Raw genomic sequence first — 56,731 nt, forward strand, 5'->3', positions numbered from 1 at the left:
TAAAATCTCCCTTTGAGGCTAAGCCTCAGTCTGCTCTTCAAGCGAATAGCCATCATAGCAAACTACTTTTTCTTTTTCTCCGTGTACTATTATATCAAATGTTTTTCCAGTGGAAAAGAGTTAAATTCCGGAATTAAGCATAGATAGTCAAAATTTTAGCTTAATTAGGCTAAATCGACTGGTAAAATAATAAAGCCGAGGCTTAAAGTAAAGTCTCGGCTGTCGTTCAGAACATTATTTGAAGTAGAGGTAGTCAGGGTCAGGAGTGACGTAAAGTAGCTCGCCTTCCTGTGAGAAGATAATAGAAATCTGTTCATTTTTATAAGAGTAAATTGTATAGGTGTTTTGCAACCTTGATGCTTGAGCAATATCAACTACACCTGCTAAGAAGACACGCGCTTGTTCGGTGCTTATTTTTCTAACATAAAACTGATTTTCTGTGTCCCTATCTATGGGAAAATACCTTTTGTTTACAGATTATTCAGGGATTAAAGACAGTAGGACTAACTTATTCCGCTTCCCTATAATCTTTTTAAACAAAATTAGACACCATGTCCGATTTTTAAAGAATAAACTTGTAATAATTTTCGATTGGTGTATAATCAATTTTATCAAAATTTGGACACTGTGTATAATTTTAGGAGGTAGACATGTTAAGAGAATGGAAAGCTATTTTAAAAAAGCCGGCTTTTATCATTGTGATGTTAGGAGTCTCTTTGATTCCTGCCTTGTATAATGTTATTTTCTTGAGCTCCATGTGGGATCCGTATGGAAAGGTATCGGACTTGCCAGTGGCGGTCGTCAATCAGGATAAAGCTGTGACTGCTAGTGGCAAGACCTTGTCTATAGGCGAGGATGTTGTTTCCAGCCTCAAGGAAAATAAAAATCTGGATTTTCACTTCGTCAGTAAAGAAGATGCTCAAAATGGTTTGGAAAAGGGTGATTACTACATGGTTGTGACGCTTCCAAGTGATTTATCTGAACGTGCAGCCAGTATTTTGACCGATAATCCTAAGCAAATGAAGATTGACTATCAAACGTCTAGCGGCCACAGTTTTATTGCTGGTAAGATGAGTGATTCAGCCATGGCTTCTTTGAAGCAGACGGTGGCGCAAAATGTGACGGACACTTATACAAGCGCCATATTTAAGAATATGGGAGATCTAAAAACAGGATTGGTTAAGGCATCTGATGGTGCTCAGCAATTAGCATCTGGCAGCCAACAACTAGGTTCAGGCAGTCGGACAATTGCAGATAACTTAAGAACTCTGAATCAAGCTACGAGCAAATTATCGTCCGGTGCAGCTCAATTTAATACAGGACTGCAGACTTATACTGGGAGTGTTGCACAAGTATCGTCTGGACTGGGTAGTTTGTCAAATGGAATAAACACTTATGCTAATGGTGTAAGTACTGTGGCCACAGGTGCAAATCAGCTGTCAGGTCGATCAGCAGACTTATTGGGTGGAGTCCAACAGCTCAACCAGTCAGGAGGTGGAGTTCAGGCCTTATCAACAGGTGTGACGAATCTGAACACTGGCTTGGCTACATTAAAGTCATCGGTAGATACAACCTTAGCTAACAACCAGCAAAACGTGAATGATTTGGCAACTGGCTTGACTCAGTTGAATGCTAGTATTCAAGCTGCAGCAAGTGACTCAGCTGTTTCGACAGACAGCATTGAAGCTTCACTGACTAGCATAGCAGCATCCGCTCAGGCCATTATCAATAACAATCAGGATGCCAAGGCTGCAGCTTTAGCAAGTGTCCAAGGGACCAGTGCTTATCAAGGCCTTTCTAGTGAGGCTAAGGCTGAGATTGATGCAGCAGTCGGTGCTAGTCAAGCGGGAAGCGACCAATCTGCTCAGGCAATTTTATCAGAAGTTGATACAATGAGGACTTCTCTTGAAACGATAAAAGGCGCTAGTCAAACAAAAATTAGTCAGTTAGAAGGCGCATCAAATCAAGTTCTTCCACAGGCAGCTAACATGATCAATGGCCTTTATAATGGCTTATCAACAGTGAGTACTAGCCTCGATTCAGCAAGCGGAGGAGCCAATCAACTAGTCGCAGGTGTAGACACCTTAAATGATAAACTAACGACTGGCGCGACACAATTGGAACAAGGGGTGACAAGCTATACCAATGCAGTCGGTCAGCTATCTGAGGGGACATCAGCTTTGGCAAGTAAGAACCCTGATTTTCTAGCAAATACAACAAAATTAGCAAACGGGGCAGCCCAATTAACAGATAAATCGCCAGAATTGATCTCTAGTTTCGGGAAATTAGCAGATGGAACCAATCAATTAGCGAGTGGCACAGAAAAGCTGGCTGATGGCAGCAGTGCTTTAACAGATAATCTCTCTAAACTTACTGTAGGAACAAGTGATTTGTCCAATGGCCTCACGGATGCAGGTGATAAATTGTCAACTGTTTCTACTAAGGAAGACAATGCAAAAACTCTGGCAGATCCTCTGACACTGAGCAAGACAGATGAGAACAAGGTAGAGAAAAACGGCATTGGGATGGCGCCTTATATGATTTCAGTAGCTTTATTTGTGGCAGCTATTTCAACCAACATCATCTTTAGTACACTTCCATCGGGTCAAGAACCTAGGACGAAACGAGATTGGCTGAAGGCCCGTATAGAGGTAAATGGAGTAATTTCCGTCGTGGCAGGTGTTTTGGTCTATGGTGCTGTGCACTTGATAGGCCTATCTGCTAACCATGAGTGGGCAACCCTTGGTTTGATTGTCCTAGCCAGCATGACCTTTATGGCTCTTGTGACCGCTTTGGTTACTTGGGATAGCAAGCTCGGCGCCTTTGCCTCTCTGATTCTCTTGCTTTTACAGCTGGCTTCTAGTGCAGGAACCTATCCGCTGGAGCTGACTAGTAAGATTTTCCAAGTTATCAACCCTTGGCTGCCAATGAGCTATTCTGTATCGGGCTTACGCCAAACGATTTCTATGAACGGCCAAATTGGTAGTCAGGTGCTCTTCCTTGCTTTTGTTTTAGTTCTTTTCATGGCACTTGGTACTCTGGTCTATCGAACAGATAAAAAACAGCTAGCTTAGGGCACGTGCTTTTATGAATCTGTAAAAATGTAGATGAAAAGTCTATCTGTAATTCGTTTACTTTTTCTCTAATCAACATCTCCTGAAAAGGGAGATGTTTTGTTTTCTTTAAGTTTTCTTTATCTTTCTTTTAAGTTTTCATCTTTAAAATTGCATTACATTCAAGAAAGATAGAGAGGGGAGAAGCCCATGGCAGAAAAATTTTTTCAAAATCATTTTCAGCGCTTTGAAACCAAATACATCATTTCCAAGGAAACCTTATTGGATCTATTGCTAGAGTTTGAAGGCTATCTGGTGGAGGATGAGCGAGCTTATTCGACCATTAACAATCTCTACTACGATACGCCGTCTTATCAGCTCATTCGTGAGTCTTTGGAAAATCCTCACTTTGATGAGAAAGTTCGCTTGCGAACCTATCAAGAGCATCCGACCGAGGATAGTCAAGTCTTTTTGGAAATCAAGAAAAAGACTGAGAATCTGGTAACCAAACGCCGTCTTGCAGCAGATTTGCTGACGGCAGAAGCCTATCTGGACGGTGATTACAGTCAGCTGACTGACCTTCAGATAGATAAGGAAATGGTCTGGCTGACCCAGCATTTTGGCAATATTCAGCCTATGATGTATATCGGCTACAATCGTTATTCAATGAAGGGGATTGAGGATGAGCGGATTCGGATTACCTTTGATCACGACCTGACCTACCGTCCGTATGATCTGAGTCTCTTGACTGGTCGCCATGGAGATCATCTCCTGCCAGCTAACCATGTCATTATGGAAGTTAAGATTCCAGAAACCTGCCCGCTATGGCTGAGTGAAATCATGAATCGCTACCAGCTGTCTCCTAGCTCATTCTCCAAATATGGCTTTGCTTATAAAAAAGCAAATTATATCCGTAGCAAATAAAATAGATAGGAAAAGAAAAATGAAACAATCAAAATCAACCCTTAAAAAAATTAAATTAATGATTCCACTGGTCTTGATGACAGCAGTGCTGGGAGCATGCAGTTCAAACGCCAGCAGCTCTACAGCTTCAAGCACTACCCAGACTGCTAATGCTACCAGTACCAGTCAGACCAAGACCAATACTTCTGATTACTTTGCCTCAGAGGACTCAGACGCTTCTTATGATGAGTCCAAGGTGACGACCATCAGCCTGAGTGGATCCAGTGCTAAGACCTCTGGTGACGGCGCTAGTGTCTCCGGCTCTACCGTGACAATCTCTGAGGCTGGGACCTATGTCGTTTCCGGCACCAGTGAAAATGTGCAGATTGTCGTCAAAGCAGGTGATAGCGACAAGGTTCAAATCGTCCTGAATGGCGTAAATATGAGCGGGACAGACGCAGCTATTCTAGTAGAAAATGCGGGTAAAACAAGCCTGACTCTGGCTGACGGCAGTCAAAACACCATCTCAGACTCATCAAATCACAGTAATACGGATGCAGATGCAGCTATCTATAGTAACTCTGACCTGACTCTCAATGGCTCTGGAAGTCTGACAGTTGACGGCAAGTATGAAACAGCGATTAAGTCTGAGCAGACCTTGCGGGTAACAGGTGGCACTTATACGCTCAAAGCAGCTAAGCATGGTCTGTCAGCAGCTTCAGCCATTAATATCAAGGACGCTACTATCGATATCACAGCGACAGAAGATGCCATCCACGCGGACAATGATGAAGATACTTCTCTGGGGAATCTCTATATCCAGTCCGGCACCATCACGATTAATGCTGGTGATGATGGTCTGCACGCGAGCAATATCGCTTTGATTGATGGTGGGACGATTACAGTTTCCAAGAGTGTAGAAGCTCTGGAAGGAACCAATGTTACCATTAACGGAGGCAAGCTGGACCTTTATGCGACAGATGATGGTATCAATGCAGCTAGTGATGTAACTGGAGCTGATATCTTTATTAAGATTACCGGTGGCGATATCAAGGTCGAGGTCGGTGAAGGCGATACAGATGCTATCGACTCCAACGGCGATGTCATCATGTCAGGAGGAAACTTAGACATTACTTCTACGGTATCTGCCTTTGACTTTGATGGAACGGCTACCTACACTGGCGGTACCATCACGGTCAATGGTGAAAGCCGAACAGAAATCACAGCAGACGGACCTGGCTCTGGTGGACCTGGTGGCAGCGGTGCCCCAGGCGGTAAAGGCGGTTTTGGTGGACGATAAGAAAGCCGATGAGATAACAATTAAATAGTGTCTAATGAAAGAGAAGAATCCTCATTCCAATTGGAATGAGGATTTCTTGCTATTCATCAATTCTAATCAACATCTTCCCCGTATCCACCGTCACTTGAGCACCGATGGTAATGGTAAAGAGCGGCTGAGTATGGGCAAAGTCCAAGTCATAGAGGACGGGAATCGTCTTTAGAATTGGATGTTTATCCAAGATATAAAGGAGCAGCTCTTCTGTCATCTGGCATTCTTTTGGGAAGCGGCCGATGAGAAGGGCCTGCGGGTTAGGATAGGCCTGAAGGAGGGCAGCTAGATTGCGGTCAAACTCCACATAATCATCTTCCTCGGCCTCTTCAACAAAGAGGACATAGTTTTCATCTGTTGGCGCATAGGGGGTGCCACGTAGGAGCGAGAAAGTGGAGAGATTGCCCCCGATAACAGTGGCTTGGGCTTGCCCGTGGTGATAAACTTTCCACTCCGTTTCATGGAAGGTCAGTGGGGCATCGGGCAGATACCAGGCATTGTCGCCCCATTTTTCACTAGGAGTCAATTCATAAGAAGTCTGGCTGACGGCCTTGAGCCAGCTCTCGGTCTGATAGTCCTGCAGGGCATCCATTTTAAAGCTGGAGTAGGACGGTCCCATGTAGGTTTTCATGCCGGTCTTGCTATAAATAGCGTTGAGCAAGGCTGTTGTGTCTGAGTAGCCGCAGAAAATCTTAGGATTTCTAGCAATCAACTCAAAGTCCAGATAGGGCAGGAGCTCATTGCAGTTGAAACCGCCGATAGTTGCCAGAATGGCATCAACGGACTCATCCGAAAAGGCAGCATGGATGTCTGCCACTCGGCTTTCGATGGAGGCAGAGCCTAGTATATCATTTTCCAGATAATGCTCCGAAAAAGATACGGTAAATCCTAGCTTTTCCAAGCGCTCCTTGGCGGTTAGATTGGCCTCAAAGCCACCGATGTGTTCGATTGACGCTGAGGGGCTGACGACCCGAATGTGCATACCAGGTGTGAGTTTTTTCATAGGGACCTCCTTGTGATAAATTTTTATAGAATATCATAGCACAAAGCCCAAGGCCTGTAAAGCAATCTTAGGGGATTGCGGGATTTTTCATCAAAAAAGGAGTCGCTGAGGACTCCCTGATTGTATATATTCTTTTCTATGATTTATTCGCTGAGCTTAATGCTGCCGCTTTGGGCGCTGGCAGAAAGTGTAGTTGTCGGATTTTCGACTTTACGGATGGCAGAGCCGCCAAGTTCATCGCCTTTGGAGTGCTCTACATTTATACCACTAGGGATATCAATTTCACCTAGATCCGTTTTCAGATCAAAGGATAACTGCGACAAACTGCCAGAAACCAGATGAAGATTAATATCGCCCAGTTGGTCAGTGATAGAGATTGTACCAGCTAATTCCAACTGTTCAGAGTTCAGTGAGCCGCTTGAGATTTTCAGAGTGCTGTCGGAGATTTTGCTCGAGTTTAGATTGACCTCTCCCAGAGAGTTTGCTATTTCGCCCGATGCGAACTGGCTGTTGCTCAGAGTGATGGTACCCGAAGAAGCATTGATTTTTCCAGAGCTAATCTGACTGTTATTAAAGGAAATCTCTCCCAGAGAGTTCTTAAATTTACCAGATGCGAATTGGCTATCATTCACAGTCAACGAGCCATTAGATAGAGAGAAGTCAGCATTTTTGGCTGATAGATTGGACAGCGTAACATCTCCTAATGACGAACTGCCGCTGAATGTCTCAAGCTTGGTCCCCTTAGGCAGGGAAAGCTGCACAGTACGCTTTCCCTGAGATTCTTGGTCAAATAAGCTGAGTAAGGAGCGGATGCCAGCGCTTATGTGGAAGGAGCCTGCACCATCTTCCTTGATGTTTAAGTTTCCGTTTTCAGAACTTGTCGTGATGTTTCCAAGCGAGCTTCCGTCAATCTGATAGTTACCATCGCTTTGGTAATAGGTCAAGTGAGCCTTGTCATCAGGAGATTCGCTGATGACGAGGTTTCTAGCTGCTAAGTTAATATTTAGGGAAGAAAGATCAGAGAAGCTTTCTTCTTTTTTCGTGAGTTTTACCTTGCTTTTGGCAGAATTGACCAAGTCGTTGACACCGCCTGTGGTGGAGCCGATAGTTGTCAAGGCTCCACCAAAGAGGCAGGCTAAAATAGCTGCGGATAAAAGAGGTTTTTTCAATTTGATGTTAGCCATGACGTGCTCCTTTCTTTGCGAAAAGTTGAGCTAGTTTGACAAAGCCAGCCTTGCCAAACTGAGTAACAGGAGAAATGCCTGCGTAGAAGATGCCAGACAGTCCCAGAGCTAGAACACTGAGCCCCAGAGTGAACAGGAAGGCCGGGATAGATGTCGTCAGTCCCACTGTCAAAGTGTCCCAGATTAGGCTGATGCCAAAGATAAAGAAGGCAAAGGCACCTATAGCCATGACTAGAGCAAAGATAAAGACTAAGAGGAAGAAAACAAAAGTCAAAAGGGCTGCTACTATAAAGAGCGGAATAGCCAAGGGTGCTGCCAAAATGGATAGGATAGCAATCTGGACGATGTTCTTAGTGTTTTTTGATGAACTGCTGTCTTGATTATCTTCCTCGACTTTTTTGTCCAAAAGATTCAACATAATCTCGTGGGCCGCTTCCTTAGGGCTGCCTAAATCAGCAATAGCGGCTGCCTCGCCCTCTGGGCCTACTTCGTCGAAGTACTCAGTGAAGTAATCCATAGTTTCCTCATAGTCCTTGCGTGGCAGTTTTTTCAGATATTTTTCTAGCTCAGCTAGATACTCGGTTCTTGTCATGACGGATGCTCCCTTCTATGATACCGCTGATGGTCATGGTATAAGTTTGCCACTCTTCTTTTAGAGTGAGTAGCTGTTCGTGCCCGTAGGTAGTGAGTGAATAGTATTTTCGTTTTCGTCCTTGGTACTCCTGCGAATAAGTCGTGAGGCAGTCATTTTGCTCCAGCTTCTTCAGAATGGGGTAAAGTGTTGATTCTTTGATATTGGCAATCAGCTTGATTGTCTGGCTGATTTCATAACCGTAGGAATCGTCTTTTTCAAGGATGGCTAAGATGAGAAACTCAATCAAAGCCGATGATGTGGGGAAAGACATAGGACCACCTCCTTGTGTAAAATATTTATATATAATCTTTCTATATATAGTCTACAACCTCTTGGGAAAAAAGTCAAGCAAAATATATAAAATTTTTATATATTTTTTGAAAAAGTCTTTTAATGGCTGTTTATAAGGCACATCAAAGTACCTTTCTTCCTTACAAGAACTTTACATCTTCCTTAGCTTTTGTGTTGAAAACATCTTCCATAAAATGGTAAAATGGTGTAAGTCTAACTAAAAATATAAGAGAGATCAATGAAAAAACATCAAACCCTATATAAATTTTTAGGCCAAACCCTATTATATTTTGTTATCTTTCTGGCCTTGCTTTATTTCTTTAGCTATCTGGGTCAGGGTCAGGGTGGCTTTATCTATAATGAATTTTAATGTGAGAGAGTAGGAAACAATGTCAAATAAAGTGATACATGATATGATTGAAGCGATTGAGCATTTTGCTCAGGTGCAGCCGGATTTTCCGGTTTATGATATTTTAGGTCAAGTTCATACTTATGGTGATTTAAAGAAGGATTCCGATTCGTTGGCGGCTCAGATTGACCGTTTGGGACTTCCTGACAAGTCTCCGGTTGTAGTCTTTGGCGGTCAGGAATACGAAATGCTGGCTACTTTTGTGGCCTTGACCAAGTCTGGTCATGCCTACATTCCTATCGACAGTCATTCAGCCTTAGAGCGCGTAGCAGCGATTGTGGAAGTTGCTGAGCCAAGCTTGATTATTGCCATCAATGATTTTCCACTGGCAGATGTGACAGCTCCTATTTTCAGTGCGGAGCAAGTTCAGACAGCTTTCAGAGAGGGAGCATCCTATGAGCTTAGCCATCCAGTTCAGGGAGATGATAACTACTATATCATTTTCACATCAGGAACGACTGGCAAACCTAAGGGAGTGCAGATTTCCCACAATAATTTGCTCAGCTTTACGAATTGGATGATTACGGATAAGGAGTTTGCGACTCCGGAGCGTCCTCAAATGTTGGCTCAGCCTCCTTATTCTTTTGACTTGTCAGTCATGTATTGGGCGCCGACTTTGGCCTTGGGAGGGACTCTTTTTGCCCTGCCTTCGGCAGTGACTCAGGATTTCAAGCAGCTGTTTGAGACGATTCTCAGTCTGCCTATTGCTATCTGGACTTCGACACCTTCCTTTGCGGACATGGCCTTGCTGTCGGATGACTTTAACAGCCAAAAGCTGCCTCAGCTGACGCATTTCTACTTTGACGGTGAGGAGTTGACAGTCAAGACAGCTCAGAAGCTGCGCGATCGCTTCCCTCAAGCTCGCATTATCAATGCTTACGGTCCGACTGAGGCAACAGTAGCCCTGTCTGCAGTAGCAGTGACAGATGAGATGCTGCAGAATTGCAAGCGCCTGCCGATTGGCTATACCAAGGCGGACTCTCCGACCTTTGTCATTGACGAAGAAGGGCAGAAGGTACCGAATGGCCAGCAGGGAGAAATCATCGTCTGCGGTCCAGCCGTATCCAAAGGCTATCTGAATAATCCTGAGAAGACAGCGGAGGCTTTCTTTGAATTTGAAGGTCTGCCAGCCTATCATACAGGAGATGTCGGCTCGATGACAGATGAAGGCTTGCTGCTCTACGGCGGCCGGATGGACTTCCAGATCAAGTTTAATGGTTTCCGTATTGAGCTGGAGGATGTGTCTCAGAACCTGAACAAATCGAAATACGTTGAATCTGCAGTGGCTGTGCCCCGCTACAACAAGGACCACAAGGTCCAAAATCTGCTGGCCTATGTCATTCTCAAAGACGGTGTGGCTAAGCAGTTTGAGCGGGAAATCGATATTACCAAGGCAATCAAGGAAGATCTGCAGGATATCATGATGTCCTACATGATGCCATCCAAGTTTCTCTATCGAGAGACCCTGCCTCTGACTCCGAATGGCAAGATTGACATTAAGGGGCTGATTAGCGAGGTCAATAAACGATGATGGATTTCTTGAAACAGCTGCCTCACTTGGAACCCTACGGCAACCCAGTTTACTTTGTCTATATCGTTCTAGCAGTTCTGCCAATCTTTGTTGGTCTTTTCTTTAAGAAACGCTTCCCCCTTTATGAAGCCTTGGTCAGCTTGGTCTTTATCGTCCTGATGCTGACAGGTCCCAGTCTGGCGCAGCTTTGTGCTTTGTTAGGCTATGTCATCTGGCAGATAGTCTGGGTTTATTCATACAAGCTCTATCGCCGGTCGCGGGACAGCAAGTGGATCTTTTATCTGCATACCTTGCTGGCGGTTCTGCCGCTTGTGCTTGTCAAGGTAGAGCCCGCGATCAGCGGTCATCAGTCTCTCTTTGGCTTTTTGGGGATTTCTTATCTGACCTTTCGCTCGGTAGGGATGATGATTGAGATGCGCGATGGGGTTCTGACAGAGTTCACGCTCTGGGAGTTCTTGCGTTTCCTGCTCTTCATGCCGACCTTTTCAAGCGGTCCTATTGATCGTTTCAAGCGTTTCAATGAAGACTATTTGAACATTCCTGAGCGCGATGAGCTGCTGGATATGCTGGAGCAGTCTGTCAAGTATATCATGCTAGGCTTCCTTTATAAGTTTATCCTAGCACATATCTTTGGACATCTCTTGCTGGGTCATGTCAAGACCTATGCTCTCTATACCGGCGGTTTCTTTAATCTGGGAACTCTGGGCGTTATGTATGTCTTTGGTCTGGATCTCTTCTTTGACTTTGCCGGTTATTCGATGTTTGCGCTAGCTATTTCCAACCTCATGGGAATCAAGAGCCCTATCAACTTTGATAAGCCTTTTCTCTCTCGTGATTTGAAAGAATTCTGGAATCGCTGGCACATGAGTCTGTCTTTTTGGTTCCGTGACTTTGTCTTTATGCGGCTGGTCATGGTCCTGATGCGCAATAAGGTCTTTAAAAACCGCAACACGACCTCTAGTGTGGCCTATCTGATCAACATGCTGATTATGGGCTTCTGGCATGGTGTGACCTGGTACTATATCGCCTACGGTCTCTTTCATGGAGCTGGTCTGGTCGTCAATGATGCCTGGCTGCGCAAGAAGAAAACGCTAAACAAAGAGCGCAAGGCTAAGGGACTTCCGCCTCTGCCAGACAATAAATGGACTCAAGCTTTGGGAGTTGTGGTGACCTTTCACGCAGTTATGTTCTCATTTTTGATCTTTTCTGGATTTTTAAATGAGCTTTGGTTTAAAAAATAAAAATGAATGAGGAAGAAAAATGGATATAAAAACAGAAGTAATTGAAATTATTGAAGAACTATTTATGGAAGATGTGTCAGACATGATGGACGAGGATTTGTTTGACGCTGGTGTCCTAGACAGTATGGGAACGGTCGAGCTGATTGTTGAGCTGGAAAACCGTTTTGATATTCGCGTGCCAGTGTCAGAGTTTGGCCGCGATGACTGGAACACAGCCAATAAAATCGTTGAAGGCGTGACGGAGCTTCGCAATGCTTAAACGACTCTGGCTGATTCTGGGGCCGGTTTTCTGCGCCATGGCCATGGTTGCCCTGCTCTTTTTCTTCTATCCGCTTGATAAAAAGCATGATATAGAAGCAGAGAAGCGCTCGGCAGTGACCCTGACAGCAGAAAACTTCAAGAGCCGCAGCAAGAAGGTGACAGCCTTGACCGATAAGAAGATGCGCTTTGTTCCCTTCTTTGGCTCTAGTGAATGGCTGCGCTTTGATAGCATGCATCCGGCAGTCCTTGCTGAGAAGTACGACCGCTCCTATCGGCCTTATTTTCTAGGCCAGCGCGGAGCAGCATCATTTAATCAGTACTTTGGTATGCAGCAGATGTCCTCTGAGCTGGAGGGGCAAACGGCGGTCTATGTAGTGTCGCCCCAGTGGTTTACCAAGACTGGCTATGATGCTTCGGCCTTTCAGCAGTACTTCAACAGTGATCAGCTGACGGCCTATCTGTCCCAGCAGCAAGGAGATGCGGCGGCGCAATATGCAGCCCAGCGCCTCCTGCAGCTCTATCCAGATGTCGCTATGGCAGAGAGCGTGCAGAAGCTGTCTGAAGGTAAAAAGCTGAGCAGCTTTGAAGAGCGTCATATTGAGATGATGGCTCATCTTAATGAGCGCCAAGATGCTTTTTTTAGCAACTTTGCTGCCCTTAATAATGAAAATTATGATCAGCGAATTTTGCCTTATATGGCTGATTTGCCAGACATCTTCTCCTATCAGGCTTTGGAAGAGATTGCTACAGCAGAGGCCAGGAAGAAGACCAGTAACAATCAATTCGGCATAGACAATCAATTTTACAAGACCCGTCTGGCCGGCAAGGTTGCCAAGCTCAGAGGTTTTCAAACCAAGCAATCTTATGAAAAGTCCCCTGAGTACAACGACTTGCAGCTGGTTCTGGATCAGTTCGCCAAGTCAAAGACTAATGTCATCTTCATCATTCCACCGGTTAATTCTAAGTGGATGGAGTATACAGGACTCAGTCCAGAAATGTACCAGCGGACGGTTGCCAAGATTCGCTACCAGCTGGAAAGTCAGGGTTTTACTAACATTGCTGATTTTTCTAAGGACGGCGACAAGCCTTACTTCATGCAGGACACTATTCACATGGGCTGGAATGGCTGGCTGGCCTTTGACAAGGCGGTTGATCCTTTTGTAGCCAATCCACAGCCGGCGCCAAACTACCAGATCAATGACCGCTTCTTTAGCAAGGAATGGTCTCAGTATACTGGCAAACCAGAAGAATTCAAATAAGGTTGGGACTTTCCAGCCTTATTTTTATAAAGGAGGAAAGATGAATATTCGTTTGTCCCAATTAGAAGATATCCCAGCCATTATGGGGATTTATGATGTGGCTCGTCAGTTCATGAAAGACCAAGGCAATCCGACTCAGTGGGATGGAGGCTATCCCAGCGCGAGCTTGATTGAGGATGACATTGCGACTGGCCACTCCTTTGTTGTCGAGGAAGAAGGGCGGCCGGTTGGTACCTTTGCCTTTATCATTGGAGAAGACCCGACCTATCAGGTCATCGAAAAGGGTAGCTGGCATTTTGCAGAGCCTTACGGCACCATTCACCGCATCGCTTCAAATGGCCAAGTTAGAGGTCTATCCCGTCAGGTCTTCGATTTTTGCTGCCAGCAGATTCCCTACTTGCGAATCGATACCCATGCGGACAATCAGCCTATGCAGGCAGCAGTGCTGAACTACGGCTTTAGGGAGTGCGGCATTATTTATGTGGCTGACGGCAGTCCTCGCCTGGCTTATGATTATCATCAATAAAAAAATCTGCCCTTGAGCAGATTTTTTGCGTTATATCAAAACATACTTTTCTACAGCTTCTGCAACTCCGTGCTCATTGTTGCTTTTGGTGACGGCTTTTGCCTCGGTTTTGACTGCTTCGGGGGCATTGCCCATAGCGACTCCAAGTCCAGCCAGGCGCAGCATAGGAAGGTCATTGAAGTTGTCTCCGATTGTCATAACCTGCTCTAGAGGCACTTGGTAGTGCTGGGCAATTTCGTATAAGGCTTGCTCCTTGGAGACATGCTTGGCTGTGACTTCCATGTAGTTGTCCTTAGAGAGGTAGAAGGCTGTCTTGGGAAAGTCTAAAGTCTGCAGGTAGTCATGGAGTTTCAGGATGATAGGCGCTTCATCAATGAGGAGTAACTTGTGAGCAGGCATTAGAACATCCAGCACTGGCATTAACACATTCTGAATCATCGGCTGCTCACCTGTAATCTCAGCCTCTATCTGCACCCATTTATCTAGACGATTAGCGATCCAATCCTTACCAGAATAGAGATTGATGGACACGCTAGGAAATTCAGTCTTGACCAGCTCTAGAAAAGTGCGGATTTCTTTCTTGTCCAGAGGATGCTCAATAATGGTCTCGTAAGCTTGCGGATCACCCTTGATGACCAGAGCGCCATTGTAGCAGGCCAGCGGATTATCTCCCAGCCCCAGCTCACGGGCAATCGGCTCCATGCCTAGAGGAGAGCGAGCAGAAGCGAGAACGAAAGGGATTTTTTCTCGGCTTAGCAGGGGAATCATGTCCTTGAGCTCAGAATCTACTTGGTGCTGGTCGTCCAAAATGGTACCGTCAATATCGCTGATAATCAGACGAATCGCTTGTTTTATCATAGCTCATCCTCCTATGTGTCTAATGGATCGATTTAATAAATTATTTTAGTCTTGTCTCCGATTAATTCTTGGACTTCAGGGCTGGGCTCTTGGTCCGTAATCCAGTAGTCAAAGCCGCTGACAGGACCCAGGATGTACTTGGACTCTTTCTGCCATTTGTCTTGCTCAGCCAGCAGGATTTTAGTCTTGGCGTGTTTTAAAGCCAGTCTTTTCAGGTGAGCATCAGACTCGTCTTCAAAACTGACCAGACCGTCAGAGACACTGGCTGCCCCTATAAAGGCAATGTCAAAGGAAATTTGCTCCAGCAGCTCTGCTTCATTGAGCGCGTAGTAGAATCGGTTTTTGGGATAAAATTTTCCGCCTAAGAGGTGAAAGTCCACTTTGTCCTGACTGCTCAGCATGATTGCATTATCCAGAGAATGAGAGTAGATTGTCATAGGCTCCTTGATGCGCTGAGCCAGATGGAGAACGATGGTTGAGACATCAAAGAAAGCTATTTGCCCTGCCTTGAGAAAGTCATGGGCCTTTTGAGCAATAGCCTTTTTTTCTTGACTTAGTTGGTTGATGCGATCGTTAAAGGACGGGATTTGCCGGCTAGTATCCAGTGGGATAATACCTCCGTGGGTGCGTTGCACAAGCCTACGCTCGCTTAAAATCGAAAAATCTCGCCGAATAGTATCTTTAGAGACCTGAAAATGTTCAATCATATCCTTGGCTGACAGCTGTTTTTTCTCAGCTAAGAGCTCTAAGATTTCAGCTAAGCGTTGTTCTTGGTACATGCTTGTCCCTCCTTGCTTTTCTAAATAGAGTATAACATAAGAAATAAGTTTTTACAAGTCTATTTAATGATTTATAAGTTTTTTGAAAAATACATTGGAGAAAATCAAAAAACCGAGCGAAACTCGGTTTTTATGAATTATAATAATCGAAAGGCTTTTTTCAATTAAGGTGTTTGGATATTGACAGATCCATCGCTGCCGACCTTAACATCAACACCGCCGCCTTGAACATGAACGCCATCTTCATTTACGCTAACACCAGCGTTGTCAGTTTGTACATTAGCACTACCGTCTCCGTTAGTTTCGACAGAAGCATCGCCGCTTTCGTCATCGCCATTTACATTAACGCTAGTATCACCGCCGTTTACGTTGACTTTGGCACTGCCGCTTTCTTCAGATGTGCTACTAGAGCTTGTCTTAGCTTTAGATGAAGAAGATACGCTTGAGCTGGAACTTGAGCTTTCTTCAGTCTTCTTATCCGCAGAATTTCCGCAAGCTGCTAAAAAGAAAAGTGCAATTAGTGGTAATAAAAATAAAGAAATTTTAGATAATTTTTTCATCTTACCCCTCCTTCTAGTATAATATTAAACAAATATTTCATTTGAAGCAATGAAAAACTGGATTGATACATAAATAACATACTCTGTTAATAAAAATGTTACAAAATATATGCAATGCAATTAGACAAAAAATAGATTTTATAAGCTTTTCCACGATTTTTTGGCTGTTTACATCGTAATCTTTTTGTAACAAATAACGAGTTTATGAGAAGGAGAAAAATAACATTTTTGCAACATTTCTTTTCCTCTGTAAATGGAGAAATCATGCTATAATCAACCTATGTTATCAAGAGATTTTCAGAAACTAATCGAGACAGACACAGTTGCAGCAGCGCGAGCTTTGCTAGGTATGCAATTGATTCTAAATGGCCAGAAGCTAGGCCGAATTGTCGAAACAGAAGCCTACCTGGGAAGTCAAGACAGTGCCTGCCATTCGGCTGGAGGGCGCCGCTCCCCTAAGAATGAATCCATGTATCTGCCAGCAGGTCACTGGTATGTTTATCAGATTTATGGTTATCAGATGCTGAATCTGGTGACCAAGGCTGAAAATGTGGCCGAAGCCGTACTGATTCGAGCCTTGGAGCTGCCGGATGGCCGTCTTATAGCTAACGGCCCTGGCAAGCTGACCATGTATGCTGGGATTGATAAGCGCTTTGATGGACAGAGTTTAGCGACCTCCAGTCTGCAATTAGCCCATGACCTGACTCCGAATCAGATTGCCAGTCGTTCGCGGATTGGCGTGACCTGCACAGATGCCTGGCGGGAGGAGCCTTTAGGCTTTTATGTGGCCGGCAATCGGCATGTCTCAAAAATGCCCAAGCGAGGCCTGCTGGATGACGAGGATACTTGGAAGAAGGAGTAAAAGATGAAGAAAACAGAGATTTTTGAGCAAGTCGTAGAAATTATGCGAGAGGATTCCTCTACAAAGAAAGATATCATGGGTGCAAATCCCGAAGAATATCGAGCGCGTATCACAGACCAGATGAGCCAAGAGGACTTTCTCTACCAGATGCATTGTTATATAGCCAGTTTTGGAATTTTGTCTCATGTTTGGTTTGGACTTAAGGAAACGCAACCGCCCGGCTTTAAACTGAGATACTACCAAGACTGCCTCTACGTCCTGCAGGCAAATAGCGATACGGGGCTGAAACGTGGAGACCAGATTCTAGCCTTAGATGGGAAAGCCTTGCCTCAGGTTTATCAAGAACACAAGGATTATTTTGTCAGTTCCACACCAGAGCGACAGCACAAGGAGTGGGCTTACTTTGTGGAGCATGCCGGAGAAGTTACAGTAGTACGTAATGGCAAGAAAGAGCAACTGCATGTTCAGCCGACCGCTCACCTAAAGAAGTCACCACAGTTTGAATGGCGCAATCTTTCTGAGGACATCGTTTATCTCAAGTTAGAAGATTTTACAGATGAGGCAGTTATCAGTCAGCTATATGCAGACAGTCAAGCAGCTATTGAGCAGGCTAAGTATTTAATCATTGATGTTCGAGTCAATTATGGCGGGACGGACTCACTTTATTATCCACTTTTCAAATATACTCTCCCTCAGGGAAAGTCCTTCAGTGACTTAGATTTACCAAGCGATGATGGGATGGAGATTCTCTATACTGATAGAAATGTTGATTTGCGTCAGCAACTGATGCAAAATATCCTAGAAGATCCAAACTTGTCAGCAGAAACTCACCAGATTCTCAAAGAATTTCTAAAAGAGTTGGAAGAGAATCGGGGAAAAGGTTATGTCCTTTATGGCGATGAGGATAGCAATCAAAACTTTCTGCCAGGCGTCCTAGGCCTAGCTCGACCTGAAAAAGTCTTTGTACTAGCAGATGTTACCTGTGGGTCTTCAGGTGATAATTTTGTTGATACTATGAAAAAGATGCCCAAGGTTACGGTCCTAGGGCGTCCGACTATGGGAATTTTAGATTATTCCAATTGCTGCGTGAAGGATTTTGGTGACTATGAGCTCCTGTTTCCCACTTCACGTGACACTAGAATTGATCAAGGAAAGGGCATGAATGACAGGGGAGTTGAACCGGATATCTTGATTCCTTGGACACCAGAGCACTTAGAGCGGGATGTGGACCTGGAAGAGTGTCTCAACTATTGCAAAAACGCTTAGGATTTCTAAGCGTTTTTTCGTCTATATTAGATCTTGTCAAACTTCTCAATGTAAAAGAGTGTTAGCGTCACAATGGCAGCCAGACCAATGAGAATGAGGATGGCTGGAGTCCAGGAATGGAATAAATCAAAGCTGTATCCAAAGAGGCTAGGACCAAAGGCGGCCAGAATATAACCACCAGTCTGGGCTAAGCCAGATAGCTGAGCGGTTTGTTCAGGAGTACTGGTTTTCAGCGAGAAAGTGACCATGAGGTAGGGGAAGAGGGCGCTGACGGACATACCGATTAGCAGATTGAGGATGAGCCAGTAGACAAAGGAATCTGTCTTTACCAGCAGCATACCCAGACCAACCATACCGGTTGCAGAAAAGAGAGCAATCATCCCTAAGCGTTTTTTAGCGGATAGACGCGTTGTCAGACTAGGTATCGTCATAGCCAGAGGAAGACTGATAAAGGAAAAGACAGAGGCCAAGAAACCAGTAGCATCATCGGAGAGTCCTGCCAACTGACCAAGAGTCGGCAGCCAAGTGATAGCCGTATAAAAGAGTAAAGACTGCAGGCCACCGAAAACAATCAGAGCCCATACTCTAGGATTTTTTAGCAGACTCCCCATTTGCTGCTCGCGATTTTTACTAGTCAGTTTGTGATTGTGGCGGCTGTTGGGAATCCACACCAAGCAAGCCAGTAAGCAGATGAGGGTCAGGACGAGAATCAGTCCTTTCCAGCCGGCTAAGCGGACAATAGGTGCAGCCAAGGGAGACATGATTGAGATGGCCAGTCCCATAGAAGTGATATAGAGTGTGGTTAGAAATCCAATTTTCTCTGGCTGATTAGCCTGAATGACATTGGGCAAGAGCACATTTAAGACAGCGATGGCAGCCCCTAGCATGATTGTACCTGCATAGAGTAGAGTCAGGTTAAAGATACGAATAAAAGAGCCCAGGGTCAGCACAATCATGGCTATGGTAAAGAGCTTTTCCAGACCGACCTTTTGAGCTAGGCGTGGGGAAAAGGCTGAGCAGAGGGCAAACATGATCAAGGGCAGGCTAGTCAGCAGTCCCAGTGAGTTGACGGGAACTTGCAGTCCCTTAGCAATATCACTCAGCACAACAGGCAGCACTGCAAAAGGCGCCCGTAGGACAACCCCCACCATCAGAATGCCTGGAAGTAAAAATTTCGAATGTTGCTTTTTCATAAAGTGAAGTTTCCTCCTATATAAATATCAAAATAAAATCAGTCCATCAAATTCAGAAAATACTGGCTGATAACTGTTTCTGGTAATGTTTTCTTCTGCTGGAGCCACCAGCTGACTGTCTCCACAAAGGTAGAAGTCACATAATTTCTCAGAAAAGGCTCTGGCAGCTGAGATTTTTTCTGCAGGAGCTGTTCCTGAATCATTGGAAAGAGATAGTTTTCCAGCTCAATCTTTAAGCGGTTGGTGAAATAGATATTTTTCGAAAGCAGCAAGGTCGCAATCTTGTCCTGATTCTTTTGGAAATGCTTGAAAATATGGGCGGTTGCTTCAAAGAGATCCTTGCCGTCGTCGCGCTCAAGAAAGGTATGCTGAAAGAGGTCTTGGCAAACCTCCTCTAGCAAGGCTTCCTTGGTATCGAAATGGGCATAAAAAGTCGACCGGCCAACGTCTGCCAGGTCGATGATTTCTTGCACTGTAATGCTTTCATAACTTTTTTGATGCAGCAGGCTGATAAAAGCTTGGTAAATAGCTGCGCGTGATTTCTTGACTCGTCTGTCCATAGCATTTCGGAACAAAAGAGCAGGATTGTTCAGTAACGGACAAAGCCCCTCAATTGCTTCTTGTTTCCTTTCTGAGAATAAGGGATAATAAAGATGAAGAAAACTGAACAAGGTGTTCCGTTTTGATTACATTATACTATAAATTTAGCCAAACTGAAAGGAGGCTGCCGTGAAATCTAGTAAAAATATGACTATTGCTTTTCTATTAAACTTTTCCTTTGCCATTCTTGAGTTTATCTTTGGCTTTATGTTCAATTCCAGCGCTGTACTAGCCGATGCTGTGCACGACACAGGAGACGCGATGGCCATCGGACTTTCCACCCTTTTTGAAAAAATTTCTAATAAAAAAGAAGACAAGAAATACACTCTGGGCTATAAGCGCTACAGTCTTTTGGGAGCCCTGCTGACCTCAGTCATCTTGCTGGTCGGCTCGGCTTTGGTGATTATCGAAAATGTACCCAAGGTCTTTGCGCCTGAAAAGGTCAATTATGACGGCATGCTGGTGCTGGGTATCTTTGCCATTATAGTCAATCTAGCAGCCAGCAAGGTGGTCGGTCATGGGCATGGACACAGTCATAATGAGTCTATTCTCAGTCTCCATTTCTTAGAGGACATTCTGGGCTGGGTGGCTGTTATTCTAGTCTCCATCGTTTTGCGCTTTACCGATTGGTATTTTCTTGATCCGCTGCTTTCCCTGCTCATTGCAGGCTTCATCGTCAGCAAGGCCCTGCCTAAGTTCTGGGAAAACATCAAGATTTTTCTGGATCATATCCCAAGCGATATTGATTTGAGCCAGCTTTATCAGGAAATTCTGGCGGTTGAAAACGTTCAGGCTATTACTCAGCTCAATGTCTGGACCACAGACGGTTTGGAAAAATTTGCCATGATCCATATCTGTCTTGAAAATCCAGAGCTTCTGGCCGAGACCCAAGCCACCCTGCGTCAAGAATTGCAAGCTTACGGTATTACCAAAATCACTATCCAGACGGATAGCAGCTTGGAAGAACATGAAGAGTGGTGCATAGGTGGAGAGGGCGATTTAAAACCTCATACTTAAATAGTACTACTATAAACTATATCTCTGCAGTCCGATATATCGGGCTGTTTTTTTGTTTTGCAGTCTAATTTTCATCAATTAACTGGTTCTATTTTTACGATTTTCTTCTTATTTAATTCCTCTATTTCCCTGTCTGAAAATTCTAGCTTTTTGATTTTGTGGTTTTTCTATAAAAAATAGACAAGCTGATTACATTGTACATTTTTAGAGAAGTTTTACATCTAATAAAATGCAAATGTATTGACAATGCATTTTCTGTAGCATATACTATTGGGTAGGAAGAAACAGGCAAAGCTTGCTAAGCCTTGTCCTGAAGCGCCTTTCCTAAGCATATCGACTACCGATTAAAAGAGGACAGATGCTGTCACACTGTCCATTTGAAGGTTGAAAAAGAAGCAGTAAAGGGGAGAAATTCCCTTGAAAAATTGCTTTTTTTAAACCTCGAAAGAAAAAAAAGTCATTAAAAAAACGTTAGAAACGTTGATATAACAAGCTTTTATCAAAATTAAACATTTTTTTAAATGCAATCATTTTTTTCGATGCAAACTTATTGACAAGATGTCAATTATGTCATATACTGTGATAGGTAAATGTTTTTTAAAGCAAATAAAGCTTTTGTTCCTAGCATTTCCTACCCAAATATGCATATCGGTAAAAAGAAAAACCATAAGACAAGAATTCTTATCTTATGGCACTGGCTGCTTGCTGATTTGAGTTAAACCAACTTCACACACACACGGTTTAACCTAAATCTCAAAGCATGAGAAATTTTGCAAGAGAACTTGCTTTGTATAGTATTTAAGAACGCAAGAACAAATGTTTTTGGCATCTGCTTTTTTGCGCCCCTTTTGACAAATCTAAAACGCCCCTTATCAATCCTAGGATTGTTTTAAGGACTGTTTGCTAGGTTTATCAAATGGAGATACTGCTCAAAGCATCTAACTTAAAACATTAAGTTTGGTTCTATTGGTAAATTTTCCATGTACTAGCCTAACTTAAAAAGCTTAAAGAAACCTTAAAGGAAACTTTAAGCGAGGGAGATTTTTTTAAGAAAGCTGTTATCTAATAACGCATAGAAAGAATTGAAGGATTTTTACAAAAAATCACAGACAGGAGAAACAAATGGCACTAATCGCTATATTGGTTCAATTCAATCTGATAACGGCAGCTCAAAAAGAAGAAATTCTTCAAGATATGCCACAATCAAACATGCAGTTAGAGAGATATCTAATCAGCAAGGGCTATGTGACAGAAGAAGATATGCTGAAAGTCATGAGTTACTACTATCGTGTACCTCATGTCAATCTATCACAGTTTGTGATAGAAAAGGAAGCTGTCGAGAAGGTTTCAGAAAAAGTTGCTAAACGTCATGGATTGATTCCGATCTCTTTCACAGATGGGGAAGAGGGAGAAGAACCCAAGTTAATAGTTGCGATGGCAGACCCAAGCAACTATATCGCCCTAGATGACGTTAAAATCGTCTCTAAGATGGCGGTAGAACCTTATGTAACTTTTCGGGATGATATTGAGAAGTATATCGATCAATACTATTCCAAAGGAGAAGAAGCCCAACAGGCAGCGACCGAAATCGAAGGTTTTAATGTGGATGAAGAGATCGTTGAAGAAGATCTCGAAATCAAAAATGCTCCGGTTGTGCGTTTGATTGACTCGATTATCAGTCAGGCAATCAAGACGCGGACCAGCGATATCCATATTGAGCCCTTTGAAAAAGTTGTTCGTGTTCGTTTTCGGGTTGACGGAACCTTGGTGGAAAACATGCAGTTGAAAGCCAATGCTCACTCAGCCATTGCGACACGGATTAAGATCATGAGTGGTCTGGACATTGCCGAGCGACGGATTCCTCAGGATGGACGGATTGAGACAACCATCGACGGCAAAGAAGTCGATATGCGGGTTTCAGTCTTGCCTACTGTATTCGGTGAAAAAATTGTTATTCGGATTTTGAGCCGGAATGCAACTCTCCTCAGTAAAGAGGAGCTGGGATTCTCGCCAACCAATCAGAAGCTCTTTGAAGATATTCTTAAGGCGCCAGAAGGCATTATCTTGCTGACTGGTCCGACAGGAAGCGGAAAGACGACCACTCTCTACACAGCGCTCCGTGAGCTCAATGATGTAGGAAAAAATATCATCACTGTTGAAGATCCGGTTGAGTACCGATTGGAAGGGGTCAACCAAGTTCAGGTTAATAACAAAGCTGGACTGACCTTCGCGAGTGGTTTGAGAAGTATCCTGCGTCAGGACCCGGACATCGTTCTCTTGGGGGAGATTCGGGACGAAGAGACAGCTAGTATCGCGGTTCGGGCCGCTATCACTGGTCACGTCGTTCTCTCGACTATCCACACCAATGACACAGCTAGTACAGTCAACCGTTTGGTCGATATGGGCATCAAGCCTTATCTGGTCTCAACGGCGACTGTCGGTATTATCGCACAGCGCTTGATTAAGCGCATCTGTCCTAAGTGTAAGACTGAATATACTGTAGAAACAAATGAACATGCAGGTATCGGTATTCACAAGGGAGACACCTTGTATCGCGGACGCGGCTGCAACTACTGCAGCGGTACGGGATACTATGGACGTATAGCTATCCACGAAATCATGGCAGTGACAAGGGAGATTAAATCACTAATTAATGATGGTGGAACAACAGCGCAGCTTCGAGCAGAAGCTAAGAAAAATGGTATGCGAGACTTGGCGGAGGAGGCCATTGATATCGCAAAACAGGGGACTACAACGATTGAAGAAGCAATGAAGATTGCCTTTAGTCTAGAAGGGGAAGTTTAGGATGAATTTGGATGAGTTAATTAAGCAGGCGATTGAAGCGGGTGCATCAGATATCCACTTCACGGTTGGCGCTGAGCCAACCATGCGTCTGCACGGGAGGTTAACACAACTCAACAATACAATTTTGACCAACGAAGACACGGTTCGCTTCACCAAGCATATTTTAAATGAGAAGCAGATTGCTCATCTTTTAGAAGTCGGTGAAGTGGACTGTGCCTACGAGGTTGATAATGGCTATCGCTTGCGGGTCAATATCTTTAAGCAGAAAAACAACTGCGGGATTGCCTTGCGGGTCATTCCCAAGGATATTCCATCTATGGAATCTCTGGGATTGCCACCAGTTATCAAAAAGCTAGCTGAGAAACGCCGGGGTCTAATATTGGTTACCGGACCAACAGGAAGCGGAAAGTCAACGACCCTGGCAACCATGATTAACTACATGAACAGCTTGCGGGACGAGCACATCATCACGATTGAAGATCCGATCGAGTATATGCACACGCACAATAAGTGCTTGGTCAACCAGCGTGAGCTGGGAGCGGATACGCAGAGCTTCGGCAATGCCCTCCGCGGTGCCCTTCGTCAGGACCCGGATGTCATCCTAGTCGGTGAGATGCGGGATAAGGAAACGATTGAAATCGCCCTGCGTGCGGCGGAAACAGGTCACTTAGTCCTGTCAACCCTCCACACGGTCGGTGCCGTAAACACCATGGACCGGATTATCGACGTATTTCCAGCCGAGCAGCAGGAGCAAATCCGCGTACAGCTCTCTGCCGTTATGGAAGGAGTTGTATCGCAGCAGCTTATGCGTACAGCGACCGGCAAGGGGCGTGTAGCTGCCTTTGAAATCATGCTGGGGACACCCGCTATTCGCAACCTCATTCGCGAAGGGAAGACCCACCAGCTGCTGACGCCAATCCAAACAGGGGCTCAGCTAGGCATGATTACCATGGACACTTCGCTCATGGGACTCTACCGTCGCAATGTCATCGATCAAAGAACGCTGCTGTCCTACTCAGTGGATCGCGCTCAAGTCGAAAAATCCCTAGGAATAGTGGGGTACTAGAGCATGACAGTATATGTTTGTAAATACTTAGACACTAGGCAAGGAGTCGTCACACTAGAGGTGGACGCTCCTAACCGGACAGACGCCGTCAATCGGATTCGTCTCAAAGGGAAGCCAATCAGTGTCGAAGAAAAGGTCATGGGCTCTAAGGAGATCCACCTTTTCCAAAGCAAGAAGATCAAGCTCAAGGACATATCGCTCTTCTGTAAGCAGATGTCGGTTATGTTAAACTCGGGTATCCCGCTCAACAATGCAGTGGATATCTTAGAGCAGCAGACAGATGCCAAAAACTTGAAGGCAAGTCTGAAGGTTATCAGTAAAGGCCTGAAGGAAGGGAATCAGCTGTCCAAGGCTCTAATCGAGCAAAATGGTCTCTTTCCCGACCTCTTGATCCGTATGGTACAGGCCGGTGAAAAGACTGGTAAGCTAGACGAGGTACTGGAAAGAATGTCTGAGCACTATAATAAGGAGCTCAAGACAAGTCGCCAGATTCGCGGAGCCATGATCTATCCAGCGGTCCTTGCCTTTCTGGCAGTAGCTGCCACCTTGGTCTTGCTCTATGTCGTCATCCCCAACTTCTCGGGAATCTTTGAGCAGAGTGGTGTAGCATTACCTTTGCCAACACGTATCGTCTTGGCAGCTAGTAACTTCGTCCAATCTTACTGGTATATCCTCTTTGGAGGGGTTGGGCTTCTAGTCTTCCTCTTCCTGCGTTATCGCAGTACTGAGGCAGGACGCTACCAACTGGACCAGCTTAAGCTCAAGATGCCAGTCGTCAAAGGACCGATGCAGAAGATTGTCACTGCTCGTTTCGCCAGCACCTTGGCTACTCTTACCAGTGCGGGTATCCCTCTGGTAGAGGCCATTGATTCAGCTGCCGCAACGACCAATAACGCTGTTGTTATTGACAAGCTGAGAATCGCCAATGAAGGTCTGCAAAAAGGGGAACGCCTGACAGGTATGCTAACCTCGACAGGTCTCTTCCCGCCTATGATGCTCTCCATGGTCAAGATCGGTGAGGAGTCTGGGTCTCTGGAGTCCATGCTCAATAAAACATCAGATTTTTATGAAGAAGAGCTTGAAGCAGCTATTAAGCAATTGCTCTCACTATTGGAGCCAGCCATGATCATCTTCATGGGGGTCATCATTGGGGGAATCGTTGCCTCTGTTATGTTGCCAATGTTTGAAATCGCTAATGCTGTTCAACAGGGCGCTGAAGCAAATCAATAAAAAATTATTAAAGAAAAAGTTAGGATTCGCAGAGTACTTGCTCTGCACAAAAAGTTAGGAAAACCGTTCTGATGCTGGGAGTTTGTGGGGTCTCCCAGCTAGGAACAAAACGAATGCCCCTGTGGGCGGAAATAGTAAAAATTATGAAAAAATAGGAGATCTATTCAAAATGTTAAACAAATTGCAAAAGTTCCGTCAGGACTTAAAGAAAAAAGGTAAAGGATTTACCTTGGTTGAGTTGATTGTCGTAATCATCATCATTGCTGTTCTTGCAGCGGTAGCGATTCCAGCTATCACAGGGTTCCAAGACAGTGCGCGTAAGAGCCGTATCGAAACAGAACACCGTCAGTTGGTTTCAGCTGTACAGTCTTATCTAGGTTCTCAAGTAGATCCAGAAACAGCTGATGTACCAAATCTTGATGCTTTGAAGCCATATATCTCTAAAACCTCTCAAAAAGAAGGTGGTCTTGATAAGATTCTTGCACAAGATAACGGTACTGCCGCACACGTAATTGATCCAAAAACTCATACTCTGACTTCTAAATATACTCCAAAGAGTGGCGGAGATGCAAAAACATGGGTTTATAACTGGCGCGAGAACAGTACTAATTAATTGCGTATTATATCTCAAAGTCTAGTAAAACCCTGCCTTTGAGGTGTTTGGCAAAACTGATTATTCATTATTAAAACAAAAATTTAACTACTTAAGGAGAACTATTCAAATGTTAAACAAATTGCAAAAGTTCCGTCAGGACTTGAAGAAAAAAGGTAAAGGATTTACCTTGGTTGAGTTGATTGTCGTAATCATCATCATCGCTGTTCTTGCAGCGGTAGCTATCCCAGCTATCACAGGGTTCCAAGACAGCGCGCGTAAGAGCCGTATCGAAACAGAACACCGTCAGTTGGTTTCAGCTGTACAGTCTTATCTAGGTTCTCAAGTAGATCCAGAAACAGCTGATGTACCAGATCTTGATGCTTTGAAGCCATATATCTCTAAAACCTCTCAAAAAGAAGGCGCTCTTGATAAGATTCTTGCACAAGATAACGGTACTGCCGCACACGTAATTGATAAAACAGCTCATACTCTGACTTCTAAATATACTCCAAAGAGTGGTGGAGAAGCAAAAACATGGGTTTACAACTGGCGCGAGAACAGTACTAATTAATTATAAAAAAACAGATTTAAAAATAGGGAGAACATCAACGAATGCTGAATAGGCTAAAAGAGCTCCGTCAGGACTTGAAAAAAGGTAAAGGCTTTACCTTGGTTGAGTTGATTGTGGTGATTATTATTATCGCAGTTCTCGCAGCAGTCGCTATTCCTTCTCTTGTTTCTTTCCAGGACACGGCCCGCAAGGCACGTATCCAGTCGGAACATCGTCAGCTGGTTCAGGCTGTGCAGTCCTATATTGGCTCGCAAGTCGAACCAGAAACAGCTGATGTGCCAGATCTTAATGCGCTCAAGCCTTATATAGCTAAGGAATCTCAGGGTTCAGGAGAACTTTCTAAGACCCTTGCAACAGATAATGGCAAGATTGCCCATGAGGTTAATAAGACGAGTCATAAGCTGATTTCGACTTATACGCCTGCTAGTGGCGGGGAGCCAATTACTTGGGAATTTGACTGGAGATTGAATAGCGCTAGCTAATAATAGAAAATTAGAGAAAATCTCTATTCCGACTGCCTTGGCAGTCGGATATTACCAAAGTAGTTGTCAGGTGATGACAACTATTTTGGCAATATCAAAAGAGAAAACTAGGAGATATTATCCATGAAAGGAAAAAAAAGACAGGGGTCAACCTTGCCTATGGTTATTGTGGCTATTGTGCTGCTGGTGGCCATGCTGGGTATTATGGCTTCTATAGTAGATACGGGACAGATGCAAACCCAGCGTATGTATAGCTACCTTAAAGCCAAATATATAGCGACATCTGGCTCTCAGCTTGCTTGGGGGGCTTTAGGTGAGGGAGCGTCTTCTCCTCTCTATGCAGAGTTTAGCAGGCGGGCACAAGATAAGGAAGGAAGAATCCCTAAAGATCCTATTATCTCGACCCATACCTTCAAAGATGGTGGTAAGGCTGAGATTGAGATTAATGGAGCCTTTGAGGGTGATGACCGTAGCCCTAGAAATTATGTTGTAACCATTAAATCAAAGTCAACCTTGGCTAATAGTAAAGATTATTATGAGCATGTGGTAATCTTTAACTGGGAAACGCAAGGTATCCGTTCCGAAGAGGGCCACTTAATCTCGGCTAAATAGATGGATAAAAAAATTTAAATAGGAAAGAATGATGAAAAAAATACAAAAAGGTTTTACACTGACTGAAATCATTATTGCCATCATCCTTACGAGTATGGTGGGGCTTCTGATAGGTCTTGTATTTAACACAATGTTTTCAGGCCGCAATATAATCGAGCGGGAAGCTAGTATCCAATCAGAAATGCGAACTTCTATGCAATATGTGGATCGTACCATTGGTAAGGCGACCTCTGTTTTCGTTCTTGACGAGAGCAAATATGGCAAGGATGTCAGAAAAACTGAGGGCTGGAATTATATCGGATTATCACCTGATGGGAAGAAAGTTATAAATTATATTTGGAATAAGACAACCAAGCGCTGGGACGAGTCAGTGTTAGGAACTAATTCTCTCTATGATATGCAACTGGACCTGGAATTTAAGGCAGATGAATCTTATCAGGATAATCGCTTGATTAACTACAATCTGACAGGCCAATATAAAAACTCTAAGAATAAACTCTCTATTGATACAGCAATCTCAGCTCTAAATACCAAGCAGGTTATATCGAAAGTAGCCAAGGGCAAGAAAGGGATCGCCCTTGCTTATCGGAACGATCCTATTGAAGGTCAGGTAAATACAGCTGTTTCTTTCGTTTTTGATACTTCAGGCTCTATGGCTTATGGCCTGTGGAATCAGAAATTGGAACCAACAGATAGTAGAACCCGGATGAATATTTTGAAGACCAAAGCAAATCTTTTGGTTGATGACCTCAAGGAAATAGGGAACGTTAGTGTTAATTTGGTTCGGTTTTCTGGTGATGCAAGTTATATTCAAGAAGATTTTGTAGAGCTAGATAAGGACACAGATACAATTAAAACTAAGATTAAAGCCCTCCCTACAAGTTGGATTACTAACCCTGGAGATGGGCTTCGCTATGGCTTGGTAAGTCTTCAGAGAAATCCAGCCCAGCTAAAATATGTTGTCTTGCTGACTGACGGTATTCCAAATGCCTATACAGCATCTCCTGACGGGATTGGGAAGTATGATCTGACAGCCAATTTCCCAACAAATGGTAAGCAAATTAAAGCTGATCAACCTGTTTCATTGACTACGGAATATGTGGGACAAGTGGCAAAGACCTTCGGCTCTGGTGTTAAGCGTATTAGTGTCATCGGCTTTTCAGGGAATGTAAAAGAAATAAAAGACGGACAAAAAATAGCTGATCAAATCAAAACAGTCGGAAAGGTAGACTCTACCTTTGTCATTGCGACTAATGAAGCTGCTTTGGAACAGACATTTGCTGATATCAAAAAGCAAATTCAACAAGATCTTTGGTTTGTGTCTGGTCCGTAGAAAGGAAGAGCGATGAAAAAAATGCGAAGAACCAGAGGTTTTACTCTAGTTGAGGTTTTGATAGCCCTCGTTTTGATAGGGGTCATTGCAGCAGGATTATTGACTTTCTTTTCTACTGGCTACCAGAATATTCTGGGACAGCGGAATCAAAATGCTTTGAACTTTGATATTCAAGAAGATTTTGAAACACGGCTAGCAAAAATTAAAAAAGATGGTGGAAGCGGCAACGATGTTGAAACTTTCACCTATCGTATAGGTAAAAACGGCCGGAGTAACAGCGTTAGCGTCAAGGGGACGACCCTGTCTTATAAAGATAATAAAGTTAAGAATATCCATCTCTTTGTCGCAAATAAAAAGGAAATCCCCTTGGATATTCCTGAGGATTTGGTCGTTTCATTAAAAGATACAAATCGCTATTACTATTATGCTGGTGAGACTGGTCCGGCAGGTCAAGCAGGCTTCAAAGACAATAAACAGTCTACAAAAGCTAAGATTCATACCAGTTCTGCCTGGTTTTTGAGCGAGTCTAGTATTAATTATAATAATAGTCGGATTGTGCCAGTAGGTACACTGGGTTCTAATGTGCAGGACCAAGGTTTTGGTATAGTATTACCTAAGATGCCAGATGATTTTCAACAAATAAGTAGTAATGAGAAACCGATTACTATCACAGATGAGATGCGCGGACGTTATCTCACCTTTGCTGCAAGAGGAATTAACTCATTTGGACGTGTTGGAAAATACCAAGAAGCTACACAGCGAATTTGGGTTATGGGTCTTCCTAATCGTGGGATGAGACCTAATCTAGTGCTTCATACAGATGCTGATTTAGCTCTGATGCGGAACTCTGATAACACAATTTCAGCGATACCAGCTGATGGGGTAGCGCACACTAATACTGTTGTGGCAAACTATGCGGAAACTAAAAAGAATGGAGTCTATGGAGTTGTTATTCCTGTTATCAACTATAAGGAACCAGCTATCAATCAGACCAGACAGCTAATCGCTCTTAACGACTCCAAAATTCAGTTTAGTAATCACGATTTCAATAAGGGTTATACGACCTCAATTTTAATTGGGAATCGTCAGCAGACAGGCTCGCTGTTAACTTATAAGCTAGATAATTCCTTGAACTGGACAGTTAGCTTGGAAGCTAATGGTAAAATTGCTATCGAGACAGTTGATAACACTAATGCTAATAATGGTGGTCGACAATATGCAAATGTTGTACTAGATTATACAAAGGATAATTCCATTCAGGTTCGCGCCTCTGTGACAAACAAGATTTTAAAACTTGAAGTCTTCGTCAATGGTGCTTTAGCTCACACACACGAACTCTTCATGGAGCGCAATGGTGTGACTCATGATATTAGGAGAAGTCAGATTATATTTGGCGGAAAAACTTTTATAAATGAGTTTGCTGTCTATAACAAGAAGTTGACAGACAGCGAGATTAATATTCTTGCTGAGTATTTCAGCGACAAATACAGAGCGAAATAATTAGGGAAATAGTTTTTAGGAAAAATAAGGGAGATTAGGAGATTATGGCAAAAAATATGTTTTCGTCCAAGGGGCGCAGAAGAGCTCTGGACGAAGAAGATAATGAGAAAAAAGGCTCATTTTTAGGAAAATTAAATAAACCGCTCTTCTCATCAAAAGGGAAACATAAAGAACACTTATCTATTCAAGGAGTTCAGATCAAGTCAGATCGTCAAGAAGACTTTGACGATGAGGAAAAGTCAACGGCAAAAGGGAGCTTCTTAACCAAGCTCAACAAGCCGCTCTTTTCTAAGAATAGTGGCAGTGATGATATGCCTGCTAAGTCTGGCAATCGTTCGCTCTTTGCTAAGAAAGGCAGTGGTGTGGCGAGTCAACCGGTCACTAGAATGCATGCACCTTACACTATGTTTGGCAAGCCAATCAAGGGCAATCTGATGGCCATTGACTTCACTGACGAATCAGTCTATCTGGTTGTTGCTAGACAAAAGCGCAATGAACTGGAGATTATCAAGATGGCTTCTGCCAATCTGCCAGAAGGTGTTGTACTGAATAGTGAGATTATCGATCCGATTACTCTCAAAAACATTATCAGCGACCTGATGGAGCAGCATGCGATCACTGCTAAGTACGCTTTCTTTGCTCTGGGCAATACCAATATCATCGCCCGTTCGGTTGATGTGGCAGCTAGTGTGCAGAATGATGAGGATATTGAGGGCTTGGTATCTTACGAGCTCCAGCAATACCTGGATATTGATCCGACTTCTTATGTTATTCAATTCCAAGAGCAGGAGTCTAATTCAGCTTTTCCGCTTGATGAAGATACTCGCTCACTCATGGTCTATGCTGTGCCAAAAGGCGTGGTAGAGCAATATCTGGGCTTGGCTGAGAATTTGAAGCTGACACCTTATGTCTTTGACCTTCAGTCTAATACCTTTGAAAAATGGCTGGAACGCGTTCAGGCGGTTAACAATCGTGCCAAGAAGCTGACCAAGGAAAATGTCGGCATGGTACATCTGAGCAAGAGCTTCATCGGTGTTTATCTCTACTCAGAAGGCAAGTTTGTGACCAGTAACTATCTCAACCGTGGCTACAAGGATATCCTGAGCTATGCAGACGACGCTAGCCTGCTGCAGAAGCTTCCAGCAGTGGCTTCAGATGATCTGGACACAGGTCTCTTGAAGAGGGCCTTGGATGAGTGGGTGGCTGATGCGAAGAACCACATTCTCAATACTGAAAACTTCTTTAGCGGGTCAACTGGTCTCAACATTGACAGCTTCTACGTCTTTGGTGACCAAGACATCTGCTGGCAGTTGGCAGCTATTCTGAAGCAGAGCATGAATCGGGAATTCATCTCAATTGATAATGTAGATTATGAGAATGTACTGTGGGAAGGTTCTGCCGAGTTTAATGCGGAGTTCATTCCGGCTACAGCCATGTTGATTAGGAGAGCGAACTAATGCGGAGAGATTTAAACTACTTTTCAAAATATCATGTGGCACCGGCTAAAACCAGTCCACTAAAACTTGCTGCTATTTCCGCTTTTGCTGGGATTGCAGCGATTATGATTGTGCTGATTGGCTTTTTCCAGTTTAGCGCTATGCACCTCCAAGGCGAGATTGACCGGGCGGAGCAGACACTCAAGAGTCCAGAGATGGCTCAAGAGCTGAAGGCAGTATCAGAGACTGAAGATAAGATTGTAACGGTCAAGAATGACGAACTTCTCTTTACCAGCCTAGAAGGCGACTTCCGCCGCCTGCACCGAGTAAACAAAGCCTTTATGGACTTCCTTAATAAAAACGTGACACGGAACCTGGTCTTTGACGATATCAAGATTAATAACGACAATGTAGAAATCAATGGTTCATCTCAAGAGCATCTTTCTATCGCTAAGTTTGAGGAAGAGCTTCGTAAATCTGAGAAGTTTAACCATATTTTTGTGGATAACATTACTCGCGAGGAAAAGGATAACAATACAGTGTACAAGTTTAACATTAAAATTTTGACGAAGGATGTAGATTTCAATGAAGAGCAAAAATGAGAAAGAAAAGAAAAAAATCCTGAGTAATTTAAATGAGCGTGACAAGAAATTGTTGGCCTGTGTTGGAGGAGTAGCGGTACTTGCTGGTGGTGGGTATCTGGTAACAAATTCTTATACACGGATGGCGCAGTTAGCTGAAGAGCATGCAACTATCTCGACAGAGTTGGAAGGCAAGAATGCCAAGATTAGTCAGAGGAAGTCTCTTACCAAACAGCTCCAAACTCTGAATGCTAAGACTCTGGATCAGGCTAAGAAATACTATGGTACGACCAATCAAGGGGAATTCATCTTCTTGATTGACAAGCTAGTCAACGAAAGCGGTATTAAATTCAAGTCTGTCAACTACACTGAGAGCACAGAGTTGGAACTCCAGCAGGAGGGATTGGCTGCGACTTCGTCCAAGGGGCAAAACTCCAACTCTTCTGGTACGACTAGCAGTTCAAGCTCGAGTGAGACGTCTTCTTCATCCAGTACGACCTCTAGCTCGTCTGGTACATCGTCCTCATCTTCATCTAGCAGTAGCTCTTCATCAGATGCGAATACTGCAACAACAACTGCAGCTAATACAGCGACACCAGGGAACGGAACGACCAATAATACCAACATCACGCAGATGACAGCGGACATTGAGTTCGAAGGAACTTATACACAGGTTCTGAAATTGTTGGAATTGATTGATGGCAATCAACAAAAAATCGTTTCCAGCGAGCTGGAATTGGGTGGAAAGAAAAGCCTGTCTAGCACGGAGGAAAATAAAAACCCTGATCTAACCAGCGGTAAAATCAAGCTACGTTTCTATCAGGTTAAAGACGTCGAGCGCTATGTGACTCTAGAGAGCAATGTCGATAAGACGCCTATTCAATTTGCCAATTGGGAGTCTCCATTTGCGATTCCGACTTGGCAGGCAGGCTCTATCTCTGTAACAACAGCTGGTGGTGGCACAGATGCAACTGGCAATAAGGGCAGTTTGGGGGCCGCAACAACCAATACAACTAGCAGCGCGAATGCTAACAGCAGTACCAATCTAGCTCCATCTTATCTGGAGCAGCTTAGCACTCAGTCTAGTCGGAACGATGGTCTGTCAGCTTATTACAATTCATCAACTATCTACCGCTTCGAGTCACCTCTTAAGCTGATTCAGTCAGGTGGCAGCAATCAGTATGATGTGACAGTTGACAATACGGACTTCCTTGAAGGTTCAGGTTCCAATGTGGTTAAGATTCCAGCAACCAAGTCTTCTACTATGTATGAAATGGAATTTGCAGCACCGTATGTATCCTTGAACAATAAGCCGGATGCGATCAGCTTCTCTCTATCTATGTCTAATCAATGGCAGGGCAAGATTGGCTTGATTGTTAAGAATGCCAGCGGTCAGAAGATTTATCTTCATGTCATTCGTCCCAACAGCTGGACTGGCTGGCGCGAAGTTAGCTTCGATCCTGAAAACATTCCAGGATTCAGCTATCCAATGACTATTGTAGGTTACTACTTCGAAACTCCGAGCGGAGAAAGCCCTGAAACGACTATGAAGCTGGATAACCTATCTGTGAACAACTTGGTAGTTAGCTAAAACATTTTGAAAAAATACCAAATAAGTCTATGGTTTAAAATTTCAAGAGCATGACTAAATTTTTCTTAAAAAAATGCTAAAAACCAAGTTATTAGACTAGTATTCACGGTGCATTTATAGTAAACTAAAACATAGAGATATTTGAAGTATAATACAAGCAAACTCAGAATAGACGCCCGAGTCTATTTTGGGTTTTAATGGAGTTTATGGAAAAACAAAATCAAGACTGGTTTTGCATTGAAAAAGTTTAATATCATTTAGAAAGTGGGGGGTGTCGAAAATATTCAAATGGCATATTTTTTACCTTTTGGAGCAGGGCTTATAGCGCTGCATACGATTAGCATTTTATTTGTTTCTAGGATTTCATTAATAAAGCGCCTTTTTCTCGTAGTATGGGTCATGCTATTTGCGATTGGTGCTCCATTCCTCTTTCAACAAGTTCCCGGCATAGCCTTTGTTGGACTCTGTGCCTTGGCCTTGGCTGTCTATATGGTGCTGCTCTTTTCACAGGAGCTAGCTCCGGTCAAGAAAAAAGCAACTGCTTCTACGCGAAGCAGAAGCCAGAAGCATGCTAAGAGCTCGCGGAAGAAAGTGCAAGCTAAGGAAGCAAGCTTGTCATCCGCTAGAGATTTGAACTTTTCCAATGCTTCAACCGGCAGGATGAGAAAGGAAAGTAAAGAAAGGGTTCAGGCTGAGGAAAGTCCGGTAAGGCAGAGAGTATCTGCTTCTGGTCGCACCCTAGCAGACCGTTCTATCAAAAAGGATATGACAAGATATGAGAAAGTCAAACCTCTCTACCCTGTTGATAATTTGGCTACAGCTCCTGCCTTTGGAGAATACGAGCCAAACAGTCAGCTAGCGGCAGCTGAGGTCGGCATGGTGGGTATGGAACATAGCTCACAAAAAGCCAATGATGAATTTTTGCAGTCTCTGCTTCATCACCGCAAGGGTTCTACCAAGATTAAGGTGGCCAACTCTCTGATTCAGCCTACGGAAGCAAATGCAGCCGGCAATCAAGGCTATACAGATATAGATGATCCAGCCTTTGAGACAGCTGTTCTGTCTAAGATTAGACCGATGTCCTATACTGAATCTAGCTATGGCAACTTCAGACCGCAAGCAGTTGAGGTAACAGGTGTTGTTTCTCAAGATGAGGAAGAATTTTTCACTGAGCAAGAACAAGCTCAGCAGCCAGTGGCAGAAGAAGTAGGAGGCAGCAGCCTGGAAGATGTTTTTGCTGCTACGGGAGATATCAAACCAGTTAGAGCAGAAGAGTCAAAAGCAGCAAACAGCTTAGAATCTCTCTTCTTTGCTGAGGAGAAAGCTGAGTCAGAGGCTCAGATGGACTCAGTCTTCAGCCAAGCTAGTGCAGAGCCAGAGTTTTCTGCTGCTGAAGAGTCTATGGTTAGTCGTGATCGCGCTGATATTCAGGGCTATCAAGACATTCTCAGCCAGATTCAGCATGATTTGCTGGGATCTGAAGAGGAAGATTTGACTGCTGAAGTGGCAGAAACTTGGGAGGAAGAAAGCAACTTCGAACCTGCAGCTGAAACGTTTGAATTTGAAGAAGCTGCTGAACCAGCAGTTGTTCAATCAGTTTCTGAAGACACTCTTTGGACACAGGCTGAGCCTGTTCAAGAAGCAGTTGCAGATGAAACAGAAGAAGACTTGCTCAAGGGAATTACAGACATCCTCAAAGCTGAGGAGGTACAAATCAAGGCTTCTTCAGTCGCTCCAGCTGCAGATGAGACTGAAGAAGATTTGCTTCAGAAAATCACTGACATCCTCAAGGCTGAGGAAGCAGCAGAAGCACAACCAGCTGCAACAACTGCGGGAGATAAAGAAGTCTATTTCCAATTCCTTCTACTGGAAAGTCAGGAATTATTGGCTTCTAATGCAGTTCAAGAAGCTGAGAGCTACCTGAAAGAGATTGTCCAAGGCAGCTCAGATCAAAATCTTCGTCAAGAAGCGTTCAACATGCTGGACAAAATCGGGAAAAATTAATACTATATAAACATACAATTGATAGTAATCAATTAGAAGGGTTTTAGGGGAAATTATGAAAAGTTGTAAAACAATCACAGGGACCGTTGTCATTGAGATTGAAAAAGGGATGGGACTGGGTGAAGTCCATGAAGTCTTTGTCGATGAGGGGGTCAATCTGACTTTTGTCATTAAGTCAAAGCAGTCTGAACAGCCTTTTGCCTTGCTGTCTAGCAAGAACATCCAAGGCATCGGTGACTTTGCGGTCATGGTAGAAAACAGCTCAGTCTTTCAAGAGCTGCAAGAAGCTGACCTGAAAGTATTGAATGACAAACAGGGCAGTATCTTTGACGAAATCGTCATTACAATTGATGGAAACAAGGTGGGAACTGTTGTTGACTATCATATTGACGAGAAGAATGAAATTGGCTACTTGGTGGTTAATTCTGAAGATGCCAGCGAGGAAATTCAGATTCCTAAATCACGCATCTTGATGATTGGTAAAGAGTATATCATCCTCAATGATGAAAAAAAGGCAGCTCCTCATCTTGAAGCAGATGTAGAGATGGGCCGTCTGGCTGCAGCAGATCTGCTCCATGAGACTGAAGCTGCAAAACCAGCTGAAAAAATTGAAGAAGTAGTTGCTGAAGCACCTGTATTCGAGCCAGTTGTAGATGAAAAAGTAGATGTAAAAGAAGAAGCTGCGACAGATTTGACAGAGGCTTTGGCTGCTGTAGGTCTGGGTGCTGCTGCTCCTGACTTGGAGTTTTCTGAAGCAGTCGTAGAGACAGCAGAAGAGCCAGAAGTTCAAGACTTGGTACAAGAAATGATAGCTCCAGCTGAAGAAGAAGTTGAAGAAACAGATGCAGCGCTGAGTCTAGATGCTGCTTTGGAAGAAGTATTGGCAGTTCCTGCTGAGGAAGTAGAATCAACAGTCAGCACAGCGCCAGTTGCTGAGGAAGACTCTGCAGCAAAAAAAGCTGTTAACGACTTTATCGATCAGCAAAAACGTCTTCTGGTAGGCAAAACACTGCAAAAAGATCTTGTTAATGCAGATGGAGGAGTTATCCTGAATGCCGGAGATACTGTTTCAGATGACATCATTGATTTTCTTCGCCGTATCGACCGTAAATTCCTTATCCGCTTAGCTGAATGCGTAGTATAAGGTTGGGATGAGATTCATGTCAAGAAGAAAAAGAAAGGTTTCATCAAAATATCAAAAACTACTTCCAGCAGCGACACTTGCTGCCTTTCTGCTGGGTAGTTTATTTTATGTCATTTTTGTCTTTAATCCAACGATTGACCTGAGTATCAATGGCCGTCCCTCTATGAAGGTACGCTCTCGAAGCGAAGCTGAGATTGAAGTTTACAGAGAACTGCCCTATAAGGCTACATTTCAGCTGACTACGGGGCAACACTTCTCTGTAGATATGCGCTTTTTAGGACTGAGCTATTTCACAGAAGAAGAGCTTAAGCGGCTGGATAATATCTCGGCCAAGACAGTCTGGGATAAGTTTACACCGTTTTTCGATACCAAGGAAAATCTACAGATTTCCATCTATCCTAACCGTCTTTTTTGGCTTAGACCTTTAAACGATGTCTTAGCTGCCCATCCTGATGTTCTCAGTCAGCTTCCAACGACAAATCATCTGGTTATGGACGGCGAGTCTAATGTAAAGGTGGGAGATAAGTCTAATGGCTATAAGATTGACCCTGCTGCTTTTATCCAAGCATCTGAGGAGATTGCTAAGACTGGTAAATTTGATGATGTCAAGGTTGAGAGCACGCCTGTCGAAGCAGAAGATCAGAGTGAGCTTCTGAGTCAATATACGCACTTTATTGAGCGTAAGGAAGTACCACTACCGACTAACGCTGCCCAAGCTCAAAACATGAAAACAGCTTTTTACAAGCTGCAGAATGTTTACTTGGCTCCTGGCGAGACCAAGTCAATCTCAGAGTTGCTGGGCGCTTTGAATGCAGAGTCCGGCTACCTGCCAGTCAAGGGCAAGGATAATAAAGAAGTTTACGGTCAGGGTGCTGAGCAGATTGTAGATGCCATTCAGCAGCTCGCCTTTTCACGGACCAATGTTATTTCCTATCGAGGACAGTATTTCAACATCGGAACGCCTGCTGAAGGTTTGACCGAATTGACCATTCAAAACAATACAGAAGCAGATATGGTATTTTCATTAAGTTTGGAGGAGGGGCAAGTATCCATTATTTTGGCATCTAAGTGATACTCAAGGGAAGTCTAAGTTTGACATCTTCACCTGAGATTTTCAAAGAGTATAAAAAGGGAAAAATTATGATTGCAAGTTTAGTATTTATATTAGGTGTCGTATTTGGGAGCTTTTTCAATGTCGTCATCTACCGTGTGCCACTAGAAAAGAGCATTGCCAAAGGTCGGTCTATGTGTCCGTCCTGCGGTCATGTCTTGACTTCGGTGGAACTGATTCCGGTTGTGTCGATTATCATGCAGGGCTTTAAATGCAAGCACTGCAAGGAGCCGATTTCACCGCGCTATCTCATTGTGGAGCTCCTGACGGGTATGCTCTGGCTGGCCTCTTATCTGATCTTTCAAGATCAGGGGCCATGGATGGTTGTTTCAGCCTGTCTTTTGGTGTCGCTTTGCCTCATTATCGGTTATATTGATTTTGATACTCAGTACATCTCGGACTCGGTTCTGCTGGTCTTCTGGCTGGGCCGCATGGCTGTTGCGTTTTTTACCAATGAATTCAATTGGGAACTGCTCCTTTCGCTGCTAGTCGGCGCTGGTCTCTACTCTCTCATTTATTTTGGGGCCAAGGCTTATTACAAGAAAGAGGCTTTCGGGATGGGTGATATTCTTTACTTAGCTGCTCTGAGCAGTTGGTTTAGCCCCTTGAATACGCTGATTTTGGGATATGGTTCTTTCTTTGTAGCTGGAGCGATTCTCTTAATCGCAACCATCTTTAAGAAATTCAAATTTAAGTTGAAAGAAGAAGTCCCTTTTGGTCCTGCTATGAGTATCATGGCGGTCATCCTATATTTCTGGGGAGGAATCTAGGAAACTAAAAGCGACAATAGAAATGGATAAAAAAATGTTTAGGAAGAAAAAAGTTATCATAGCATTAGCGACAGCTACTGTTCTTTCAGGCAGTGTACTGCCTGTCAGCCACCTAGCGGCAAATGAAAAGGCCAGTCTGGATCCGTCTTTAGTGCAGGTATCAGATCAGTTTCAGGCCAAGAAAACAGGAGCAGTCGTCTTTTCAGAAGATGTAACAGTGCCAAGCACAGTGTCAGCCGATTTCATTGATAGTCGTCTGGCTGGCACGCCGATGGCTGGATTGGGAAAAGCTTTCAAAAAAGCAGAGAAAGATCATGGAGTTAATGCAATTTTTCTCGTAGGGCTGGCTATTCACGAATCGGATTACGGCCGCAGTCAGATTGCTCAGGCCAAGCACAACTTGTTTGGTTTCATGGCTTATGACTCCAGTCCTTTTTCCAGTGCAGGAAATTTCGCAACATTTGACGATGGTATAGATACCGTTGCCCGCTATCTTAGCGAGCACTATCTCAAGCCTGGCGGTCAGTTCTACAATGGTAAGAGCATGGCTGCTATCAATGTAAGATACGCATCTGACAAAACTTGGTCAAACAAGATTATGATTCGTATTCGAAATTTTTTGAAAAAAGGTTAAGGAGGCTGGGACAATTGTGTCTCAGCTTGCTTTATTATAGAAAGAATTTCTTTTGGTGAGGCGACTGATGGAGTTTTTGCTGCTCTCTGGGGCTCTAAAAATTCCTAATCATCCTCTCGGGACTAAAAAATAAAAAAATTGCTTCTGTGATATCTACATCGTCTTTTCTGGCGAAAAATGACTTAATTAGGGGATTTATGAAAAAAAAGTTTGACGTAAGCGATGTGTTAAAGGAAGCCTGGGGACTGACTGTCGATTACTTTTTTGTATGGACAGCAGGGCTTGCTATCATTCAACTGCCATTTTTTATTCTGGGGCTGTTAATTCTATTTTTTTCTCCATGGACTTCTACATTTCTTCCAAGTATAATTCTGTTTGGATTTCTGTGTGCATTTGTGATTGCTTATATCCATAAGTTTTCCTTGACCATGGTTCGTAATCCGCAGATGGTGCGAAGAAACTTCTGGAGGGCTGTTGGCTACAGTATTTCTGATGGCTTTTTTGGGCGTTTGCTTTCTATGTCTATTTACGTCTTCATCTTTTTCTTGGCTATGTTACTTCTTTTTGTATACTTGTATCATATGTGGGTGCCTGGTTCAAATGTTCGGGAAATCTGGCATGCTTTGGCTATTTGGGCTGTAAATAATCGAGAAAAAATGACAAGTATACTCTTTCTGATGTTTTTGATAGCACCAATGTTTAACTTGTTGTTCCATTTATTTTACAGTTATTTTATCGTCTCTCACTTCTTCTTGTTGCCCTATATTATTCAGGATACCAACTCCTCTGATAACCTCTTGCGTCCTCTGTCAGCCTTTGGCAGCTTGGGTAAGTCCTTTTCTCGTATGAATGGTCAGAGGGGGCGTTACTTACTGGTAGAGCTTGTCTTAAAGCTTATTCCTGTAGTATTGGGTCTAATAGAAGTTTTGAGTTTACTTTTTGGCGATGGCGTGTCTAATGTTGTGGGAATGATTGTTAGTATGATAAATGGCTTTTTGCTGATTTATGCCTTGGCAGCCCGTTCGGTTATGGCTGACATCCTGATGTCTTATGATCGGGAAATAGTTAATTTTGGAGATTAATATTTATGAAAAAATTAGAAAGGGTTTTAGGATTTAGGATAATGAACGATGAATGATGTAAAAGTAACAAGGGTTTTCAGAGAAGCTTGGATTTTTGTTACAGAATATTATTTTGTCTGGCTGAAAGGCCTTTTGCTGGTCGGAATCCCGCTTGCAGTGCTGGGCTGGTTTCTTTTTCCGCTGGTTTCGAGTTGGTCTTACCGGTCCATTTTAGTCTTGACTTGTTTGGCATTTATAATTGCCTTCGGTTTTGCTTACGTCAATAAATTTGCCTTGACAGTGATACGAAATCCGCAGATGGTTAAGCTCTATTTTGGCTATGCAGTTTGGTACAGTATCTCAGATGGCTTGCTTACCCGCCTCTTTTATTCCTTCATTGTCAGTGCAGTCCAAGTCCTGATTCTGTACATGGGTTGGTCGGCAATTGGCATCAATCTTGGGGTGGCTAGTCTCTTTGCCTTTTATCGGAGAGCAGTAAGTCCAGAGGCCATTGTAATTTTCCAGTTTCTTTTTCCTTTCTTGTTCATGGTCTTTTACCTGCTCTTCACTTATCTGGTTGATTCGCACTTCTTTTTGCTGTCTTATATCATTCAGGATACTAGCTCAAGAGACAATCTGGCCAAGCCGCTTTCTTTTTATGGCTGTTTGAGAAAGTCAGTCCTGCTAATGAAGGAGGGCAGGGGTCGTTATGTTCTGCTCAGCTTTTTTCTAGCTTCTTTTGGTGGGATGATTGGCTTGGGTACTCATCTCCTGATGGATCTGATAAGGCAGTATATTGGTCCCTTGCTGGGGGAACTGGATGATTTACTTGGCCTGATTCAGATGATTCCTGTCCTAGTTTTCAGTAGCTTTTACTGTGTATTTGTTCTGGTTGTTCGGACAGTTTTTGCCGATACTCTGATGGAAAATGATACAGAAGTAGTGGATTTTGGTGATTAATTTAGGAAGTAGCAAGACCAGACAATACTTGATAGAAACAAGAGGAAGGGTATGAAATCAGTAACAAGAATCTTAATAACAGCTTTGGTGCTAACTGGGATAGGCTTTATTCCTCTCCCTTATGAATTAGAGACCGTGAGGCCGGCTTTGAATGCCAAAGACTTTGTCCAAGTTCAAGGAGGAACTGATAAAGGAAAAGGTAAAATCTATGTCATGGCTGTTGGTGTTTCCAAGGCCCGAGTGTTCAGTCTCTTTTTGACTCTGCTGCCTAATTACAGGCTGGAAACAGAGTATGTCTCTGTTCCTGAAAACTATTTCGATAAGGAAAAGGGACGGGAAGAGCGAGAGAACAGCACTATGGGATCTTCCCATCTCAATGCCTTGCAGGTGGCTTATCAGGCTGCTGGTCGTACAGTTGAGATTAGGCATAAAGAGATTTACGTAGGTGGCATCAGCAGCGAGACGCCTCTGTCAAAGGAGTTACAGCGAGGCGATGTGATTTTAAAGATTGACAATCAGACTTACACTAGCCCATACGACATCGTTGATCAGATGGAACAGCGGACAGTCGGCGATGTGGTATCAATTGAGTACAGCCGTAATCGTGTAATCGGTTTGGCTAGCGGTCCTGTGATTGTGGATGAGACAACTGGTAAGCCTGGTTTGGGAATCGAATTGGGTTCTAAAGCCAGTGTTGCCATGAATCCTCTGACAGAGTTTAAGAGCAACGGTGTAGCAGGTCCCTCTGGTGGACTCATGTTCAGTCTGGAGCTTTACAACCAGCTCGTGTCTGAAGACATTACCAAAGGAAAAACGATTGCTGGTACTGGAACGATTGACCACAAGGGAAATGTTGGCCGGATTGGCGGGATAGAGATGAAAGTCATGGCTGCCGATAAGGCAGGCGCGGAGATTTTCTTTGTTCCTGATGACACCATTGACGCCGATATTGCCCAGTACAATCCCAAGCTGCGCTCTAATTACCATGAGGCACTTCGTGCTTCTATCAAAATCAAGAGTAAAATGAAAATCGTCCCTGTCAAAACCTTCAACGAAGCTTTGAACTATCTCAGAGAGATGGAATAAGGGACTTTGCTACTCTATGAATAGTCAATAAAAACACAAGCCCTTGCTGGTTATTTATCTGGCGAGGGCTTTTATTATAGAATTTTTTCAAAAAATCGACACCTTAGCACATAAATACTTGATTTCTAAATCGCTGTGTGATATATTTATAACATAAAGGGTGTTAAATATTTCTAACACTAGGAAAGGAGTCTATCATGAAAAAAAGTCAAAAAACGGGTGGCCTCATTGCGATGATTGCCGCAGCTCTCTTTATTGATTTTACTGTTTTATTTGGTTCTAATCTTAGTTGGGGATCCAAGTTAGTTATTGTTGGTCTGTCAGGGATAGGTCAGATTGTAGCTATTTGGGGCTGGCTGCACATGAAACCATGGCCTCATAAGAGTCAGAAAGGTAAGGGAAAGACTATTTTTGACTTGTCTGCTAAGCTGTACACGATGCTTTTGTTTGCAGCAACCATTTTTTATACAGTAGGAATTTGGGTTGCGACCCCAAGCGAAAGATCTGGCATTAAAGAATGGATTTTGGGAGTTGGCCTCGTTATTGAAGTGATTGTATTTGGTTTTTTCTCTTTGAAAAATGTCAAGGAAACTCCAGACGAACGCTTCTATGCTAATTTAGCTAAGGCAGCTAGCTTGATGTTTGTTTTTATACTAGGCACACTGATAATCCTAGCAGTTATCATTGGGTACATGGGTTCTCTCACTCTTTACATGGGACAGATCTTTATTAGCATAGCTGCCTTGATTTGCATCTTTGCGGTTGTCTATCTTATCTTAGAACGGAGAGGATAACCATGGCCAAAGAAAGCAAGATTATCACTAATCTCAAATCCGTTCGTGAGTCTATGGGTATGACCCAGCAGGAGCTAGCCGACCGCATTGGCATGAGGCGAGAGACAATTCTGCACTTGGAAAATAACCGTTACAATCCTTCGCTGGAAATGGCTCTCAAAATTGCTCAAGTCTTCAATCTGAAAGTAGAAGACCTCTTTGAACTCAGACAGAAAGAGGAGGCATAATTCTTTTCGAGACCTGCTAGTGACATAAACCAGAATACTCTAGGCAGTTTGCTGCTTAGAGTATTCAATTTGTATATGAATCATCGTTTTTATCTTTTTCCAAAAAATGCTATAATATGAGCAAGTATGTAGAGTATAGAGGTATTAGGTTGGAAAATTGTGTTTATATCATTTCGGGTCCTCCAGGTGTTGGAAAAAGCAGTGTCAGTAAAGAATTAGCCTATTCTTTTGACAAGAGTGCTGTGATAGAAGGCGACATGATTTATTTAATGGTTAAAAGCGGCTTAGTAGCACCTTGGGAAGACGATGGCTACTACATGGATTTATTCTGGGACAATATCATTAGTCTTACCAGCAATTTACTTAATAGAAGCATGACTATCATCATAGACTATGTCATATTCGAGGAACAAATCAAAAAAATTACAGATTTTTTAAAGGCCAGACAAACAAGATTAAAATACTGTGTATTGCTGGCAGAAGAAGAAAAGCTTAAAGAAAGGGACCTATCCAGAAATGAAATAGAAAGAACGGGTGACTTATCAATCAAATCTAGAAAAGAGTTTCTAGCTAAAAATATTACTCAGGAGCATTTCCTTTATACGGATCAGTTAGATATCAGAGAAACTGTGAATCTCATAAAAACAGAAGATCGATTTTTTGTTTAAGAACGAATAAAAGAAAAAAAGCCTTTGAAATACTGATTTCAAAGGCTTTTCTTTATCTCAATTATTTCACTTCTATCTACAGTTTCTAAATCTCTAAATATAATAGAGCTGAAGCAGTGGTAAAACAAATCATCAACAAACTTGGTAATATCTTAGAAAATAATTTCTTTATAGTCCAAGTCGCTTTGCTTTAAATTATACTTTTTTCTTAAACATTTGATACGAGCAGGTATTTCTTGTGAGTAATTTTCATCAAAAAATTTCATATATAATCTCCCTATAATCATGGAAAAGTAGTAAAAATAGTTGTTATCCTAGTTGATTAAAAAAATCTCTGATTTCCTCATCTTTTATAAAATAATATATAATTTTCCCCTCTCTTCTAGTGTCCAAGATGTTTTGATTGGCTAGTTTACGAAGATGGTGGGAGGCAGATGCCATACTGAGATTTAGTAAATAGGCTATATCACAGACACAGAGTTCTTCAACAGCAAGGAGATAAAAGATGATATTTATCTGTTTATTATCGGTAAATTTTGATAAAATGCGAAGTGATTTTTGGACTTTTTCCTTTTCAAGGTAGTTCGTTGCGGTTGTAACATTTTGTTGATTTATAACATCCACTTGACAGATACTATCTTTTTTCATAATTTTTTCTCCTAGCCTAACACAGCCCATAGCATGTCAAAGCTGTTGTTTTCAATCAGGATATACATCCCCAATCCTAAATAGACAACGGCAATAAACCATCTGCTATATTTTTCCAAAGTTTCTCCAACAGAAGGGACTTGTGCTAATTTTTGGGCTGAAAAAACCAAGAGATAAATCATGACTAGAAAAGTAAGTAAAGTCACTATCATATTCGCTAAATTTAAGGTGGTAAAATATGGGACAAAGACACCAATATTGTCAGCGCCACAACTTGCAAAAGTAATCATAGCGACTAGAAAAATCAGGTTTTTATTGTCTTTTCGCAAACCATCTTTTGCAATAGCTTCTCCATCAGAATCTCCTAAAAGCAAAACTTTGAGGCCTAGGAAAATTGGAATCAAACCGAGTAAACCTAAAATCTCTTTACTAGGAATATAATTTAAGACAAATGCAAAAAGCAAACTTAGGAATATTAGACTAACAGAGCCTAGAAATTGTCCTAAATAGATGTTAATGATGTCCTTTCTGCTTTTTCTTTTGGCAAAAAATAACATTAGGATAATAAGTAAGTCTACGGCTGTCCCAGAATACAGGATTATTGAAGTAACAATATTTTGAACCATAAAACACCTCATTCAAATATATTTTTGAATGTATTTTAACATTAAACTTTGTAGATGTCAACTTCAGCTCCATCAAAATATAGATAAGAAGGTAATGTACCAAATATTAAAAAGCCCTGCCATCGAAATTATAGCAGGGCTTAACTTCAATATCCAGATGATATATTTATCTAAAAAAGGTAGAGAAAAAGGTAGAGTTTGAATTGAAATACAGTGCAATATATCGCATTTGGCAAAAAGAAAAAACGCTTGAAATCAGCGTTTTTCTTCTGTATTGATTCGTATTGAATGCTTACTTCACTTCTGTAAACACAACGTGCTTGCGAAGTTTTGGTGAGTATTTCTTCAATTGAAGACGGTCTGGTGTGTTGCGTTTGTTTTTAGAAGTAAGGTACAAGCGTTCACCAGATTCTTTGTGTTCAAGTGTAATATTTACGCGCATGGTAGCTCCCTTCTATTATTCTGCTGCAGCAGCTTTGGCGATCTTACGGCCCTTGTAGTATCCTTTAAGGGATACACGGTGAGAGCGTGAGTAGTCACCAGTAGTTTCGTCAAAAGTTACAGTTGGAGCTGTCACTTTGTAGTGAGTGCGGCGTTTGTTTTTCTTCGCTTTAGAAGTGCGACGTGCAGGTACTGCCATTGTTTGTTTCTCCTTTTAGTTTATGAATTCGATTGAATTTGATGATTTTCATCAACTTTAACAGTATAACAAAACTTTTTTGTAAAGTAAAGTTACTTGACAGATTTTTTTCTTCTTTTTGAAAAACCCCTGAGCTTCTAGTTGTCTTCTTTTTGCTTGATAGGAAAAAGTTTCAAATCCGCCTCTATATTTTCCCAATCTTCTGAAAATTTAAAAATTTTCCTCTGTAAAATACAGTCTAAGTGTGGTATAATAAAGCACAAAGATTACAGCAATGAAAGGGAAAGATATGACAGATAAGGACATTCGTCACAGAAGTAAGATTTATGACAGTATGGTTAAATCTCCTAACCGTGCCATGCTTCGAGCGACGGGGATGACTGATAAAGATTTTGAAACGCCTATTGTTGGGGTGATTTCCACTTGGGCGGAAAATACACCTTGTAACATCCATTTGCATGATTTAGGCAAGCTAGCCAAGGAAGGCATCAAAGCAGAGGGTGCTTGGCCAGTTCAGTACGGAACTATTACGGTTGCGGATGGGATTGCCATGGGGACGCCAGGGATGCGCTTCTCTCTGACCTCACGCGATATCATCGCAGACTCCATCGAGGCTGCCATGGGCGGGCATAATGTAGATGCTTTTGTAGCTATCGGGGGCTGTGATAAAAATATGCCTGGCTCCATGATTGCTATTGCTAACATGGATATTCCTGCTGTCTTTGCCTACGGCGGAACGATTGCACCGGGGAATCTGGACGGCAAGGACATTGACTTGGTTTCTGTCTTTGAAGGAATCGGAAAATGGAATCATGGCGATTTGACAGCTGAGGAAGTGCGCCGCATTGAGTGTAATGCCTGTCCTGGCCCTGGTGGCTGTGGCGGTATGTACACGGCCAATACTATGGCGACGGCTATTGAAGTTCTGGGCATGAGTCTACCAGGATCGTCTTCTCACCCTGCTGAGTCCAAGGACAAGCAAGAGGATATCGAAGCAGCTGGCCGTGCCGTTGTAAAAATGCTGAAAATGGGGCTGAAGCCGTCTGATATTTTGACACGTGAAGCCTTTGAAGATGCAATCACAGTGACTATGGCTCTGGGTGGTTCTACAAATGCTACTCTGCACTTGCTAGCCATGGCTCATGCGGCCAATGTTGAGCTGACGCTAGATGACTTTAATGTCATTCAAGAGAAGGTGCCACATTTGGCTGATTTGAAACCATCCGGTCAGTATGTCTTCCAAGACCTTTACGAGGTTGGTGGAGTACCGGCTGTGATGAAATATCTCTTGGCGAACGGCTTCCTGCATGGTGATCGCATCACTTGTACAGGTAAGACGGTGGCAGAGAATCTAGCAGAATTTGCTGATCTGACACCAGGTCAAAAGGTCATTATGCCGCTTGAAAATCCAAAACGTGCAGACGGTCCGCTCATTATCTTGCATGGTAATCTAGCTCCAGATGGCGCTGTTGCTAAGGTTTCTGGTGTTAAAGTACGCCGTCACGTCGGACCGGCCAAGGTCTTTGACTCAGAAGAAGCTGCTATTGATGCGGTACTGGCCGATGAAGTAGTAGATGGCGATGTGGTTGTAGTTCGCTACGTTGGACCAAAGGGTGGTCCTGGTATGCCAGAAATGCTTTCACTTTCTTCTATCATCGTAGGGAAAGGCCAAGGGGACAAGGTGGCCCTTCTAACTGATGGTCGCTTCTCAGGCGGTACTTACGGCTTGGTTGTCGGACACATTGCTCCAGAAGCTCAGGATGGTGGGCCGATTGCCTATCTTCGTACAGGCGATATGGTCACGGTTGACCAAGACACCAAGGAAATTTCCATGGCGGTCTCTGACGAAGAGTTGGCGAAACGCAAGGCAGAAACGACTATTCCACCACTTTATAGTCGCGGGGTACTTGGTAAATATGCTCACATGGTATCGTCTGCCGCTAAAGGTGCTGTTACTGACTTCTGGAAACCAGAAGAAACAGGTAAGAAATAGCCTATATATGACAAAAGAACCCGCTAGTTTTTCTAGCGGGTTTGGTGTTTTTATTTTAAATGTAGATAAACTAAGTTCCTTCTTATCTAGGACTGATTCCCAGAGCAATGCGGCCGAAACGGCTGATACGGGTGATTTTCCAAGCAGGAGACCAAGTAACTTCGACAGAGGCACTTTCAATCTCATCTATTTTTTTAAGAGAGTCCATAATGGCGATGGGCAGGCTCTCAGCACAGTCACAGGCTGTATCGGTAAAGGTCATGACAACCTTGCAGTGGCCATTTTCGTCTAAGTTAATTTCATAAATCAACCCTAAGTTATAGACATCCAGCTCTACATCCGGATCGTAAATACGCTCGAGCTTCTCCACCAATTTATCCTGAATTGCAGCTGCTCGATCATTGATTTTGATATCGTCTCTCATGGCTATCCCCTTCTATCTGACTTGAATTGTTTTTATTTTCTCACAATTCAGACTTTTTTTCAAGCTATTTTGGAACATGAAAACGGATTTAGTTCTTCCAAATGAAAAATCCCTTTCGGGCTCCTCAAAATGGCGGACTTATGATAGAATATAAGTACTAAAGAAGGCGGAGGTCAGAAGATGAAATTACAAAAACCTAAAGGAACTCAGGACATTCTTCCTCAGGAATCAGCCAAGTGGCAGTATGTAGAAGACTTTGCCCGCAAGACATTTAGAAAATACAATTACGGTGAAATCCGCACGCCAATTTTTGAGCACTATGAGGTCATCAGCCGCTCGGTCGGGGATACGACAGACATTGTGACCAAGGAAATGTATGACTTCTATGATAAGGGCGACCGCCATATCACGCTGCGTCCAGAGGGGACAGCACCCGTGGTGCGTTCTTATGTAGAGAACAAGCTTTTTGCTCCTGAAGTGCAAAAGCCTGTCAAAGTCTATTATATGGGCTCCATGTTCCGCTATGAGCGACCTCAGGCTGGCCGTCTGCGGGAGTTTCACCAGATTGGTGCAGAGTGCTTTGGATCTAGCAATCCTGCTACAGATGTAGAAATGATTGCCATGGCGGCTCAATTTTTCAAGGATATTGGTATTACCAATGTCAGCTTGGAGCTTAACTCGCTGGGGAATCCTGAGAGCAGAGCTGCTTACCGTCAGGCCTTGATTGATTATCTGACTCCACTGAAGGCTAGCCTTTCAGCAGATAGCCAACGTCGCTTGGAGGAGAATCCGCTGCGCGTGTTGGATTCTAAAGAGCCCGAGGACAAGGTGGCTGTAGAAGGTGCTCCGTCTATTCTGGACTATCTGGATGAGGAGAGCAGTACCTACTTTGTGGCTGTTCGTTCTATGCTAGAGACCTTACAGATTCCTTATGTCATCAATACCAACATGGTCCGTGGCTTGGACTACTATAATCACACAATTTTCGAGTTTACGACAGAGGTGGCTGGCAGTCAGCTGACCATTTGTGCTGGTGGCCGTTATGATGGGCTGGTTGCTTACTTTGGCGGACCTGAAACGCCAGGTGTTGGCTTTGGTATGGGCTTAGAACGCCTACTTCTCGTACTTGACAAGCAGGGAGTAGAGCTGCCGATTGAAACTGCTCTGGATGTTTATGTAGCTGTTTTAGGAACTGGTGCCAATGGCAGAGCTTTGGAGTTAGTGCAGGCTCTCCGCGCACAAGGATTTGCGGCAGAAAGGGATTATCTAGACCGCAAGCTCAAGGCTCAGTTCAAATCCGCGGATATCTTTAAAGCCAAAACTCTTATCACCTTGGGTGAAAGCGAAGTGGAGAGCGGTCAGGTGACTGTAAAGAACAATCATAATCGTGAGGAGATTACTGTTAGCCTAGACCAAATCCAAGAAAACTATCAGCTTATTTTTGAGAAATTGGGTTTTTAAAGGCTTGAATCTAACAGTCAGAAACGCTATAGTATCGGACGTTTGAACGAACTTAGTTGACAATGTGTCAATATATTTTCTTAAAAAATATCTTTAAAAACTTGAAACATAAAGTGATTATTGATATAATGTACCCGTTATATAAATTTGCTAAAGGAGAAACAACTATGGCACAAATTAAATTAACTCCAGAAGAACTTCGTACATCTGCAAACAGATACACTGAAGGTTCTGAAAATGTAACTCAAGTTTTGACTACATTGACTAATGAACAAGCAATTATTGCTGATAACTGGGATGGTTCTGCATTTGATAGCTTTGAAGCACAATTCAACGAATTGTCTCCAAAAATCAAAGAATTTGCACAATTGCTCCAAGATATCAATGCACAGTTGGTTAAAGTTGCTGACATCGTTGAGCAAACTGACCAAGATATCGCTGCACAAATTCACTAATTTTGTTATAACGGCTTTAGGAAGGCAAGAGCCTTCCTATTTTTGTAAAGATTAAAAATGAAAAAGGCAGTTTCTTTCATATTTGATAAGAAAATCACTGCAATGTAAAGGCAAGCTCTGACAATCTGAATCAACATCTGAATTAGACTGTTAGAGCTGTTTGTGTCTTTCTGTGTGCTTTTTTATGTAACAGTAAACTAAAAAATTTAAAAAGAAAAAGAAATTTACATCCATGGGAAATAAAAAATTACTTAAGTATATAGGAAACGTTGTTTTAGTGATTGCCTTGCTGGCTGCAGTAGTGACGCTGAATGTCGCAGTGCAGAAGAATACAAGCAGCGCTAGAGACAGCAAAATCAAAACAGATCAAAAGACTAAGCTGAATGTCGCGGTCGTCAATGAAGATCGGGCTGTTAAGGTTGACAAAAAAGAGTATAATCTTGGAGCTAGCTATGTCAAAAATCTAGAACGGGATGACTCTCAAAACTGGTACATCGTGACGCGTGGAGCTGCAGATGCTGGCCTGGAAAGTGGGAAATACCAGCTGGTCGTGACGATTCCAAGTGACTTTTCGGAAAAAGTGCTAGATGTCAATGCTATCAGTGCAGATCGGACAATCGTCACTTATAAAGTTAACGCTGCAGGAAATCAGCAGATTGAAAATGAGGCCAATAGTCTGGCTAAGGATATTATCGCAGATCTGAATAGTCAGTTGGTTGATATGTATATGGCAAGCATCTTGAGCAATCTGTACACAGCTCAGCAAAATGTGCAGGCTAGTTCAGAGGTGCAAATTACCAATATTGGCAATTATCGAACCAACTTGTTGGAGTCTGCCATTGGCTCTAAGAATATCTTCCCAACGTTGGTTAGTATGTCTGCCTCATCTGTCGAAGCCAATAACTCTCTGAAGACGACTCTGGAAACTTATGCTAAGGCTTTTGATGACTTGGATAACTCTCAGGCCACTTATGGGAAGAATTTTGATAGTCTTCTCAAACAGCGAGTTAGTGACCAAACTAGTTATGAAGAATTTATGACCCAGCTGATTGAGATGGATCGTCAGCTTTTGGCAAATGAAACTGAGACGCTTTATAATAGTTTGAGCGAATCGCAACAAAAATTGACTGCACAGCTTGAACTTGCCAAAAAACAATCTAGTGATGATTCAGACGATAATAATAATCAGCCAAATCAAAATCAATCTGATAATGTCAGCAAGCAACTAGAGCAGTTGGAAGCTGCCTTAAAAGCAGAACGTGGGCAATTAGATGTCCATAAACAACAGATTAAGGACTTTGTTGATAATAAATTAAGGACCTACTATGGTGTTGAAGAAGGCAAGCCTATTACTCTTAGCGCAGTGTTAGGAGATGCTATAACAAGCTACGATGCTTCTTTGAAGGCACAAATAGCTGAAGCAGTAAAAGCTTTGCCAGCTTCTCAACCAACAGAGGTGAAATTCGGATTGTCTGTTCCTGCTCTTGACTATTCAACCATTTCGCAATTTGGAACACCACAAGGAAATGGAAGTGCTGAGTTAGACAATCTGGCAGCAGCTGCAGAGAAAGCGGCTAGCTCTACAACCGGCCCAGTTAATAGCCAGGTTGGAAAGGCTACTTTGTCAGTCACTCCACCAACAGGTGTAACAATTAAAACTATTACATACAATGGCGAAACAGTAACAAATGGGCAAGAAATTAATTTGGCTGAAGGCGCTAATTTTAATGTGCAGTTCAATGTAGCTAATGATGCTGCAGCCACTTCAGTTGAAAGCTCAATTGATATTTCTCTGAATGGTATTAAGGTTGCAAGTGCGCCAGTGAATGTAGAGGATGCACAAAAAGCGGCAGCGGCGTATGGAGCTAAAGTACAAGAGATTTCTTCTGCCTACCAACACGTTATGTCTTTAATCCAAGCTTATAATTCTTTTGATGAGTTAAAAAATAAAGATATGTCCGAATCTTTATCTACCCTTTTGATAAATGCTATTAATTCGAATCTAGATAGTTATCAAAATAGCTTGTCTAAAAGTAACGATGGTAAGAGTCAAGGGGTTAAAGAAACCTTGGATGAAACGATTAGTAACTTGAAAAACAAGATTGAAGACGTCAAAGGGACCAATTCAGAACTCGCAACTGAGATTGATAAACAGCTCAATCTTTACAAAGATGTACGAGAGAAATTGAAAGGCATCTCAACTTCTCGGGAAACCTCTACGGATGCATTGAAAAAGACAGACACCGATTTGTCATCTCTGAATTCAGAATTCTCATCCTTGCTGTCTTCGACTTCTGGTGTTAAGTCCTCTTCACAGACCAATGTGCAGGCAGCTGATAGTGTCAACCAGATCTTCAGCAGTTTCAATCGTGAGCTGGAAAATGCGCAAGGAACGACAGAGAAACTGTCTGCGAATGCTGAAAGCTTGATGGGGCAATTCAATAAGGAATTGGAAGATAATGGCAACTTTGTGGAGTCCTTTGTCAAGGTTCTTAATAATGCCTATGAGAACGGCGTTCCTAATGAAGTGTTATTGGACTTCCTGTCTAATCCGGTTGCTCAGTCTTCTTCATCTGTCAAAGCGACTGTCAATGTTTACCGTCCATTTACTTGGATTCTCTTGTTGGAGGTTGTTAGTCTCTTTACGGCCTATCTCTTTGCAACGCAAAATATTGTGCGCAAGGTTAAAGACCGCTTTAAGCTTAATAAACTACAAGATACAGATATTACGACTGTGGGCATTCTAGGCTTCCTGTCACTGACGATTGGTCTGGTCATTGGGATTGTCTCCAGTATGCAGCTTCACATCGGCAAGGAATATGTTCCATCTTGGGTCTTGTTGATTGTTGTTGCTAGCTTTGTCTTGATTCAGGGGCAGTATTTGTTCCTCAAGCATCTGCGCGTGATGGGTATGGGATTAGCTTTCTTCATGATTATCAGCTTTGTCTACCTATCTAATGCTATTGGTACGACAGCTAGCTTGACTGGCTTCCCGGCCTTTATCAAGAGCTTGAATGCCTTGTCTGTGCTAGAAGGCATGCTGTCAGGTTACTTTGACGGCAAGACCGCTGGCTTCTTTGCCATCTTTGGTTTGATTGTCTTGCTGGCTCTGCTGGTTGCAGCTAATATCTTTATCAAGACTAGAACATTAAAAACTGAGGAAGTTTAAAAGAGTATGAAAAGAATTCTGTTTTTATTCCTACTCCTAGGTTCGTTTGCGGTGATGGCTGTTGCCGCAGATGAGCTGAAGGATAATCGTCTGCAGATAGATAATTCGCGGATTGAAAAAGAGCAAGAACTGAACTTTGGTGCACAATCGGAAGGCACCAAGTCTCTTTTCGTTGCTGAAAATCAGGAAAAAATTCAGGAAATGAAGCAGTATCAAAATAAACAGTTGGCCACAGAAGCGGGACAACTGTTTTCTGCTATACAGGGGCCGACGGATATTTACCATTCCAAGGAGCTTTTTCAGCCGGGAATGGAAAAATTGTCCAAGTTGCAGACGAGTTTGAAAAGTGATGATGAAAGCAGCTGGGATGATTTTCTGCCAGGAGTAGTCTACTTTGTAGCAGCCATACTCTTGGTCAGTATGACTGTCTTTGTCAGCTATCGTATCAGTAAGGGAGAAGTATAAAATGGAAGGACATATCAATATCACCCTTCGTTTGCGGGATAAGGATGTGGATATTCGCATTCCTAAGCGGATTGAGGTCCGTCGTTTCATTCGGGAGATTGATCAGATTTTCAATATCGAAGGAAAGCGTCATAAGTATCAGCTGCGGATTATTAACAAGGGGCTGATACTGGATGAGGGCAAGGTTTTGGCTGATTATCCAGTCACAACAGGAGATTTAGTAGAGATTGAGGAGATTTAAGGTGACTGAGGAAAAATTTGTATTTGCTGAACAAGAGTTTATCTATGAAAAAAATGACAAGAATTGGAGCCTAACGCTAAAGCGTTCGGATGTGGCAACGCAGGATTTGCGGGAGCTCTTGCTTTTGGACCTGCACCATCCGCTTTTCTTGGAGCAGGAGACTAAGGCTGATCATGATAGTGTCTATTTCACCTATCAGATTGAGCCTTTGGGGCTGTCCAAGGAAGAGATTGAAAAGCGCACGATTTCTGAGCGGATTCGTCTGGCTCTCAATGTTTTTGCTCTGGAAGCGGCACTGGAATTGCCAGTTACTTTTTTGTTGCATCCTAGCAATCTCTTTATTACCAAGGATGCGCAGGCTAAGATTGCTTACCGCGGCGTTCCAGGCATCATGACACCTCAGTCTATTTCTCGGGAGGACTTTTTGCGTCAGGCTAAGTGCTTTGCAGTGACGCTTTTTGCAGATCTGGACTTTATGGAGCTTTACAAGGGTTCGCTAGAGCTAGAAACTCTGCCAGATTTCCTAGTGGAGCTGCGTGAGGCTGACAGTCTGGAAGATGCGGTTGCAGTTTTGGAGAAATCCTATCAGGAAAAGGCTGCAGAAGAAGCAGAGAAGCAGACATTGGTCTCCAAGCGGCAGCATAAGATTTTCAAACTGGCGACCATCTGGCTGACAGCAGCTGTTGTGATTTTGACCATTCCTTTGATTTATTTGATTTTCATACAGAATCCTTTCAAGGAAAAGCTGTTACAGGCGGATACTGCCTTCATTAAAGTGGACTACAGTAAAGTCATCGATGAGCTGGAAGGAATCTCTCCTAAGAGTCTGCCGAATACACAGAAATATGAACTAGCCTACTCTTATATCCAGGGCTTGGAATTTTCCGATGATCAGCGTAAGGTCATCCTGAACAATGTCACGCTAAAATCAGATGATTTGTATCTCAATTACTGGATTCAAGTTGGACGTAATGATTTTGAAGATGCTTTAGACACAGCCAAACGGATTAATGACTCAGATCTAATCATCTATGCCTTGACGCAGGAGATGAAAAAGGTGCGTGAGGACGATAGTTTGTCTGGTAAGGATCGGGAGACTAAGCTTGAGTCCTTGGAAGGCGAGTATAAGAAATACTGGGATAGCCGCAAGGAGCTTTTGACTGGTGATTCTAGCTCAAGAGCTTCTGGCGAGGAAGGTTCTTCAGGAGCAAGTTCTTCCTCCAGCAGTGAAGCGTCATCTAGCAGTAGCGCGAAGGAGTAAGTATGGGAAAGACAATCATCATCTATACAGGCCATCTGCGCTATGAGCTGCAGCTGACAGAGGACAAGAAAGTTCTCCTAGCAGCGAGTGAGAAGGCTCAGCTTTACCTGCCTCATCAGGAGACTCCTATCCAGCTTCAGCTAGCTGAAGGGAAAGTCTTTTATCAGATGGGGGAAGAAACGGGTGTTGTAACTGACGGTCTAACCTTGGGTAATCTGACCTTGTATCAATCTGATTCAGAACCGGCTGTTTATGACCTGCTGGACAGAAAAGAGTTACTCATTAGCGACCAGAAGGGCGCAGCCATCAGTCTGGAAGCGCCTTTGG

60 protein-coding genes (2 of these 60 only partly in view) are annotated in these 56,731 nt (G+C 43.1%); 44 read left to right on the plus strand and 16 right to left on the minus strand.

Annotated elements, in window-relative coordinates:
- On the minus strand, position 1 holds a 1-nt sliver of the coding sequence (locus tag K1J09_RS10255; protein WP_002894223.1) for a TetR/AcrR family transcriptional regulator. 530 nt of this gene lie to the left of the window's left edge; just 1 of its 531 coding nucleotides falls inside the window; only part of the start codon is in view: it crosses the left edge, with 1 base visible at position 1; its stop codon lies off the left edge, out of view.
- A gap of 233 nt (positions 2-234) precedes the next feature.
- Complete coding sequence (locus K1J09_RS10260) at positions 235-453, minus strand: DUF4947 domain-containing protein (RefSeq protein WP_223324799.1); 219 nt, start codon at positions 451-453, stop codon at positions 235-237.
- A 197-nt stretch (positions 454-650) separates the two neighbouring features.
- On the opposite strand from K1J09_RS10260, the gene K1J09_RS10265 reads away from it, so the two are divergent.
- The 3 genes from K1J09_RS10265 to K1J09_RS10275 all read left to right on the plus strand — a co-directional run bounded on the left by K1J09_RS10265 (position 651) and on the right by K1J09_RS10275 (position 5,256).
- Positions 651-3,074 carry a YhgE/Pip domain-containing protein gene (locus K1J09_RS10265; RefSeq protein WP_223323921.1) on the plus strand — a complete coding sequence of 808 codons (2,424 nt, stop codon included), beginning with the start codon at positions 651-653 and terminating at the stop codon, positions 3,072-3,074.
- Between the two features lie 189 nt (positions 3,075-3,263).
- On the plus strand, positions 3,264-3,977 hold the full coding sequence (locus K1J09_RS10270; protein ID WP_223323920.1) for a polyphosphate polymerase domain-containing protein: 714 nt from the start codon (positions 3,264-3,266) through the stop codon (positions 3,975-3,977).
- A 19-nt stretch (positions 3,978-3,996) separates the two neighbouring features.
- Positions 3,997-5,256 (plus strand): carbohydrate-binding domain-containing protein, encoded by a 1,260-nt coding sequence (locus K1J09_RS10275; RefSeq protein WP_223323919.1) that lies wholly within the window; start codon positions 3,997-3,999, stop codon positions 5,254-5,256.
- Between the two features lie 79 nt (positions 5,257-5,335).
- On the opposite strand, the gene K1J09_RS10280 is transcribed toward K1J09_RS10275, so the two are convergent.
- The 4 genes from K1J09_RS10280 to K1J09_RS10295 all read right to left on the minus strand — a co-directional run bounded on the left by K1J09_RS10280 (position 5,336) and on the right by K1J09_RS10295 (position 8,378).
- Positions 5,336-6,289 (minus strand): S66 family peptidase, encoded by a 954-nt coding sequence (locus K1J09_RS10280; protein WP_223323918.1) that lies wholly within the window; start codon positions 6,287-6,289, stop codon positions 5,336-5,338.
- A gap of 143 nt (positions 6,290-6,432) precedes the next feature.
- Entirely contained in the window at positions 6,433-7,473 is a 1,041-nt protein-coding gene (locus K1J09_RS10285; RefSeq protein WP_223323917.1) for a DUF4097 family beta strand repeat-containing protein, read from the minus strand.
- The gene (locus K1J09_RS10290; RefSeq protein WP_002910970.1) at positions 7,466-8,065 is read right to left on the minus strand and encodes a DUF1700 domain-containing protein; all 600 of its coding nucleotides are present in this window, start codon (positions 8,063-8,065) and stop codon (positions 7,466-7,468) included. The genes K1J09_RS10285 and K1J09_RS10290 overlap by 8 nt, the downstream gene beginning before the upstream one ends.
- Positions 8,040-8,378 (minus strand): PadR family transcriptional regulator, encoded by a 339-nt coding sequence (locus tag K1J09_RS10295; protein ID WP_223323916.1) that lies wholly within the window; start codon positions 8,376-8,378, stop codon positions 8,040-8,042. The genes K1J09_RS10290 and K1J09_RS10295 overlap by 26 nt, the downstream gene beginning before the upstream one ends.
- Positions 8,379-8,636: 258 nt before the next feature.
- Between K1J09_RS10295 and K1J09_RS10300 the strand changes: the two genes are divergently transcribed.
- The 6 genes from K1J09_RS10300 to K1J09_RS10325 are packed head-to-tail and all read left to right on the plus strand — an operon-like array spanning position 8,637 to position 13,625.
- Positions 8,637-8,768: a teichoic acid D-Ala incorporation-associated protein DltX gene (locus K1J09_RS10300; RefSeq protein WP_002894209.1), complete on the plus strand. Its 132-nt coding sequence runs from the start codon at positions 8,637-8,639 to the stop codon at positions 8,766-8,768.
- Between the two features lie 19 nt (positions 8,769-8,787).
- Entirely contained in the window at positions 8,788-10,338 is a 1,551-nt protein-coding gene (gene dltA, locus K1J09_RS10305; protein WP_223323915.1) for a D-alanine--poly(phosphoribitol) ligase subunit DltA, read from the plus strand.
- Positions 10,335-11,579, plus strand: coding sequence for a D-alanyl-lipoteichoic acid biosynthesis protein DltB (dltB, locus tag K1J09_RS10310; RefSeq protein WP_125382987.1), 1,245 nt, complete (start codon positions 10,335-10,337; stop codon positions 11,577-11,579). The genes dltA and dltB overlap by 4 nt, the downstream gene beginning before the upstream one ends.
- A gap of 19 nt (positions 11,580-11,598) precedes the next feature.
- Positions 11,599-11,838 carry a D-alanine--poly(phosphoribitol) ligase subunit DltC gene (dltC, locus tag K1J09_RS10315; RefSeq protein WP_002899374.1) on the plus strand — a complete coding sequence of 80 codons (240 nt, stop codon included), beginning with the start codon at positions 11,599-11,601 and terminating at the stop codon, positions 11,836-11,838.
- Entirely contained in the window at positions 11,831-13,099 is a 1,269-nt protein-coding gene (gene dltD, locus K1J09_RS10320) for a D-alanyl-lipoteichoic acid biosynthesis protein DltD (protein WP_223323914.1), read from the plus strand. Before dltC ends, dltD begins: the two co-directional genes overlap by 8 nt.
- Before the next feature lie 40 nt (positions 13,100-13,139).
- A complete protein-coding gene (locus K1J09_RS10325) occupies positions 13,140-13,625 on the plus strand; it encodes a GNAT family N-acetyltransferase (protein WP_223323913.1) in 486 nt (161 codons plus the stop codon).
- Between the two features lie 30 nt (positions 13,626-13,655).
- Here K1J09_RS10325 and K1J09_RS10330 read toward each other — a convergent pair whose 3' ends face one another.
- From K1J09_RS10330 to K1J09_RS10340, 3 genes are all read right to left on the minus strand, one after another.
- Positions 13,656-14,483: a Cof-type HAD-IIB family hydrolase gene (locus K1J09_RS10330; protein WP_223323912.1), complete on the minus strand. Its 828-nt coding sequence runs from the start codon at positions 14,481-14,483 to the stop codon at positions 13,656-13,658.
- A 32-nt stretch (positions 14,484-14,515) separates the two neighbouring features.
- Positions 14,516-15,262 (minus strand): DeoR/GlpR family DNA-binding transcription regulator, encoded by a 747-nt coding sequence (locus K1J09_RS10335; RefSeq protein ID WP_223323911.1) that lies wholly within the window; start codon positions 15,260-15,262, stop codon positions 14,516-14,518.
- A 164-nt stretch (positions 15,263-15,426) separates the two neighbouring features.
- Positions 15,427-15,822, minus strand: a complete 396-nt coding sequence (locus K1J09_RS10340) for a hypothetical protein (protein WP_002907568.1) — start codon at positions 15,820-15,822, stop codon at positions 15,427-15,429.
- 280 nt (positions 15,823-16,102) lie between these two features.
- On the opposite strand from K1J09_RS10340, the gene K1J09_RS10345 reads away from it, so the two are divergent.
- On the plus strand, positions 16,103-16,684 hold the full coding sequence (locus K1J09_RS10345) for a DNA-3-methyladenine glycosylase (protein WP_223323910.1): 582 nt from the start codon (positions 16,103-16,105) through the stop codon (positions 16,682-16,684).
- Between the two features lie 3 nt (positions 16,685-16,687).
- Positions 16,688-17,950 (plus strand): S41 family peptidase, encoded by a 1,263-nt coding sequence (locus K1J09_RS10350; protein ID WP_223323909.1) that lies wholly within the window; start codon positions 16,688-16,690, stop codon positions 17,948-17,950.
- 26 nt (positions 17,951-17,976) lie between these two features.
- Here K1J09_RS10350 and K1J09_RS10355 read toward each other — a convergent pair whose 3' ends face one another.
- Together K1J09_RS10355 and K1J09_RS10360 are read right to left on the minus strand one after the other, a co-directional pair.
- Complete coding sequence (locus tag K1J09_RS10355; RefSeq protein WP_223323908.1) at positions 17,977-19,143, minus strand: CynX/NimT family MFS transporter; 1,167 nt, start codon at positions 19,141-19,143, stop codon at positions 17,977-17,979.
- A 38-nt stretch (positions 19,144-19,181) separates the two neighbouring features.
- Positions 19,182-19,703, minus strand: coding sequence for a TetR/AcrR family transcriptional regulator (locus tag K1J09_RS10360; protein ID WP_223323907.1), 522 nt, complete (start codon positions 19,701-19,703; stop codon positions 19,182-19,184).
- Between the two features lie 169 nt (positions 19,704-19,872).
- On the opposite strand from K1J09_RS10360, the gene K1J09_RS10365 reads away from it, so the two are divergent.
- The 24 genes from K1J09_RS10365 (at position 19,873) to K1J09_RS10480 (ending at position 45,021) form a co-directional block, all read left to right on the plus strand.
- Complete coding sequence (locus K1J09_RS10365; protein ID WP_223323906.1) at positions 19,873-20,760, plus strand: cation diffusion facilitator family transporter; 888 nt, start codon at positions 19,873-19,875, stop codon at positions 20,758-20,760.
- A 1,122-nt stretch (positions 20,761-21,882) separates the two neighbouring features.
- Positions 21,883-23,565: a GspE/PulE family protein gene (locus K1J09_RS10370; RefSeq protein WP_002899594.1), complete on the plus strand. Its 1,683-nt coding sequence runs from the start codon at positions 21,883-21,885 to the stop codon at positions 23,563-23,565.
- Position 23,566: 1 nt separating this feature from the next.
- Entirely contained in the window at positions 23,567-24,631 is a 1,065-nt protein-coding gene (locus K1J09_RS10375; RefSeq protein ID WP_002899359.1) for a type IV pilus twitching motility protein PilT, read from the plus strand.
- Between the two features lie 3 nt (positions 24,632-24,634).
- Positions 24,635-25,861 (plus strand): type II secretion system F family protein, encoded by a 1,227-nt coding sequence (locus K1J09_RS10380; protein ID WP_223323905.1) that lies wholly within the window; start codon positions 24,635-24,637, stop codon positions 25,859-25,861.
- Between the two features lie 169 nt (positions 25,862-26,030).
- On the plus strand, positions 26,031-26,474 hold the full coding sequence (locus K1J09_RS10385) for a prepilin-type N-terminal cleavage/methylation domain-containing protein (RefSeq protein ID WP_223315290.1): 444 nt from the start codon (positions 26,031-26,033) through the stop codon (positions 26,472-26,474).
- 109 nt (positions 26,475-26,583) lie between these two features.
- Entirely contained in the window at positions 26,584-27,027 is a 444-nt protein-coding gene (locus K1J09_RS10390; protein ID WP_223320877.1) for a prepilin-type N-terminal cleavage/methylation domain-containing protein, read from the plus strand.
- Positions 27,028-27,068: 41 nt separating this feature from the next.
- On the plus strand, positions 27,069-27,509 hold the full coding sequence (locus K1J09_RS10395) for a prepilin-type N-terminal cleavage/methylation domain-containing protein (protein WP_223323904.1): 441 nt from the start codon (positions 27,069-27,071) through the stop codon (positions 27,507-27,509).
- A 123-nt stretch (positions 27,510-27,632) separates the two neighbouring features.
- On the plus strand, positions 27,633-28,121 hold the full coding sequence (locus K1J09_RS10400) for a hypothetical protein (RefSeq protein WP_223323903.1): 489 nt from the start codon (positions 27,633-27,635) through the stop codon (positions 28,119-28,121).
- Between the two features lie 28 nt (positions 28,122-28,149).
- Positions 28,150-29,454: a VWA domain-containing protein gene (locus K1J09_RS10405; protein WP_223323902.1), complete on the plus strand. Its 1,305-nt coding sequence runs from the start codon at positions 28,150-28,152 to the stop codon at positions 29,452-29,454.
- Between the two features lie 12 nt (positions 29,455-29,466).
- Positions 29,467-30,954, plus strand: coding sequence for a type II secretion system protein (locus tag K1J09_RS10410; protein ID WP_223323901.1), 1,488 nt, complete (start codon positions 29,467-29,469; stop codon positions 30,952-30,954).
- 44 nt (positions 30,955-30,998) lie between these two features.
- Entirely contained in the window at positions 30,999-32,411 is a 1,413-nt protein-coding gene (gene pilM, locus K1J09_RS10415; RefSeq protein ID WP_124765708.1) for a pilus assembly protein PilM, read from the plus strand.
- Positions 32,411-32,992, plus strand: coding sequence for a PilN domain-containing protein (locus tag K1J09_RS10420; RefSeq protein ID WP_002899352.1), 582 nt, complete (start codon positions 32,411-32,413; stop codon positions 32,990-32,992). The genes pilM and K1J09_RS10420 overlap by 1 nt, the downstream gene beginning before the upstream one ends.
- Positions 32,976-34,562, plus strand: coding sequence for a hypothetical protein (locus K1J09_RS10425; protein ID WP_002917976.1), 1,587 nt, complete (start codon positions 32,976-32,978; stop codon positions 34,560-34,562). The genes K1J09_RS10420 and K1J09_RS10425 overlap by 17 nt, the downstream gene beginning before the upstream one ends.
- Positions 34,563-34,850: 288 nt before the next feature.
- A complete protein-coding gene (locus K1J09_RS10430) occupies positions 34,851-36,566 on the plus strand; it encodes an SSA_2305 family type IV pilus system protein (protein ID WP_263280871.1) in 1,716 nt (571 codons plus the stop codon).
- Between the two features lie 55 nt (positions 36,567-36,621).
- Positions 36,622-37,710, plus strand: a complete 1,089-nt coding sequence (locus K1J09_RS10435) for a PRC-barrel domain-containing protein (protein ID WP_125445678.1) — start codon at positions 36,622-36,624, stop codon at positions 37,708-37,710.
- Between the two features lie 7 nt (positions 37,711-37,717).
- Complete coding sequence (locus tag K1J09_RS10440) at positions 37,718-38,782, plus strand: VanW family protein (RefSeq protein WP_125434475.1); 1,065 nt, start codon at positions 37,718-37,720, stop codon at positions 38,780-38,782.
- Complete coding sequence (locus K1J09_RS10445; protein WP_185761257.1) at positions 38,779-39,591, plus strand: prepilin peptidase; 813 nt, start codon at positions 38,779-38,781, stop codon at positions 39,589-39,591. The genes K1J09_RS10440 and K1J09_RS10445 overlap by 4 nt, the downstream gene beginning before the upstream one ends.
- 34 nt (positions 39,592-39,625) lie before the next feature.
- Positions 39,626-40,225, plus strand: coding sequence for a glucosaminidase domain-containing protein (locus K1J09_RS10450; protein ID WP_125434477.1), 600 nt, complete (start codon positions 39,626-39,628; stop codon positions 40,223-40,225).
- 167 nt (positions 40,226-40,392) lie between these two features.
- Complete coding sequence (locus K1J09_RS10455; protein ID WP_125434490.1) at positions 40,393-41,307, plus strand: hypothetical protein; 915 nt, start codon at positions 40,393-40,395, stop codon at positions 41,305-41,307.
- Between the two features lie 48 nt (positions 41,308-41,355).
- Entirely contained in the window at positions 41,356-42,246 is an 891-nt protein-coding gene (locus K1J09_RS10460; protein ID WP_223323900.1) for a hypothetical protein, read from the plus strand.
- A gap of 51 nt (positions 42,247-42,297) precedes the next feature.
- Positions 42,298-43,332 (plus strand): SepM family pheromone-processing serine protease, encoded by a 1,035-nt coding sequence (locus K1J09_RS10465; protein WP_223323899.1) that lies wholly within the window; start codon positions 42,298-42,300, stop codon positions 43,330-43,332.
- Between the two features lie 197 nt (positions 43,333-43,529).
- Positions 43,530-44,126: a DUF3796 domain-containing protein gene (locus tag K1J09_RS10470; RefSeq protein ID WP_223323898.1), complete on the plus strand. Its 597-nt coding sequence runs from the start codon at positions 43,530-43,532 to the stop codon at positions 44,124-44,126.
- 2 nt (positions 44,127-44,128) lie between these two features.
- Complete coding sequence (locus tag K1J09_RS10475; RefSeq protein WP_002894155.1) at positions 44,129-44,353, plus strand: helix-turn-helix transcriptional regulator; 225 nt, start codon at positions 44,129-44,131, stop codon at positions 44,351-44,353.
- A gap of 116 nt (positions 44,354-44,469) precedes the next feature.
- Complete coding sequence (locus tag K1J09_RS10480) at positions 44,470-45,021, plus strand: ATP-binding protein (protein ID WP_002894152.1); 552 nt, start codon at positions 44,470-44,472, stop codon at positions 45,019-45,021.
- Between the two features lie 309 nt (positions 45,022-45,330).
- Here the strand turns inward: K1J09_RS10480 and cadX are convergent, their stop codons facing one another.
- Entirely contained in the window at positions 45,331-45,669 is a 339-nt protein-coding gene (gene cadX / locus K1J09_RS10485) for a Cd(II)/Zn(II)-sensing metalloregulatory transcriptional regulator CadX (RefSeq protein WP_172020999.1), read from the minus strand.
- An 11-nt stretch (positions 45,670-45,680) separates the two neighbouring features.
- Positions 45,681-46,295, minus strand: a complete 615-nt coding sequence (locus K1J09_RS10490; protein ID WP_317627846.1) for a CadD family cadmium resistance transporter — start codon at positions 46,293-46,295, stop codon at positions 45,681-45,683.
- Between the two features lie 28 nt (positions 46,296-46,323).
- Here K1J09_RS10490 and K1J09_RS10495 point away from each other — a divergent pair, with 28 nt between their 5' ends.
- Positions 46,324-46,497, plus strand: a complete 174-nt coding sequence (locus K1J09_RS10495) for a FanG protein (RefSeq protein ID WP_223323896.1) — start codon at positions 46,324-46,326, stop codon at positions 46,495-46,497.
- 90 nt (positions 46,498-46,587) lie between these two features.
- On the opposite strand, the gene rpmG is transcribed toward K1J09_RS10495, so the two are convergent.
- Both rpmG and rpmF read right to left on the minus strand, forming a co-directional pair.
- Positions 46,588-46,737 (minus strand): 50S ribosomal protein L33, encoded by a 150-nt coding sequence (gene rpmG / locus K1J09_RS10500; RefSeq protein ID WP_001265622.1) that lies wholly within the window; start codon positions 46,735-46,737, stop codon positions 46,588-46,590.
- Between the two features lie 15 nt (positions 46,738-46,752).
- Positions 46,753-46,935 carry a 50S ribosomal protein L32 gene (gene rpmF / locus K1J09_RS10505; RefSeq protein WP_002894148.1) on the minus strand — a complete coding sequence of 61 codons (183 nt, stop codon included), beginning with the start codon at positions 46,933-46,935 and terminating at the stop codon, positions 46,753-46,755.
- A gap of 289 nt (positions 46,936-47,224) precedes the next feature.
- On the opposite strand from rpmF, the gene ilvD reads away from it, so the two are divergent.
- Positions 47,225-48,928, plus strand: coding sequence for a dihydroxy-acid dehydratase (gene ilvD, locus K1J09_RS10510; protein ID WP_023917059.1), 1,704 nt, complete (start codon positions 47,225-47,227; stop codon positions 48,926-48,928).
- An 82-nt stretch (positions 48,929-49,010) separates the two neighbouring features.
- Here the strand turns inward: ilvD and K1J09_RS10515 are convergent, their stop codons facing one another.
- A complete protein-coding gene (locus K1J09_RS10515) occupies positions 49,011-49,352 on the minus strand; it encodes a metal-sulfur cluster assembly factor (RefSeq protein WP_002899327.1) in 342 nt (113 codons plus the stop codon).
- 180 nt (positions 49,353-49,532) lie between these two features.
- On the opposite strand from K1J09_RS10515, the gene hisS reads away from it, so the two are divergent.
- The 7 genes from hisS to essC all read left to right on the plus strand — a co-directional run.
- Positions 49,533-50,813: a histidine--tRNA ligase gene (hisS, locus tag K1J09_RS10520; RefSeq protein WP_223323895.1), complete on the plus strand. Its 1,281-nt coding sequence runs from the start codon at positions 49,533-49,535 to the stop codon at positions 50,811-50,813.
- Between the two features lie 167 nt (positions 50,814-50,980).
- The gene (locus K1J09_RS10525) at positions 50,981-51,268 is read left to right on the plus strand and encodes a WXG100 family type VII secretion target (RefSeq protein ID WP_023917057.1); all 288 of its coding nucleotides are present in this window, start codon (positions 50,981-50,983) and stop codon (positions 51,266-51,268) included.
- A 232-nt stretch (positions 51,269-51,500) separates the two neighbouring features.
- A complete protein-coding gene (esaA, locus tag K1J09_RS10530; RefSeq protein ID WP_223323894.1) occupies positions 51,501-54,437 on the plus strand; it encodes a type VII secretion protein EsaA in 2,937 nt (978 codons plus the stop codon).
- 6 nt (positions 54,438-54,443) lie between these two features.
- Entirely contained in the window at positions 54,444-54,902 is a 459-nt protein-coding gene (essA, locus tag K1J09_RS10535; protein ID WP_223323893.1) for a type VII secretion protein EssA, read from the plus strand.
- Between the two features lies 1 nt (position 54,903).
- Positions 54,904-55,143 carry an EsaB/YukD family protein gene (locus K1J09_RS10540; RefSeq protein ID WP_002894139.1) on the plus strand — a complete coding sequence of 80 codons (240 nt, stop codon included), beginning with the start codon at positions 54,904-54,906 and terminating at the stop codon, positions 55,141-55,143.
- 1 nt (position 55,144) lies between these two features.
- Positions 55,145-56,404 (plus strand): type VII secretion protein EssB, encoded by a 1,260-nt coding sequence (gene essB, locus K1J09_RS10545; protein ID WP_268699485.1) that lies wholly within the window; start codon positions 55,145-55,147, stop codon positions 56,402-56,404.
- Positions 56,405-56,406: 2 nt separating this feature from the next.
- A protein-coding gene (gene essC / locus K1J09_RS10550) for a type VII secretion protein EssC (protein WP_223323891.1) crosses the window boundary here: on the plus strand, positions 56,407-56,731 show its 5' end (the start). The gene runs 4,091 nt beyond the window's last position; 325 of the gene's 4,416 nt are visible here — the first part of the coding sequence; the start codon lies at positions 56,407-56,409; its stop codon lies off the right edge, out of view.

Origin of the sequence: Streptococcus sanguinis (assembly GCF_019928825.1) — a bacterium.
GTDB classification, from domain to species: domain Bacteria; phylum Bacillota; class Bacilli; order Lactobacillales; family Streptococcaceae; genus Streptococcus; species Streptococcus sanguinis_L.

Coding starts and splice junctions, on each gene's coding strand:
- K1J09_RS10265 (WP_223323921.1), top strand. CDS start 651: ATGTTAAGAGAATGGAAAGCTATTTTAAAAAAGCCGGCTTTTATCATT.
- K1J09_RS10270 (WP_223323920.1), top strand. CDS start 3,264: ATGGCAGAAAAATTTTTTCAAAATCATTTTCAGCGCTTTGAAACCAAA.
- K1J09_RS10275 (WP_223323919.1), top strand. CDS start 3,997: ATGAAACAATCAAAATCAACCCTTAAAAAAATTAAATTAATGATTCCA.
- K1J09_RS10280 (WP_223323918.1), bottom strand. CDS start 6,289: ATGAAAAAACTCACACCTGGTATGCACATTCGGGTCGTCAGCCCCTCA.
- K1J09_RS10285 (WP_223323917.1), bottom strand. CDS start 7,473: ATGGCTAACATCAAATTGAAAAAACCTCTTTTATCCGCAGCTATTTTA.
- K1J09_RS10290 (WP_002910970.1), bottom strand. CDS start 8,065: ATGACAAGAACCGAGTATCTAGCTGAGCTAGAAAAATATCTGAAAAAA.
- K1J09_RS10295 (WP_223323916.1), bottom strand. CDS start 8,378: ATGTCTTTCCCCACATCATCGGCTTTGATTGAGTTTCTCATCTTAGCC.
- K1J09_RS10300 (WP_002894209.1), top strand. CDS start 8,637: ATGAAAAAACATCAAACCCTATATAAATTTTTAGGCCAAACCCTATTA.
- dltA (WP_223323915.1), top strand. CDS start 8,788: ATGTCAAATAAAGTGATACATGATATGATTGAAGCGATTGAGCATTTT.
- dltB (WP_125382987.1), top strand. CDS start 10,335: ATGATGGATTTCTTGAAACAGCTGCCTCACTTGGAACCCTACGGCAAC.
- dltC (WP_002899374.1), top strand. CDS start 11,599: ATGGATATAAAAACAGAAGTAATTGAAATTATTGAAGAACTATTTATG.
- dltD (WP_223323914.1), top strand. CDS start 11,831: ATGCTTAAACGACTCTGGCTGATTCTGGGGCCGGTTTTCTGCGCCATG.
- K1J09_RS10325 (WP_223323913.1), top strand. CDS start 13,140: ATGAATATTCGTTTGTCCCAATTAGAAGATATCCCAGCCATTATGGGG.
- K1J09_RS10330 (WP_223323912.1), bottom strand. CDS start 14,483: ATGATAAAACAAGCGATTCGTCTGATTATCAGCGATATTGACGGTACC.
- K1J09_RS10335 (WP_223323911.1), bottom strand. CDS start 15,262: ATGTACCAAGAACAACGCTTAGCTGAAATCTTAGAGCTCTTAGCTGAG.
- K1J09_RS10340 (WP_002907568.1), bottom strand. CDS start 15,822: ATGAAAAAATTATCTAAAATTTCTTTATTTTTATTACCACTAATTGCA.
- K1J09_RS10345 (WP_223323910.1), top strand. CDS start 16,103: ATGTTATCAAGAGATTTTCAGAAACTAATCGAGACAGACACAGTTGCA.
- K1J09_RS10350 (WP_223323909.1), top strand. CDS start 16,688: ATGAAGAAAACAGAGATTTTTGAGCAAGTCGTAGAAATTATGCGAGAG.
- K1J09_RS10355 (WP_223323908.1), bottom strand. CDS start 19,143: ATGAAAAAGCAACATTCGAAATTTTTACTTCCAGGCATTCTGATGGTG.
- K1J09_RS10360 (WP_223323907.1), bottom strand. CDS start 19,703: ATGGACAGACGAGTCAAGAAATCACGCGCAGCTATTTACCAAGCTTTT.
- K1J09_RS10370 (WP_002899594.1), top strand. CDS start 21,883: ATGGCACTAATCGCTATATTGGTTCAATTCAATCTGATAACGGCAGCT.
- K1J09_RS10375 (WP_002899359.1), top strand. CDS start 23,567: ATGAATTTGGATGAGTTAATTAAGCAGGCGATTGAAGCGGGTGCATCA.
- K1J09_RS10380 (WP_223323905.1), top strand. CDS start 24,635: ATGACAGTATATGTTTGTAAATACTTAGACACTAGGCAAGGAGTCGTC.
- K1J09_RS10385 (WP_223315290.1), top strand. CDS start 26,031: ATGTTAAACAAATTGCAAAAGTTCCGTCAGGACTTAAAGAAAAAAGGT.
- K1J09_RS10390 (WP_223320877.1), top strand. CDS start 26,584: ATGTTAAACAAATTGCAAAAGTTCCGTCAGGACTTGAAGAAAAAAGGT.
- K1J09_RS10395 (WP_223323904.1), top strand. CDS start 27,069: ATGCTGAATAGGCTAAAAGAGCTCCGTCAGGACTTGAAAAAAGGTAAA.
- K1J09_RS10400 (WP_223323903.1), top strand. CDS start 27,633: ATGAAAGGAAAAAAAAGACAGGGGTCAACCTTGCCTATGGTTATTGTG.
- K1J09_RS10405 (WP_223323902.1), top strand. CDS start 28,150: ATGATGAAAAAAATACAAAAAGGTTTTACACTGACTGAAATCATTATT.
- K1J09_RS10410 (WP_223323901.1), top strand. CDS start 29,467: ATGAAAAAAATGCGAAGAACCAGAGGTTTTACTCTAGTTGAGGTTTTG.
- pilM (WP_124765708.1), top strand. CDS start 30,999: ATGGCAAAAAATATGTTTTCGTCCAAGGGGCGCAGAAGAGCTCTGGAC.
- K1J09_RS10420 (WP_002899352.1), top strand. CDS start 32,411: ATGCGGAGAGATTTAAACTACTTTTCAAAATATCATGTGGCACCGGCT.
- K1J09_RS10425 (WP_002917976.1), top strand. CDS start 32,976: ATGAAGAGCAAAAATGAGAAAGAAAAGAAAAAAATCCTGAGTAATTTA.
- K1J09_RS10430 (WP_263280871.1), top strand. CDS start 34,851: ATGGCATATTTTTTACCTTTTGGAGCAGGGCTTATAGCGCTGCATACG.
- K1J09_RS10435 (WP_125445678.1), top strand. CDS start 36,622: ATGAAAAGTTGTAAAACAATCACAGGGACCGTTGTCATTGAGATTGAA.
- K1J09_RS10440 (WP_125434475.1), top strand. CDS start 37,718: ATGAGATTCATGTCAAGAAGAAAAAGAAAGGTTTCATCAAAATATCAA.
- K1J09_RS10450 (WP_125434477.1), top strand. CDS start 39,626: ATGTTTAGGAAGAAAAAAGTTATCATAGCATTAGCGACAGCTACTGTT.
- K1J09_RS10460 (WP_223323900.1), top strand. CDS start 41,356: ATGAATGATGTAAAAGTAACAAGGGTTTTCAGAGAAGCTTGGATTTTT.
- K1J09_RS10465 (WP_223323899.1), top strand. CDS start 42,298: ATGAAATCAGTAACAAGAATCTTAATAACAGCTTTGGTGCTAACTGGG.
- K1J09_RS10470 (WP_223323898.1), top strand. CDS start 43,530: ATGAAAAAAAGTCAAAAAACGGGTGGCCTCATTGCGATGATTGCCGCA.
- K1J09_RS10475 (WP_002894155.1), top strand. CDS start 44,129: ATGGCCAAAGAAAGCAAGATTATCACTAATCTCAAATCCGTTCGTGAG.
- K1J09_RS10480 (WP_002894152.1), top strand. CDS start 44,470: ATGAGCAAGTATGTAGAGTATAGAGGTATTAGGTTGGAAAATTGTGTT.
- cadX (WP_172020999.1), bottom strand. CDS start 45,669: ATGAAAAAAGATAGTATCTGTCAAGTGGATGTTATAAATCAACAAAAT.
- K1J09_RS10490 (WP_317627846.1), bottom strand. CDS start 46,295: ATGGTTCAAAATATTGTTACTTCAATAATCCTGTATTCTGGGACAGCC.
- K1J09_RS10495 (WP_223323896.1), top strand. CDS start 46,324: ATGTATTTTAACATTAAACTTTGTAGATGTCAACTTCAGCTCCATCAA.
- rpmG (WP_001265622.1), bottom strand. CDS start 46,737: ATGCGCGTAAATATTACACTTGAACACAAAGAATCTGGTGAACGCTTG.
- rpmF (WP_002894148.1), bottom strand. CDS start 46,935: ATGGCAGTACCTGCACGTCGCACTTCTAAAGCGAAGAAAAACAAACGC.
- ilvD (WP_023917059.1), top strand. CDS start 47,225: ATGACAGATAAGGACATTCGTCACAGAAGTAAGATTTATGACAGTATG.
- K1J09_RS10515 (WP_002899327.1), bottom strand. CDS start 49,352: ATGAGAGACGATATCAAAATCAATGATCGAGCAGCTGCAATTCAGGAT.
- hisS (WP_223323895.1), top strand. CDS start 49,533: ATGAAATTACAAAAACCTAAAGGAACTCAGGACATTCTTCCTCAGGAA.
- K1J09_RS10525 (WP_023917057.1), top strand. CDS start 50,981: ATGGCACAAATTAAATTAACTCCAGAAGAACTTCGTACATCTGCAAAC.
- esaA (WP_223323894.1), top strand. CDS start 51,501: ATGGGAAATAAAAAATTACTTAAGTATATAGGAAACGTTGTTTTAGTG.
- essA (WP_223323893.1), top strand. CDS start 54,444: ATGAAAAGAATTCTGTTTTTATTCCTACTCCTAGGTTCGTTTGCGGTG.
- K1J09_RS10540 (WP_002894139.1), top strand. CDS start 54,904: ATGGAAGGACATATCAATATCACCCTTCGTTTGCGGGATAAGGATGTG.